The 53,759-nt window shown below is 70.4% G+C and carries 48 protein-coding genes; 44 read left to right on the forward strand and 4 right to left on the reverse strand.

Annotated elements, in window-relative coordinates; translation table 11 throughout:
• The coding region (locus tag H490_RS31435; protein ID WP_152424150.1) for an integrase core domain-containing protein at positions 1–154 on the forward strand (154 nt) is incomplete at its 5' end.
• Here H490_RS31435 and H490_RS17425 read toward each other — a convergent pair.
• Entirely contained in the window at positions 151–2,907 is a 2,757-nt protein-coding gene (locus H490_RS17425) for an ATP-dependent RNA helicase (protein WP_017882671.1), read from the reverse strand. The genes H490_RS31435 and H490_RS17425 overlap by 4 nt on opposite strands.
• A gap of 327 nt (positions 2,908–3,234) precedes the next feature.
• Between H490_RS17425 and H490_RS17430 the strand changes: the two genes are divergently transcribed.
• The 28 genes from H490_RS17430 (at position 3,235) to H490_RS17560 (ending at position 34,978) form a co-directional block, all read left to right on the forward strand.
• Complete coding sequence (locus tag H490_RS17430) at positions 3,235–3,480, forward strand: hypothetical protein (protein ID WP_017882672.1); 246 nt, start codon at positions 3,235–3,237, stop codon at positions 3,478–3,480.
• 214 nt (positions 3,481–3,694) lie between these two features.
• Positions 3,695–4,204 (forward strand): hypothetical protein, encoded by a 510-nt coding sequence (locus H490_RS17435; protein WP_017882673.1) that lies wholly within the window; start codon positions 3,695–3,697, stop codon positions 4,202–4,204.
• Entirely contained in the window at positions 4,204–4,524 is a 321-nt protein-coding gene (locus tag H490_RS17440; RefSeq protein WP_017882674.1) for a hypothetical protein, read from the forward strand. Before H490_RS17435 ends, H490_RS17440 begins: the two co-directional genes overlap by 1 nt.
• A gap of 269 nt (positions 4,525–4,793) precedes the next feature.
• Positions 4,794–6,386 carry a phosphoglycerate dehydrogenase gene (serA, locus tag H490_RS17445; RefSeq protein ID WP_017882675.1) on the forward strand — a complete coding sequence of 531 codons (1,593 nt, stop codon included), beginning with the start codon at positions 4,794–4,796 and terminating at the stop codon, positions 6,384–6,386.
• A 445-nt stretch (positions 6,387–6,831) separates the two neighbouring features.
• On the forward strand, positions 6,832–7,311 hold the full coding sequence (locus tag H490_RS17450) for an SRPBCC domain-containing protein (protein WP_017882676.1): 480 nt from the start codon (positions 6,832–6,834) through the stop codon (positions 7,309–7,311).
• Positions 7,312–7,734: 423 nt separating this feature from the next.
• Entirely contained in the window at positions 7,735–9,987 is a 2,253-nt protein-coding gene (locus H490_RS17455; protein WP_017882677.1) for a polyribonucleotide nucleotidyltransferase, read from the forward strand.
• A gap of 89 nt (positions 9,988–10,076) precedes the next feature.
• The gene (locus tag H490_RS17460) at positions 10,077–11,474 is read left to right on the forward strand and encodes a M16 family metallopeptidase (RefSeq protein ID WP_017882678.1); all 1,398 of its coding nucleotides are present in this window, start codon (positions 10,077–10,079) and stop codon (positions 11,472–11,474) included.
• A gap of 9 nt (positions 11,475–11,483) precedes the next feature.
• Entirely contained in the window at positions 11,484–12,230 is a 747-nt protein-coding gene (dapB, locus tag H490_RS17465; RefSeq protein ID WP_031289506.1) for a 4-hydroxy-tetrahydrodipicolinate reductase, read from the forward strand.
• Positions 12,227–12,703, forward strand: coding sequence for a hypothetical protein (locus tag H490_RS17470; RefSeq protein WP_017882680.1), 477 nt, complete (start codon positions 12,227–12,229; stop codon positions 12,701–12,703). Before dapB ends, H490_RS17470 begins: the two co-directional genes overlap by 4 nt.
• Positions 12,704–12,834: 131 nt before the next feature.
• A complete protein-coding gene (locus H490_RS17475) occupies positions 12,835–14,433 on the forward strand; it encodes an APC family permease (RefSeq protein WP_017882681.1) in 1,599 nt (532 codons plus the stop codon).
• 152 nt (positions 14,434–14,585) lie between these two features.
• The gene (locus H490_RS30895) at positions 14,586–15,533 is read left to right on the forward strand and encodes a GGDEF domain-containing protein (RefSeq protein WP_017882682.1); all 948 of its coding nucleotides are present in this window, start codon (positions 14,586–14,588) and stop codon (positions 15,531–15,533) included.
• Positions 15,530–16,339 (forward strand): thymidylate synthase, encoded by an 810-nt coding sequence (locus tag H490_RS17485; RefSeq protein WP_017882683.1) that lies wholly within the window; start codon positions 15,530–15,532, stop codon positions 16,337–16,339. Before H490_RS30895 ends, H490_RS17485 begins: the two co-directional genes overlap by 4 nt.
• A gap of 3 nt (positions 16,340–16,342) precedes the next feature.
• Positions 16,343–16,966: a dihydrofolate reductase gene (locus H490_RS17490; protein WP_017882684.1), complete on the forward strand. Its 624-nt coding sequence runs from the start codon at positions 16,343–16,345 to the stop codon at positions 16,964–16,966.
• A gap of 147 nt (positions 16,967–17,113) precedes the next feature.
• Positions 17,114–18,091, forward strand: coding sequence for a 4-hydroxy-tetrahydrodipicolinate synthase (dapA, locus tag H490_RS17495; RefSeq protein WP_031289510.1), 978 nt, complete (start codon positions 17,114–17,116; stop codon positions 18,089–18,091).
• Between the two features lie 81 nt (positions 18,092–18,172).
• Positions 18,173–19,849 carry a ribonuclease J gene (locus tag H490_RS17500; protein ID WP_017882686.1) on the forward strand — a complete coding sequence of 559 codons (1,677 nt, stop codon included), beginning with the start codon at positions 18,173–18,175 and terminating at the stop codon, positions 19,847–19,849.
• A 3-nt stretch (positions 19,850–19,852) separates the two neighbouring features.
• Positions 19,853–20,986, forward strand: coding sequence for a lipid II:glycine glycyltransferase FemX (locus H490_RS17505; RefSeq protein WP_017882687.1), 1,134 nt, complete (start codon positions 19,853–19,855; stop codon positions 20,984–20,986).
• Positions 20,986–22,608, forward strand: a complete 1,623-nt coding sequence (gene murJ, locus H490_RS17510) for a murein biosynthesis integral membrane protein MurJ (protein ID WP_017882688.1) — start codon at positions 20,986–20,988, stop codon at positions 22,606–22,608. The genes H490_RS17505 and murJ overlap by 1 nt, the downstream gene beginning before the upstream one ends.
• Complete coding sequence (locus H490_RS17515) at positions 22,605–23,666, forward strand: lipid II:glycine glycyltransferase FemX (protein WP_017882689.1); 1,062 nt, start codon at positions 22,605–22,607, stop codon at positions 23,664–23,666. Before murJ ends, H490_RS17515 begins: the two co-directional genes overlap by 4 nt.
• A 166-nt stretch (positions 23,667–23,832) precedes the next feature.
• Complete coding sequence (locus H490_RS17520) at positions 23,833–26,715, forward strand: FtsK/SpoIIIE family DNA translocase (protein ID WP_031289512.1); 2,883 nt, start codon at positions 23,833–23,835, stop codon at positions 26,713–26,715.
• Between the two features lie 37 nt (positions 26,716–26,752).
• On the forward strand, positions 26,753–27,349 hold the full coding sequence (gene pgsA, locus H490_RS17525; protein WP_017882691.1) for a CDP-diacylglycerol--glycerol-3-phosphate 3-phosphatidyltransferase: 597 nt from the start codon (positions 26,753–26,755) through the stop codon (positions 27,347–27,349).
• A complete protein-coding gene (locus H490_RS17530; protein WP_017882692.1) occupies positions 27,346–27,906 on the forward strand; it encodes a CinA family protein in 561 nt (186 codons plus the stop codon). The genes pgsA and H490_RS17530 overlap by 4 nt, the downstream gene beginning before the upstream one ends.
• Before the next feature lie 156 nt (positions 27,907–28,062).
• Entirely contained in the window at positions 28,063–28,383 is a 321-nt protein-coding gene (locus H490_RS17535; RefSeq protein ID WP_017882693.1) for a helix-turn-helix domain-containing protein, read from the forward strand.
• A gap of 6 nt (positions 28,384–28,389) precedes the next feature.
• Positions 28,390–28,611, forward strand: a complete 222-nt coding sequence (locus H490_RS17540; protein ID WP_017882694.1) for a DUF3046 domain-containing protein — start codon at positions 28,390–28,392, stop codon at positions 28,609–28,611.
• Between the two features lie 429 nt (positions 28,612–29,040).
• Positions 29,041–30,114 (forward strand): recombinase RecA, encoded by a 1,074-nt coding sequence (gene recA / locus H490_RS17545; RefSeq protein ID WP_017882695.1) that lies wholly within the window; start codon positions 29,041–29,043, stop codon positions 30,112–30,114.
• Between the two features lie 516 nt (positions 30,115–30,630).
• On the forward strand, positions 30,631–31,044 hold the full coding sequence (locus tag H490_RS0115320) for a regulatory protein RecX (RefSeq protein WP_017882696.1): 414 nt from the start codon (positions 30,631–30,633) through the stop codon (positions 31,042–31,044).
• A gap of 89 nt (positions 31,045–31,133) precedes the next feature.
• Complete coding sequence (gene miaB, locus H490_RS17550) at positions 31,134–32,675, forward strand: tRNA (N6-isopentenyl adenosine(37)-C2)-methylthiotransferase MiaB (protein WP_017882697.1); 1,542 nt, start codon at positions 31,134–31,136, stop codon at positions 32,673–32,675.
• Positions 32,668–33,585, forward strand: coding sequence for a tRNA (adenosine(37)-N6)-dimethylallyltransferase MiaA (gene miaA / locus H490_RS17555; RefSeq protein ID WP_017882698.1), 918 nt, complete (start codon positions 32,668–32,670; stop codon positions 33,583–33,585). The genes miaB and miaA overlap by 8 nt, the downstream gene beginning before the upstream one ends.
• A gap of 55 nt (positions 33,586–33,640) precedes the next feature.
• Positions 33,641–34,978, forward strand: a complete 1,338-nt coding sequence (locus H490_RS17560; protein ID WP_017882699.1) for a GNAT family N-acetyltransferase — start codon at positions 33,641–33,643, stop codon at positions 34,976–34,978.
• Between the two features lie 39 nt (positions 34,979–35,017).
• Here the strand turns inward: H490_RS17560 and H490_RS17565 are convergent, their stop codons facing one another.
• Together H490_RS17565 and H490_RS17570 are read right to left on the reverse strand one after the other, a co-directional pair.
• On the reverse strand, positions 35,018–36,094 hold the full coding sequence (locus H490_RS17565; RefSeq protein ID WP_017882700.1) for a permease prefix domain 1-containing protein: 1,077 nt from the start codon (positions 36,092–36,094) through the stop codon (positions 35,018–35,020).
• Positions 36,091–36,459, reverse strand: coding sequence for a PadR family transcriptional regulator (locus tag H490_RS17570; RefSeq protein ID WP_017882701.1), 369 nt, complete (start codon positions 36,457–36,459; stop codon positions 36,091–36,093). Before H490_RS17570 ends, H490_RS17565 begins: the two co-directional genes overlap by 4 nt.
• Positions 36,460–36,573: 114 nt before the next feature.
• Between H490_RS17570 and dapF the strand changes: the two genes are divergently transcribed.
• Positions 36,574–37,467 carry a diaminopimelate epimerase gene (dapF, locus tag H490_RS17575; protein ID WP_017882702.1) on the forward strand — a complete coding sequence of 298 codons (894 nt, stop codon included), beginning with the start codon at positions 36,574–36,576 and terminating at the stop codon, positions 37,465–37,467.
• A 79-nt stretch (positions 37,468–37,546) separates the two neighbouring features.
• On the opposite strand, the gene H490_RS30900 is transcribed toward dapF, so the two are convergent.
• Positions 37,547–38,512, reverse strand: coding sequence for a LysR family transcriptional regulator (locus H490_RS30900; RefSeq protein WP_017882703.1), 966 nt, complete (start codon positions 38,510–38,512; stop codon positions 37,547–37,549).
• Between the two features lie 172 nt (positions 38,513–38,684).
• On the opposite strand from H490_RS30900, the gene H490_RS17580 reads away from it, so the two are divergent.
• The 14 genes from H490_RS17580 to H490_RS17645 all read left to right on the forward strand — a co-directional run bounded on the left by H490_RS17580 (position 38,685) and on the right by H490_RS17645 (position 53,560).
• Positions 38,685–39,827, forward strand: a complete 1,143-nt coding sequence (locus H490_RS17580; RefSeq protein ID WP_017882704.1) for a mandelate racemase/muconate lactonizing enzyme family protein — start codon at positions 38,685–38,687, stop codon at positions 39,825–39,827.
• 755 nt (positions 39,828–40,582) lie between these two features.
• On the forward strand, positions 40,583–41,821 hold the full coding sequence (locus H490_RS17585) for a substrate-binding domain-containing protein (RefSeq protein ID WP_193743369.1): 1,239 nt from the start codon (positions 40,583–40,585) through the stop codon (positions 41,819–41,821).
• An 86-nt stretch (positions 41,822–41,907) separates the two neighbouring features.
• On the forward strand, positions 41,908–42,909 hold the full coding sequence (locus tag H490_RS17590; RefSeq protein ID WP_017882706.1) for an ABC transporter permease: 1,002 nt from the start codon (positions 41,908–41,910) through the stop codon (positions 42,907–42,909).
• 28 nt (positions 42,910–42,937) lie between these two features.
• Entirely contained in the window at positions 42,938–44,506 is a 1,569-nt protein-coding gene (locus H490_RS17595; RefSeq protein WP_017882707.1) for a sugar ABC transporter ATP-binding protein, read from the forward strand.
• The gene (locus tag H490_RS17600; RefSeq protein WP_017882708.1) at positions 44,503–45,510 is read left to right on the forward strand and encodes an ABC transporter permease; all 1,008 of its coding nucleotides are present in this window, start codon (positions 44,503–44,505) and stop codon (positions 45,508–45,510) included. Before H490_RS17595 ends, H490_RS17600 begins: the two co-directional genes overlap by 4 nt.
• On the forward strand, positions 45,510–46,352 hold the full coding sequence (locus H490_RS17605) for a carbon-nitrogen hydrolase family protein (RefSeq protein ID WP_017882709.1): 843 nt from the start codon (positions 45,510–45,512) through the stop codon (positions 46,350–46,352). Before H490_RS17600 ends, H490_RS17605 begins: the two co-directional genes overlap by 1 nt.
• Before the next feature lie 25 nt (positions 46,353–46,377).
• Positions 46,378–47,355, forward strand: a complete 978-nt coding sequence (locus H490_RS17610; RefSeq protein ID WP_031289520.1) for a cyclase family protein — start codon at positions 46,378–46,380, stop codon at positions 47,353–47,355.
• Positions 47,352–48,128, forward strand: a complete 777-nt coding sequence (locus tag H490_RS17615) for an SDR family NAD(P)-dependent oxidoreductase (RefSeq protein ID WP_017882711.1) — start codon at positions 47,352–47,354, stop codon at positions 48,126–48,128. Before H490_RS17610 ends, H490_RS17615 begins: the two co-directional genes overlap by 4 nt.
• 72 nt (positions 48,129–48,200) lie before the next feature.
• Complete coding sequence (locus H490_RS17620; protein ID WP_017882712.1) at positions 48,201–48,914, forward strand: SDR family NAD(P)-dependent oxidoreductase; 714 nt, start codon at positions 48,201–48,203, stop codon at positions 48,912–48,914.
• On the forward strand, positions 48,911–50,236 hold the full coding sequence (locus tag H490_RS17625; protein ID WP_017882713.1) for a hypothetical protein: 1,326 nt from the start codon (positions 48,911–48,913) through the stop codon (positions 50,234–50,236). Before H490_RS17620 ends, H490_RS17625 begins: the two co-directional genes overlap by 4 nt.
• A gap of 114 nt (positions 50,237–50,350) precedes the next feature.
• Entirely contained in the window at positions 50,351–51,265 is a 915-nt protein-coding gene (locus tag H490_RS17630) for a polysaccharide deacetylase family protein (RefSeq protein WP_017882714.1), read from the forward strand.
• A 62-nt stretch (positions 51,266–51,327) separates the two neighbouring features.
• A complete protein-coding gene (locus H490_RS17635) occupies positions 51,328–52,329 on the forward strand; it encodes an asparaginase domain-containing protein (RefSeq protein WP_017882715.1) in 1,002 nt (333 codons plus the stop codon).
• 80 nt (positions 52,330–52,409) lie between these two features.
• Complete coding sequence (locus H490_RS17640) at positions 52,410–52,847, forward strand: hypothetical protein (protein ID WP_017882716.1); 438 nt, start codon at positions 52,410–52,412, stop codon at positions 52,845–52,847.
• 50 nt (positions 52,848–52,897) lie between these two features.
• Positions 52,898–53,560 (forward strand): GntR family transcriptional regulator, encoded by a 663-nt coding sequence (locus H490_RS17645; protein ID WP_017882717.1) that lies wholly within the window; start codon positions 52,898–52,900, stop codon positions 53,558–53,560.
• Positions 53,561–53,759 lie beyond the last annotated feature (199 nt).

The following is a 53,759-nucleotide window of genomic DNA, read 5'->3' on the forward strand; positions in this document are numbered from 1 at the left end:
GTGGGCGTACGCCGGCATGTATGAGAGTGATGCAGCCAGGGCCGCAACATACGACGCTTGGCTGCATCACTACAATCATCACCGACCCCATACCGGGATCGGTGGTCTCACACCGTCAGATCGTGTTCACAACCTCACGAGGAACTACAGCTAGCGCTTCGCCGCGCGCGTGGTGCGGGCCGTGGCCTCGGCCGCCCAGGGGTCCTCGGGCCAGGGATGCTTCGGGTATCGGCCGCGCATCTCGCGGCGCACCTGCTGGTACGGCCCGTTCCAGAACGACGACAGGTCGTCGGTGACGGCGAGCGGCCTGCGGGCGGGGGAGAGCAGGTGGAAGAGGATCGGCACGCGCCCCCGGGCGATCCTCGGAGTCTCGGCGAGGCCGAACACCTCCTGCAGCTTCACCGCGACGACGGGCGCAGCCGTCGGATCCGCCGTCGCATCGGGGTAGTCGATGCGCGCGCTCGATCCCGACGGCACCGTCAGCCGCTCCGGCGCGAGCTCGTCGAACCGCGCCGCCTCCGGCCACGGCAGCAGGCGCCGCAGCGCTGCGGCCGTATCGATGCCGCGCAGCGACCCATCCGGCCGCAGCCGGGCGAGATCGGGCCCGAGCCACACATCGAGGCGCTCCGTCAGCGACTCGTCGTCCATCGCGGGCCACGGTTCGCCGAACTCCCGGTGCAGCAGCGCGAGGCGGGATCGCAGGGAGTTCGCCCTCTCCGACCAGTCGAGCGCCGAGAGCCCGCGCTCGCGCAGATGCGCGGCGAGGGCGGGGCCGACGTCCTCAGGCGTCGCCGCGACGGGCGCCGAGGAGAGCAGGATCGCGCCGATCCTGCGCTCCTCCCGCACCCGTACCCGGCCGGCCTCGACGCGCGCCGCCCGGTCGCTCGTGAGGAGCGGGCCCCCGAGCAGGAGCGCGTCGTCGACGTCGAGGTGGGCGGCGAGGCGGATCACCGCGCCGGTGCCGTCTGCTGAGCGGCCGGAGGCGCGCTGCACCTCGCGCACCGCGATCCACTCGCTGCCGATGAGGCCGCTGCCCTCGGGCAGGGCCGCGCGCGTGCCGCTCGCGAACAGGTAGCTGCGGGAGTGCTCGCCGGTGCGGCGGGCGATCCACTCGGGCCTCGAGAGGGCCACGACGGCACCCGGAGCGGAGGCGGCGGCGCGGTGGGTCGCCGCTCCGGTAGCCGCCCCGGCCATCTCAGCGCGGGCGATCCCCGCGAGCCTGCGAGCCTCGCGGCGCCAGCGGTCCGCGCCCGGGGCGCGCCCTGAATGCAGCTCGCGCAGCAGGCTCGCGAGGTCGGCGCCGGACTCCCGATGATCGTCGGAGATCGCGGCCACGATCCCGCCCACCAGCTCGACGTCGCCGAGCTGCTGCGCGCCTGCCAGCAGCGCCCGCGCCTCGCGAGCCCCGACGGGGAGCCGTGCGACCCGCTCGCCGAGCGACGTGATGCGCCCCGACCCGTCCACCAGCTCGAGCGAACGCAGCACCTCGACCGCGACCTCCATCGAGACCGCCGGCGGCGGCGTGGGCAGCGCGAGACCCGCCCCGCCGGGCGTGCCCCAGGCCGCGAGCAGCAGCGCCGCATCAGTGAGGTCGGCGGAGGCGATCTCGGGCGCCGCGGTCGCGGGCATGCGCGCGAAGTCGGTCGGCGAATAGACGCGCACGGCGCGGCCCGGACCCTGCCTGGCTGCGCGCCCCGCCCGTTGCTCCGCGCTCGCGCGCGAAGCGCTCACCGTCACGAGCCCCGTCATGTCGCGCCCGCGATCGCGGCGCACCTCCCGCGACAGCCCGGAATCGATGACCAGCCGCACCCCGGGCACCGTCAGCGAGCTCTCGGCGAGCGAGGTGCTCACCACGATGCGGGGCGGATCGCCGCTCCCTCGGCCGCGCACCGCGCGATCCTGCTCGCGGGCGGGGATCCTGCCGTGCAGCGGCAGCACGTCGATTCGCGGAGGCGACTGCCGATCCCGCGGCGCCCCCCGATCCGCACCGGGTCCCCGCGATCCCGGTCCGTCGCCCGCTCGACCGAACGAGCCGGCCACGCCTGCTCTGGTTCTTGCCCCGGATCCCGCGCCGTCGCGCAGCAGGCGCACCACCTCGTCGACCTCGCGTGCGCCCGGCACGAACACGAGCGCGTCGCAGCCCTCGTCGGCCCGGGCGGTCGCGGCGACATCCGCGAGGTGGGCGAGATACGCCCGCGTGACCCCGCGCTCGTCGAGCCGAGCCCCGTCGAAGGGCGCGTAGCCGACGCGCAGAGGATGGAGCGGAGAGGGCACCTCGACGATCGGCGCGGGATCTCGCGCGCCGTCGCCGAGCAGCGCCGCGATACCGGCCGCGTCGAGCGTCGCCGACATGGCGACCAGCACGAGGTCGTCTCTCAGCGCGCGCACCTCGGCGAGCAGGCCCAACAGCAGGTCGCCGTCGACGGAGCGCTCGTGCACCTCGTCGAGGATCACCGCGTCGACGCCGTCGAGCTCAGGGTCGGCGACGAGGCGCCGCAGCAGCACCCCGGGCGTCAGCACCTCGAGCCTCGTATCCGGGCCCACGCGGCGCTCACCGCGCACGGTGAAACCGACCGGTCCACCGACCCCGGCGCGGGTGCCGTTCGTGTCGCGCGTGTCGTTCACGCCGTTCGCATCGCGCGGTTCGCCGCCGTCGGCACCGTCGAGTTCGGCGATGCGCCTCGCCGCCGCGCGCACCGCGACGCGACGCGGCTGCGTGAGCAGCACCCTGCCCCCACCCCGCTGCGCTGCGAGATTCGCGACGAGCGGCGGCACGAAGGTGGTCTTGCCGGTGCCTGGCGGGGCTGTGATGACGCACGCCCCGCTGAGCGCGGCCCGCTCGATCTCGTCGCGCGCCGCGGCGACGGGCAGCCCTGCACCGATGCGGTCGAGGTCGAAGCGGTGCATGCGTCCAGCCTAGAGGCGGTGGACGCGCGGGCTCGGGTCGGGCCTGTCCGGGCGCGCGGGGAGGGGTGTTGGCCGGCGGCGGGGCCCAGAGCGCTCGCGAGTGGTCGAAAAGCGCGCCGTGTCGCGAGAACCCGCGCACCTTTCGACCACTCGCGCTGTTGCGGCGGGGTTCAGACGGGTTAAGGGAGAACGCGACCGGCGCCCGCCGGGGCGCCGTGCGACAGTCGGCGCCGGCGTGTCAAGGGCGCGCGAAACCCGGTCGCCCGATGGTAGCGTCAGCCCCAGTTCGATCGATCGCCAGTTAACGAGCAGCACGAGGAGGTCTCTATGAGCACCGACACCCCGCAGGGCGAGCAGACGGAGCGGGTCGAGTCCCAGGGCTCCGAGACCGTCGAGACCGTGGCCACCATCATGGTCGAGGTCAGGGACACCGCGGGCGCCGCGGCATCGCGCGAGCAAGTCGAGCAGATGATCCGGTCCCGCCTCGATCGGGCAGGCATCGAACTCCCCGATTCCGAGGTCGCCGACCTGGCCGTGCAACTCGTGGAGGGCGACGAGCCGGCCCAGGCCTGACGGGGCGCGGTGGCCCCAGTATCGGCCGGGAGCTGCTGCTGGGCGGGGATCCGGGACCGCAGCCGTGGTTCGCCCCGGCCTGGTGCGCGGGCGCCGCGGTGGTCGGCGCCGCCGTGATCGCCTCGCGCTTCCCGCGCCGCTGAGAAACCCCGGCCCCCGATTCGGCGAACGGCTTTCGGCATGCTCCGAGACTCGCGTCGCTAGGGTGGAACCCATGGCGAAAGCAGAGGGCGAGGAGCGCGCGAGCTCCATCGCGAGCGGGTGGACGGTGCACGCCGACCCCGTCGAGACGACGTCCGATCCCGACCCCGCCGACCGGCCCGCGGAGATCGCGGACGGACCGGCCGATCCGGTTGATCTGACCGACCCCGCCGGGGATTCGGCGGGCCAGCGCGGGCTCCCCGCCCCGACCGAGCAGCTGTCGAACGCCGCGCTCGTGCTGCTCGGCGTGTTCGGAGGCCTCTACCTGCTCTACGCGTGGATCTGGCTCAGCTGGGCGCAGTTCTACGCCGGGCAGAACGCGTTAGTGGCCGAATCGAGCGGCTCGCTCGGCGCCGTGCTGCAGCAGGTGGTCTTCTGGGCAGCGCCGCTCGCGCCGATCCTGTGGTTCTTCTCGGCCCTCGTGCTGTGCCGCCGAGCGGGGATGCGGCGGCTCGCTCTCTGGATCGTGATCGGCGCCGTCGTGCTGCTGCCCCTGCCCATCTTCAGCGGAGGAGGAGCCTGATGGCCCGGCGCATCATCGCGTGGACGGCCGGCGCGCTGCTCGTCGCTCTCTACGCCTACACGGTCATCGCGGCGATCGGCAACGTCGTGCTGCTGCCGCAGATGGCGTCGTCGATGGGCCTCGGCATCACGGGTGCGGGCTGGTTCTGGCTCGCCTTCGGCGTCGCCCTGCCGGTGCTCATACTCGCGCTCGCCCTGCTGATCGGACGTGGCCGCACGGCGGGGCCGCGGCTGCTCGTGGTCGCGGCGGGGCTGTGCCTCGTGGCGGCCGTGCAGCTCGAGGTGCTGCACCTCGTGCCGCAGTCGAGCTTCTTCGGGTAGAGCGGGCCGCGCCCCGGGGGCGGATGTGGGGCGCCGACTGCGGTGCTCGCGATGGCTTCGGCGCGGCGGTGAGCGGGATCCGCGCGCGGCAGGGCCCGGCGCCCTCGCCGAGTGGCCGCGCCGAGTGCCCTCGCCGAGTGCAGGATGACGCGAGATGACGCCGGAGGAAGAACGTCCGCGGGCGCTCCTTGCGCAGCAGGATAGGATGGAGACCCGGTTCCGCGTGTCGGGCCGGAAATCTCCTGCCGCTGACCCGAAGGATCCGCTTGATGTCTGCGCCGGTCGTGCTGATCGCCGAACAACTGTCTCCCGCCACCATCGCCGCGCTCGGCCCCGACTTCGAGGTGGTGCACGTCGACGGCACCGACCGCGACGCGCTGCGATCCGCCCTCGCCACCGCCGACGCGGTGCTCGTGCGCTCGGCCACGCAGATCGATGCGGAGGCCCTCGGCTGGGCCCCCAAGCTCAAGGTCATCGCCCGCGCGGGCGTCGGCCTCGACAACGTCGACATCAAGGCGGCCACGCAGGCCGGCGTCATGGTGGTCAACGCCCCCACCTCCAACATCATCAGCGCGGCGGAGCTCACGGTCGCCCACATCCTCGGCCTCGCACGCCACCTGCCTCGCGCGCACGGTTCGCTCTCGGCGGGCGAGTGGAAGCGGTCGTCGTTCACCGGCACCGAGCTCTACGAGAAGACCATCGGCATCGTCGGCCTCGGCCGCATCGGCGCCCTCGTCGCCGAGCGCCTGCGCGGCTTCGGCGTCGAGCTCGTCGCCTACGACCCCTACGTGACGGCGGCCCGCGCCCAGCAGCTCGGCGTGCAGCTCGTCACACTCGACGAGTTGGTCGAGCGAGTCGACTTCCTGACCATCCACATGCCCCGCACCCCCGAGACGCTCGGCATGATCGGCGCCGAGCAGTTGCGCGCCATGAAGAAGACCGCCTACGTGGTGAACGTCGCCCGCGGCGGCCTCATCGACGAGGCCGCCCTCGCCGAGGCGCTCGCGGGCGGCGAGATCGCCGGCGCGGCGCTCGACGTCTTCATGCAGGAGCCCCCGGCCGACACCTCGCTCACCGGCCTGCCGAACGTGAACGTCACGCCGCACCTCGGCGCCTCGACCGAGGAGGCCCAGGAGAAGGCCGGCGTCTCGGTCGCGAAGTCGGTGCGCCTCGCCCTCGCGGGCGACCTCGTGCCCGACGCGGTCAACGTCGCCGGCGGAGTCATCGACGAGTACGTGCGCCCCGGCCTGCCCCTCACCGAGAAGCTCGGCCAGGTCTTCGCCGGCCTCGCGGGCAGCGCGATCGCGTCGCTCGACATCGAGGTGCACGGCGAGCTCTCCGAGCACAAGGTCGACGCCCTGCGCCTCGCGGCCCTCAAGGGCATCTTCTCGAAGATCGTGAGCGAGCCCGTCTCGTACGTCAACGCGCCGCTGCTCGCCGAGCAGCGCGACGTCGAGGTGCGCTTCACGGTCGACTCCGACTCGGAGAGCTACCGCAACGTGATCACGATCCGCGGCTCCCTGACCGACGGCACGCAGATGTCGGTCTCGGGCACGCTCACCGGCCCGAAGCAGATCGAGAAGATCGTCGGCATCAACGGCTACGACCTCGAGCTGCCGCTCTCCGACCACCTCATCGTGTTCAGCTACGTCGACCGTCCCGGCATCGTGGCGACCTACGGCGGCATCCTCGGCGAGGCGGGAGTGAACATCGCCGGCCTGCAGATCGCGCGCGACGAGAAGAAGGGCACCGCGCTGTCGGTGCTCTCGGTCGACGCCCCCGTCGACGAATCGCTCATCGGCGCGCTGCGCGGCGCGATCGGCGCCGAGACGCTCAGCACGATCAGCGTCGACGCGCAGTAGCCGGCGATCCGAGGTCGGCGATTCGAAGTCGGCGCCGGCCCGGCAGCCGGTGCCTGCGAAGCGGAGGCCCCTGTCCCTGCTCCCACGGAGCAGAGACAGGGGCCTCCGCGTTGTGCGGCACGTCCGCATTGCAGATGGTGGATGTTCGTCGGCTCCAGCGTGCTCTGAGCTGGGCTGGGCTGGGCTGGGCGTGGGGTTGCCGATGCGCGTCTGTCCCGCCCGCACCCAACCGCACCGATCGAGGTTCAAGCACCTCGATTCGGCCTGTTTCGGTGTCTGGGCGTCGATCGGTGCGCTTGGAGGGCGGGGCGGGGTGGGGCAGGGCGGGGTGCGGGCGGGTCGGCCGAGGTGGGCCGGCGAGGCCCGGCGGAGCTGGGCTGGGCCGGCGAAGGACCGCGTCGAGAAACCGGGTGACGCGCCCCGGGGATCGGCGTAGAGTCGGGGCATGAGCACGGACGACGGCCTCGCCGAACTCGATTTCACGGTGTTCGGCTTCATCTCCCGACCGCCCGCCGAGGTGTACGAGGCGGTGGCGGATCCCGCGATCCTGAGCCGCTACTTCACCACCGGGGGTGCGGTCGGCCGCATCGAGCCCGGCGCGACGGTGCAGTGGGACTTCGCCGACTTCCCCGGCGCGTTCCCGGTCGAGATCCTCGACGCCGCACCGTCCGCGCGCATCCTGCTGCGGTGGGCCGGCGACGCGTCGGCCACGCTCGACCCGCGCGGCACCGAGGTGGAGTTCGTGTTCCGCGCGGTCGACGGGGGAGCGCGCACGGAGGTGCGGATCACGGAGCGGGCGTGGCACCCGACACCGGGCGGCGCGGTGGGGGCCTTCGGCAACTGCATGGGCTGGACGGGCATGCTCGCCGCGATGAAGGCCTGGCTCGAGCACGGGATCAACCTGCGCGACGGCTTCTACCGGTAGGCGGCGATCGGCATCCGTGTGCGCGTGACGCCTCGGAGCCGGCCATCGCAGCGACCGCGGCGGCTCCATCGGCGCTGAAGCCACTGGGCGAGCCGAAGCCGCCGACCGAGCCGAAGCCGCCGACCGAGCCGAAGCCACAGGCCGAGCCGAAGCCGCCGGTCTCCCCGAAACGCGCGCGTTCGGAGAGCGCACGGGCGATCCCGAGCCTTTTCGAAGCCCCGGTGATACTCTGGTGGGGTGGGCACACGCCCACCATCAATGAAGAACCGAGCACGTCGGTCGGCGGGCTGGTCTTCGGTGGTGGATCCCTCTCCGCGCGACGAGGGTGATCTTCTACTGAACATCAGCACCCGGGCCTGTGCAGCTGTCGCTCGCAGCGTCTCGAGCTGCCGCCGCGTGCTCTCGCAAGTGAATGGAGAACCCGTGGAGGGTCCTGAGATCAAGTTCGCCGAGGCCGTGCTCGACAACGGCAAGTTCGGCAAGCGCACCATCCGTTTCGAGGCCGGCCGCCTCGCGCAGCAGGCGCAGGGCGCCGTCGCCGCATACCTCGACGAGGAGACCATGCTCCTCTCGGCCACCAGCGCGTCGAAGCACCCGAAGGATCACTTCGACTTCTTCCCGCTGACCGTCGACGTCGAAGAGCGCTCGTACGCCGCGGGCAAGATCCCCGGCTCGTTCTTCCGCCGCGAGGGCCGCCCCTCGACCGAGGCGATCCTCGTCTGCCGCCTCATCGACCGCCCGCTGCGCCCGTCGTTCGTCGACGGCCTCCGCAACGAGGTGCAGATCGTCGTCACCGTGCTGTCGATCGCGCCGGGCGAGTTCTACGACGCGCTCGCGATCAACGCCGCCTCGGCGTCGACCCAGATCTCGGGCCTGCCCTTCTCGGGCCCGATCGCGGGTGTGCGCCTCGCGCTCATCGGCGACCAGTGGGTCGCGTTCCCCAACGAGGAGCAGCTGAAGGAGGCCGTGTTCGACCTCATGGTCGCCGGCCGCGTCGTCACGAAGGCCGATGGCAGCGAGGACGTCGCCATCATGATGGTCGAGGCCGAGGCCACCGAGGGATCCTGGAACCTGATCCAGGCCGGCGCCACGAAGCCCGACGAGGCCGTCGTTGCCCAGGGTCTCGAGGCCGCCAAGCCCTTCCTCACCCAGCTGGTGAAGGCGCAGGAGCAGCTCGCCGCCCAGTCGGCGAAGGAGGTGCAGGAGTACCCCGTGTTCCTGCCCTACACCGATGAGCTCTACGCCGCCGTCGAGGCGCTCGCCGAGAGCGAGCTGGCCGGCATCTACCAGGTCGCCGACAAGCAGGAGCGCCAGGACGCCGACGACGCGCTGAAGAGCCGCGTCAAGGAGGCCGTCGCGGCCAAGATCGAGGCCGGCGAGCTGCCCGCCGAGGTCGAGGGCCAGGTCTCGGCCGCCTACAAGGCGGTCACCAAGAAGATCGTGCGCGGCCGCATCCTCTCCGAGGGCGCCCGCATCGACGGCCGCGGCCTGCGCGACATCCGCGCGCTCGACGCCGAGGTGCAGGTGATCCCGCGCGTGCACGGCTCGGCGATCTTCCAGCGCGGCGAGACCCAGATCCTGGGCGTCTCCACGCTGAACATGCTGAAGATGGAGCAGCAGATCGACTCGCTGTCGCCCACCACCAGCAAGCGCTACATGCACCACTACAACTTCCCGCCCTACTCGACCGGCGAGACCGGTCGCGTGGGCAGCCCGAAGCGCCGCGAGATCGGCCACGGCTTCCTGGCCGAGCGCGCGCTCGTGCCGGTGCTGCCGAGCCGCGAGGAGTTCCCCTACGCGATCCGCCAGGTCAGCGAGGCGCTCGGCTCGAACGGCTCGACCTCGATGGGCTCCGTCTGCGCCTCGACGCTGTCGCTGCTCAACGCGGGCGTGCCGCTGCGCGCCCCCGTCGCGGGCATCGCGATGGGCCTCGTCTCCGACGAGGTTGACGGCGAGACCCGCTACGCGACCCTCACCGACATCCTGGGCGCCGAGGACGCGCTGGGCGACATGGACTTCAAGGTGGCCGGCACCTCGGAGTTCGTGACCGCGCTGCAGCTCGACACCAAGCTCGACGGCATCCCGAGCGACGTGCTCGCCGGTGCGCTGTCGCAGGCGAAGGAGGCGCGCACCACGATCCTCGACGTGATCTCGCAGGCGATCGACACCCCCGACGAGATGGCGCCCACCGCGCCTCGCGTCATCTCGGTGCAGATCCCCGTCGACAAGATCGGCGAGCTCATCGGCCCCAAGGGCAAGACGATCAACGGCATCCAGGATCAGACCGGCGCCGACATCTCGATCGACGACGACGGCACCGTGTACATCGGCGCGGTCGACGGCCCCTCGGCCGAGGCCGCCCGCGCGCAGGTCAACGCGATCGCCAACCCGCAGAACCCCGAGGTGGGCGAGCAGTACCTGGGCACCGTCGTGAAGAACGCCGCGTTCGGCGCGTTCGTGTCGCTGCTGCCCGGCAAGGACGGCCTGCTGCACATCAGCGAGGTGCGCAAGCTCGCCGGCGGCAAGCGTGTCGAGAGCGTGGACGACGTGCTCTCGATCGGTCAGAAGATCCTCGTGAAGATCACGAAGGTCGACGACCGCGGCAAGCTGTCGCTCGAGCCCGTGCTCGAGGAGCAGGCCGAGGAGGCCCCCGCGGCCGAGGCCGCAGCCGAGTAACTCCGGCCGATCCGCCTCGAGAAGCGCCCGTCGCACCCTCCCAGGGGGCGGCGGGCGCTTCCGCATCTGCGCGGCGATAGGGTTGTGGGATGCGCGAACCCATCCTGCTGCCGCTCGATCAGCCAGAGCTCGAGACAGATCTCGCCGGGGGCGTCGTGCGCCGCACCGTGCACCCGAGCGGTCTGCGCGTGCTCACCGAGCGCATGCCGAGCACCCGCAGCGCCTCGATCGGGTTCTGGGTGGGGGTCGGATCGCGCGACGAGCAGGCCGAGCGCGACGACGCACCGGGAAGTCTCGGATCCACGCACTTCCTCGAGCACCTGCTGTTCAAGGGCACGCCCACGCGCGACGCCTACTCGATCGCCACGAGCTTCGACCGCATCGGCGCCGAGCACAACGCGCTCACCGCCAAGGAGTACACCTGCTACTACGCGAAGGTGCGCGACGCCGACCTCGACGGGGCGGTGACGGTGCTCGCCGACATGGTGACCAACTCGGTGCTCGACGCCGACGAGTTCGAGATGGAGCGGGGAGTGATCCTCGAGGAGCTCGCCATGGCCGCCGATGACCTCGCGGACGTCGCCAATGAACGCTTCTTCGAGGCCGTGATGGGGGAGCACCCCCTGGGCCGGCCCATCGGCGGCCTCCCGGAGACGATCCGCGCGGCGCGGCGCGACGACGTCGACCTGCACTACCGGCACCGGTACGACCCGAGCACACTCGTGATCACCGCCGCGGGCGCCGTGGACCACGATCGGCTGGTCGAGCGCGTGCTCGAGGCGCTGAACCTTTCTCCCGAGGAGCGCTGGCACACCGACCGCTCGGCGGCGCCCGTGCGCCGGGCACCGGTGGAGCCGGCGACCCCGTCGCCTTCGGCGGGCCCGGGCGCGGGCGTCGCGGGCGGCGGGGAGCCCAGCGTGCACATCACGGCCCGCCCGAGCGAGCAGATCAATCTGCTGATCGGCACCGAGGGGCTGCGCGCGAACGACCCGCGCCGCTTCGCGTTCGGGGTGATGAACTCGGTGCTCGGCGGCGGCATGTCGAGCCGGCTCTTCCAGGAGATCCGCGAGAAGCGCGGCCTCGCGTACACGGCCTACTCGTTCGGCGCCAGCTACAGCGACGCGGGGCTCTTCGGCATGTACGCCGGGTGCGCGCCCGAGAAGGCGGCCGAGGTGGTCGAGCTCAGCCGGCTCGAGCTGCAGCGCATGGCCGAGAGCGGCATCACCGAGGAGGAGCGCGATCGGGCGCTCGGGCAGATCGCGGGGTCGTCGGCGCTCGCGCTCGAGGACAGCGACACCCGGATGGGACGTCTCGCCCGCGCGGAGCTCGGCAGCGGCGAGCTCTACGACCTCGACGCTTCGCTGGAGCGCTTCACCGCGGTCACGGGCGACGAGATCCGGGCCATCGCGGCGGAGCTCGCGGCGCGCCCGCTCACCATCGTGGCGGTGGGCGACACCGCCCGGTCGACGCTCGCCGCGAGCGAGTAGCCTAGAACCATGTCTGTGAGCGTTGCGGTGGCGGGGGCCACCGGTCGTCTGGGGTCCCTCGTATGCCAGGTGGTCGAGGAGCACCCCGATTTCGAGCTGGTCGCACGGCTCGACAGCGGCTCCGGCCCCGAGGAGGGCGCTGAGGCGCGGATCCTCGTCGACGTCAGCCACCCCGACGCCTCACCGGCCATCGTGGCTCGCGCGCTCGAGCGCGGCCAGCGCGTGATCGTGGGCACGAGCGGCTGGTCGGCGGATCGCCTCGCCGAGCTCGAGGATCGCCTCGCCGGCCTGCCCGGTTCGGGGGCGATCGTGGTGCCCAACTTCTCGCTCGGCTCGGTGCTCGGTACGACGCTCGCGCGCATCGCGGCCCCCTACTTCGACGCGATCGAGGTGGTCGAGGCGCACCACCCGAAGAAGGTCGATTCGCCCTCGGGCACGGCGGTGCGCACGGCGGAGCTGATGGCTGAGGCCCGGGACGGCCGCGAGGTCGAGGCGCCGTTCGCTGAGCAGCCCGCGCGCGGCCAGCTCGTCGCCGGCATCCCGGTGCACAGTCTGCGGCTCGCGGGTGTGGTGGCGAAGCAGGAGGTGCGCTTCGGCGGCCCCGGCGAGGTGCTCACCGTCACGCACGACACCCACTCGAACGAGGCCTACCGGGTCGGCATCCGCGCCGCGCTCGAGGCCGCGGACGCCGCTCGCGGGCTCACGGTGGGGCTCGACCGGGTGCTCGGGATCGCCGTGCCCGGAGACGGCGCGTGAGCGCGCGCGCGAGGTCGGTCCTCGGCGTCGCGATCATGAGCGCGCTGCTCGTGCTCTACTTCGTGTTCGCCGGCATCCGCGCGGTCGCGCTGCTCGCCTCGCGCGAGCCGATCCCGGTGATCATGGGGGCGGCGATGCTGATCCTGCCGCTGCTCGGCGTTTGGGCGCTGGTGCGCGAGCTGCAGTTCGGCCGCAGCGCGACCCGGCTCGCCGATCGGCTCGCGGCCGAGGGCCGCATGCCCGAGGAGCCCGTCGCCACGCACCCCTCCGGTCGGCCCGTGCGGGAGGACGCCGACGCCGCGTTCCCGCGCTACCGCGCCGAGGCCGAGGCCGATCCCGAGTCGTGGCAGGCCTGGATGCGGCTCGGCATCGTGTACGACGCCTGCGGTGACCGACGGCGCGCAAGAGGGGCGATCCGACAAGCGATCTCGCTCGAACGCGACGAAATTCGTGGGGCATCGGCCCAGAGTTAGGGAAATCCGAAGTTCGGGCCTACAATCGTCGGCGGACGGCAGCAGGACGGGGCCCGGATGACCCCGCGATCATCCTGCCGCCGAATGCGCGAACACGCTCCGGTGCGTGGGAAAGCAACGGTGAAGAAGATATGGCCAAGTACGACCTCACGGCCGCCGACCCGGCGACGCGAACCCTGGACTCGGTGACGGGGATCAGCAAGAAGGGGCTTCCTTCGGGGACCGTTGGGGTGCTCGGCGCCCTCGTCATCGGACTCTCGACCTGCGCCCCGGCCTACACGCTGACCTCGGCGGTCGGCCCGGCGGCGAGCGAGGTCGGCTACCAGACCCCCGCCATCTTCCTCATGGGCTTCATCCCGATGCTGCTCGTCGCGCTCGGCTACCGCGCCCTCAACTCGGCGATGCCCGACTCGGGAACGTCGTTCACCTGGGCGACCCGCGCCTTCGGCCCGTGGATCGGCTGGATGGCGGGCTGGGGCCTCATCGCCGCGACCGTGCTCGTGCTCTCGAACCTCGCGGGCATCGCGGTCGAGTTCCTCTTCCAATCGATCAGCATCCTCGTCGGCGACCCCTCGATCGCCGAGATCGCGGGCAACCGCTTCATCAACATCCTCGTCTGCCTCGGCTTCATGGCCATCGCGACCTTCATCTCCTACCGGGGCATGACCTCGACCAAGGTGTTCCAGTACATCACGGTCGCGTTCCAGATGATCGTGCTCGTCTGGTTCATCATCGCGATGTTCGTCGGCGCCGCCGATCCGGCCAACACCGAGGGCAGCCTGCCCGAGCTGTCGTGGTTCAACCCGCTCGAGGTCGACGGCTTCAGCGCCTTCGCCGCGGGCATCGCGGTCTCGATCTTCGTGTACTGGGGCTGGGACACGGTGCTCACCATGGGCGAGGAGACCAAGCCCTCGAAGGGTCGTCTCTCGACCGAGAGCAAGGCCGCGATGATCCTCGTCGTGATCCTCGTGGTGCTCTACGTCGGCACCGCCGCCGCGACCGTGGCCTACGCCGGTCTCGGCGACGGCCCCACCGGTCTCGGCAATCCCGACATCGCCGAGAACGTGTTCGCGGCGCTCGCCCACCCGGTGATGGGACCCGTCGCGATCCTGCTCTCGCTCGCGATCCTCGTCAGCGCCATGGCGTCGATCAACTCGACCGCCATCTCGCCCGCGCGCACGCTGCTCGCCATGTCGCACTACCGCGCCCTGCCCGCCTCGATCAAGCGCATCCACCCCAAGTACAAGTCGCCCTACGTGGCTCTGCTCTGGTCGTCGATCGTGGCCTCCGCGTTCTACGCGGTGATGCGCTTCATCAGCGAGGACGTGCTGTGGGACACCATCACGGCGCTCGGCATGATGGTCTGCTTCTACTACGGCATCACCGCGCTCGCGAGCCCCTGGTACTTCCGCAAGACCGCGGTCAAGGAGGGCGCGGGCTCCGTGATCTCGAAGATCGTGCTGCCGGGCATCGGCGGCGTGCTGCTGCTGATCGTGTTCGTGCAGACCACGATCGACAGCATGGACCCGGGCTTCGGATCGGGCAGCAACATCGGCGGCATCGGTCTCGTCGGCATCATCGGCGTGGTGGTGCTCGGCCTCGGCGTCGTGCTCATGCTGCTGCAGGCGCGCGTCTCGCCCGAGTTCTTCAAGGGTCGCGTGCTCGCGAAGGCCGATGCGAGCAACGACACGTCGGCGCTGCAGCTCTTCGACGACGGTCTCGACGGCTAGCGCCGCGGTCAGCACCGGGCCTCGGACGACGAGCGGGCGGATCGGCTGAGCGCCGGTCCGCCCGCTCGTCATCGGAGGGGTACCCGGCGGTTTCGCAGACTCCCACTCGTTAGGATGCTCACTGGAGCCGCAGGGGAGGGGGTGGGGCCGGGATGAGGAAACAGACGGACCGCTCGCTGGCCGCGGCAGCGTTCTACTTCGCCGGGGGCCTGTTCCCGCTGCTCAACGCCACAGTGTTCAAGCTCGTGGACGGGCCGCGCTACGATCTGCTGCTGATCGCGACGCTCTGCTTCGGCTGCTCGTTCGGCATCCTCCTCGCGGGCGAGCGCTTTTCGAAGGCGGCCGCGGGCGCGGTGATGTGCCTGCCGCTCATCACGGTGGTGCCGAACGTGCTGCTCTCTTCGCACGAGCTGCGCGTCTTCTCGTCGGGGTTCTTCTTCTTCCCGTACTTCATCTTCCTGGTGTGGTTCCTGCCGACCTGGTTCGCGCGCCTGCTCGGCTACAGCTGGCTCGCGCTGTTCTGCATGATCGTGGTGCTCAGGTACGGCACGGATCCGCTCTCGGGACTGCTGATGCTCGTCGTGAGCGGCGCCGTCCTCGGCGAGCTGGTGGGCCGCTTCAAGCAGCGGATCGAGCGCGAGGCAGTCACCGATCCGCTGTGCCGCGTCTGGAACCGCCGCGGCTTCGAGTCCCTGCTGTCGAAGGCCGTCGCGACGGCCGAGCGCAATGAGCGTCCGCTCGCACTCGTCTATCTGGATCTCGACGATTTCAAAGCGATCAACGACGGCCGCGGCCACATCGTCGGCGACCAGACGCTTCGGGATTTCGCGCGCGAGGTCGATCTGCAGATCCGCACCGAAGACGTGTTCGCGCGGTTCGGGGGTGACGAGTTCGCGCTGCTGCTCATCGACAGCGACGCGGAGCAGGCGCTCGAGACCGCTGAGCGACTGCGTCGCGAGATCCCGGATCCCGCCTGGTCGTTCGGCATCTCCGAGTGGCAGCCGGGCGAGAAGCCGAGGGATTTCATATCGCGAGCCGACCTGCGCATGTTCGATGACAAGCAGCGCCGCAAGAAGGCCGCGGTAGACTCTGTACCGTGAGTGCGAACGCGATCCCCACCCCCTACGAAGACCTGCTGCGCGAGGTGCATGAGCACGGCACTCCCAAGAGCGACCGCACCGGCACGGGCACCCGCAGCCTCTTCGGGCGGCAGATCCGCTTCGACCTCGCCGATTCGTTCCCGCTGATCACCACGAAGCGCGTGCACTTCAAGTCGGTGGCGGTCGAACTGCTGTGGTTCCTGCGCGGCGAGGGCAACATCGACTTCCTCAAGCAGCACGGGGTGACCATCTGGGACGAGTGGGCCGACGAGAACGGCGACCTCGGCCCCGTCTACGGCGTGCAGTGGCGCTCGTGGCCCGCTCCGGGCGGCGAGCACATCGACCAGATCTCGCGGGTGATCGAGCAGCTGCGCGACAACCCCGACTCGCGACGCCTCATCGTGTCGGCCTGGAACGTCGCCGACATCGACGAGATGGCGCTCGCCCCCTGCCACGCGTTCTTCCAGTTCTATGTGGCCGACGGCAGGCTCTCGTGCCAGCTCTACCAGCGCTCGGCCGACATGTTCCTCGGCGTGCCCTTCAACATCGCGAGTTACGCCCTGCTCACCCTCATGGTGGCGCAGCAGACGGGGCTCGAGCCGGGCGAGTTCGTGTGGACCGGCGGCGACTGCCACATCTACGACAACCACGTCGAGCAGGTCGAGCGCCAGCTGGCGCGCGATCCGTTCCCGTACCCGACCATCGAGATCCGCAAGGCCGACTCGATCCTCGACTACACTCTCGACGACTTCGAGGTGGTCGGCTACGAGCACCATCCCGGCATCAAGGCCCCGGTGGCGGTCTGAGCCGTGACGCGCGCGGATGAGCTGCGGCCCGAGCTGACCGCGGGCGTCGGGGAGGGGATCGGCATGATCTGGGCCGAGGCGCGGGGCGGCGCCATCGGCCGCGGCGGCACGATGCCCTGGCACCTGCCCGAGGATCTCGCGCACTTCAAGACCACCACGTGGGGGGCGCCCGTCATCATGGGTCGCCGCACCTGGGAGTCGCTGCCCGAGCGCTTCCGGCCGCTGCCCGGCCGCGAGAACGTGGTCGTCACGCGCTCGGCGGGCTTCGAAGCGCCCGGCGCGGCGGCGGTGCCGTCGATCGAGGAGGCGCTCGAGCGCACGCGCGGCAGCGTGCGCGACGAGTACGAGACGCACCTGCGTCGGCTGGCCGAGGATCCCGGCACGAGCTGCCAGGATCCGGGCGCCTGGCCGCCCAGGGCGGCATGGATCATGGGCGGCGGCCGGCTGTATCGCGCCGCGATGCCGTTCGCCGACGAGCTGGTGGTGACGAGGATCGAGCTCGACGTGCCCGACGCCGACACGTTCGCGCCTCAGATCGGGCCCGAGTGGCGGCTCGCCGAGCAGGGCGGCCCCCTCGTCTCGACGACGGGGCTCGGCTACCGGTTCGAGCGCTGGCTGCGCCGCTGAGAGCGGCGATCGCGGGCGGAAGCGGCGGCGGCGAACCCGACTGCGGCGGCGCCCCCGGAACCGGCGGTCTCGCTGAAACCGCCGGGTTCGGCGGGGCGGGGCGCAGACTGCGGGGCCCGGGTCAGCAGAGTCCGGTAGCCTAGTACGGTGGCAATCCAGCAAAACCCCTTCGGTCAGGTGCTCGTCGCGCTCGTCACGCCCTTCCAGGCTGACGGCGAGGTCGATTGGCCGGCCGTCGAGAAGCACATCGACGACTGCATTCAGAGCGGTGCCGACGGCATCGTGGTCACCGGCACCACCGGCGAGACCTCCACGCTGACCGACCCCGAGAAGATCAAGCTCGTCGAGGTCGCCAAGTCGGTGGCCGCCGGCCGCGCGAAGATCATCACGGGCGGCGGGTCCAACGAGACCGCGCACGCCATCGAGCTCTACCAGGCCAGCGAGAAGGCCGGCGCCGACGGCGTCATGATCGTCACCCCCTACTACAACAAGCCCACCCAGGCGGGCCTGCTCACGCACTTCCGCATGGTCGCCGACGCGACCGACCTGCCGGTGATCCTGTACGACATCCCCGGCCGCACCGGCGTGCCCATCAAGTACGAGACGATCCTGCGTCTCGCGAAGCACCCCAACATCCTCGCCGTGAAGGACGCCAAGGGCGACTTCAGCGAGGTGAGCCGAGTGCTCAACCAGACCGACCTCATGTACTTCTCGGGCGACGACGCCAACGTGCTGCCGCACCTCTCGATCGGCGCGACCGGCCTCATCGGCGTGACCGCCAACATCGCCTCGGCGCCCTACCGCGCCATCATCGACGCCGTCAACGCCGGCGACCTGCACACGGCCCGCGACGCCCACCAGCGCCTCGAGCCGCTCGTGCGCGCGGTGATGACGCACGTGCCCGGCACGGTCGCGGCGAAGTACATCCTGCACGGCCTCGGCCGCATCGGCAGCCCGCGCGTGCGCCTGCCCCTCGTGGGGCCGGAGGAGTGGGAGGCCGCCCTCATCGAGGACGAACTCGCCCTCGTGGCCGACGTGCCCGGCGTCGACCTCTCGAACTTCAGGCCGGACCGCAATGCGGCTGCCGGCGGTGCCCTGCCCCAGATCGCAGGCACCACCCGCTAACGAAGCGGCCCCCTGAGCCTGTCGCAGGGGGAACCCAATAGCTGCTCCCCTCGACAGGCTCGGGGAGCAGGCAAGGAACACATGACGAACCCCCCCTACGCCCCGCCCAAGCTCGAGAAGGGCACCCTTCGCATCACGCCGCTCGGCGGTCTCGGCGAGGTCGGTCGCAACATGACCGTCTACGAGATCGACGGCAAGCTGCTGATCGTCGACTGCGGCGTGCTCTTCCCCGAGGTGCAGCACCCGGGCGTCGACCTGATCCTGCCCGACATCAGCAAGATCGAGGACCGCCTGGGCGACATCGTCGCCGTCGTGCTCACGCACGGCCACGAGGATCACATCGGCGGCGTGCCCTACCTGCTCAAGCTGCGCGAGGACATCCCCCTCGTGGGCTCGCGCCTCACGCTCGCCTTCGTCGAGGCGAAGCTCAAGGAGCACCGCATCCGGCCGAAGACCCGCGTCGTCGCCGAGGGCGACCGCGTCGAGTACGGCCCCTTCGACCTCGAGTTCGTCGCGGTCAACCACTCGATCCCCGACGCCCTGGCCGTCGCGATCCGCACCGACGCCGGTCTTGTGATCGGCACGGGCGACTTCAAGATGGATCAGCTGCCGCTCGACGGCCGCATCACCGACCTCCGCGCCTTCGCGAAGCTGGGCGAGGAGGGCGTCGACCTCTTCATGACCGACTCGACGAACGCCGACGTGCCCGGCTTCACGCCGCTCGAGAAGAACATCGGCCCCGTCATCGAGCAGGTCATCGCGAAGACGCCGGGCAAGGTCGTCGTCGCGAGCTTCTCGAGCCACGTGCACCGCGTGCAGCAGGTGCTCGACGCCGCCCACGCGAACGGCCGCCGCGTCGTGCTGCTCGGCCGCTCGATGGTGCGCAACATGAAGATCGCGGCCGACCTCGGCTACCTCGACGTGCCCGAGGGCGTGCTCGTGGACCTCAAGAAGAGCGGCGACATCCCGGATCACCGCATCGTCTACATGTCGACCGGTTCGCAGGGCGAGCCGATGGCGGTGCTCAGCCGCATGGTCAACCGCGAGCACCAGGTCGAGGTGGGCCACGGCGACACCGTCATCATGGCGTCCAGCCTGATCCCGGGCAACGAGACCTCCGTCTACCGCGTGATCGACGGGCTCATCAAGCTCGGCGCCAACGTGGTGCACAAGGGCAACGCGAAGGTGCACGTGTCGGGTCACGCCGCCGCGGGCGAGCTGCTCTACTGCTACAACATCGTGCGCCCCAAGAACGTCATGCCGATCCACGGCGAGTACCGCATGCTGGTGGCCAACGCCGCGCTCGCGATCGAGACGGGCGTGCCGCAGAACCGCACCGTCATCGCCGAGAACGGCACTGTCGTCGACCTCGCCGACGGCGTCGCCCGCGCGGTGGGCCAGCTCGACACCGAGTTCATCTACGTCGACGGCAAGAGCGTCGGCCGGGTCACCGACGACGATCTGCGGGACCGCCGCACGCTCGCCGAGGAGGGCTTCATCTCGGTGATCACCGTGGTCGAGCCCACGACCGCGCACATCGTGTCGGGCCCCGACATCCACGCGAAGGGCGTCGCCGAGGAGGCACGGGTCTTCGAGAAGATCAAGCCGCAGATCGCCGACGCGCTGGAGGCGGCCATGCAGGACGGCGTGACCGACCACCACCAGCTGCAGCAGATCACGCGCCGCACCATCGGCCGCTGGGTCGGCACGAAGCTGCGCCGCAAGGCGATGATCGTGCCCGTCGTGGTGGTGGTGTAGCGAGTGTCGGGATCCCTCTCGGGAGCGGCCGGCTTACCGGGGGCGGCCGCCCCCGGGGGAGCGGTCGCGCGCTTCGCGGGCGACGCCGAGCGCGCCGACTGGGACGCGCTGATCGCTGCGAACCCGGGGGGCGGCGAGGTCTGGATGGGCGACGCCTATCTCGACGTGAAGCGCCGAGAGGGCCGCTACCGCGATCACCGCGTGATCGTGGAGCGCCCCGGGCAGGCCCCGATCGCCGTGGGCGTGCTCGCGAAGCGGGTGCCCCTGCTGGGGGAGTGGTGGCACCTGCCCGCCGGCCCCGCCGGTGAGAGCACCGAGGCCGTACTCGAGGCCGCCGCGGCCGTCGCGGCGCTCGCGCGATCCCGCGGCGCGTTCCTGCTGAAGATCGAGCCCCGGCTGGATCCCTCGGCCCGCGACGCGATCCACGCCGCCGGCTACCGCGACACCGTGCGCATCGTGCCGAACCCCTCGACCGTGATCGTCGACCTCGGCGACCCCGCCCGCTCCGAGGAGCAGCTCCTCGCCGGGCTCGGCAAGAAGGCCCGCAACTCGATCAACCGCGCGAAGCGCGACGGCATCGTCGCGACGCGGGTGTCCGCCACCGACGAGCACTGCGCGGCGCTCTACCGCCTGCTGCAGGAGACCGCCGAGGGCCGCTTCGTGCTGCGCTCCGAGCGCTACTACCGCGAGTTCTGGCAGTCGTTCGAGCGCGCCGGATCCGGCCAGATGTTCCTCGCCCACCGCGACGACGCCGACGGCCGCCCCCAGCTCATCGCCGGCGCCTACGCGATGGCGCTCGGCGCGAAGACCACCTACAAGGACGGCGCCTCGGTGCGCGCGAAGACGGCCTACGGGGCCTCGCACGCCCTACAGTGGGAGGTGATCCGCTGGGCTCACGAGCGCGGCGCGGTCGCCCACGACCTCTGCGGTGCGCCGCCCGCGGCTCGCGCCGACGACCGAGAGCACCCCCTCCACGGCGTGGGACAGTTCAAACGCTCCTTCTCGCCGGACATCACCGACTACGCGGGGGCGTTCGACCTGCCGCTGAAGCCCGCGGCGTACCGCTTGTGGGCGACGCTCGGCGACCGTCTCGCCCGCCGCGCCTCGCTCGCGATCCGGAAGGACCCGTACTACTGATGGCCGCTGCGGGACTCATGCGCGCGAGCGCGGTGATGGCATCCGGCACCATGGTGTCGCGCATCCTCGGGCTCGCGAAGGCGATGCTGCTCGCCTACGCGATCGGATCGGTCGGCTCGGTCTCGGCCGACGCGTTCCAGAACGGCAACCTGCTGCCCAACACGCTCTACATGATCCTGCTCGGCGGCATGCTCAACGCCGTGCTCGTGCCGCAGATCGTGAAGGCCGCGAAGAACCCCGACGGCGGCGCCGGCTACATCAACAAGATCCTCACGCTCATCTCGGTGGGCATGTTCGGCATCACGGTGCTCGCGATGCTCGCCGCGCCCTGGATCGTGTGGCTCACCGCGATGGCCTGGCCCCCCGAGCAGCTCGCCCTCGCGACCGCCTTCGCCTACTGGTGCCTGCCGCAGATCGTGTTCTACGGCCTCTACACCGTGCTGGGCGAGGTGCTGAACGCCCGCAGCGTGTTCGGGCCGTTCACCTGGGCGCCCGTGCTGAACAACGTCATCGCGATCGCCGGCATCATCGTGTTCATGCTGATGTTCGGGGCCGACCCGACCGGCGGGCTGCGCTCGGTCGTCGACTGGGACGCGCTCTCGATCGGCGTGCTCGCGGGCAGCGCCACGCTCGGCGTCGCGGCGCAGGCGCTGATCCTGTTCGTCTCGTGGCGCAAGGCCGGCATCCGCTACCGCCCCGACTTCAAGTGGAAGGGCATGGGCCTCGGCCACACCGCCCGCATCGCGGGCTGGAGCCTCGCGACCATCACCGTGATGCAGCTCGGCGGCTTCGTCACCAACAACATCGTCGCGACGGGCACCGGGGCCGGCCCCTCGACGAGCGCGATGGCGAACGTCTGGCTCATCTTCATGATGCCGCACTCGGTGATCGCGGTCTCGCTCGCCACGGCCTACTTCACGCGGCTCTCGGAGTGGGGACAGACCGGTCGCATGGCCGAGTTCGTCGCGGACTTCTCGGCCTCGGCCCGGCAGATCGCGCTCGTCATGGTGCTCGCCGCTTCGGCCGTGTTCGCGGCGGCGCCGTTCGTGGCGCGCATCATCAACTTCGGCGCGACGCCGCTGCAGGTCGATCAGTTCTCGGAGGCGCTGCAGGCGTACGTGGTGAGCCTCGCCGCCTACAGCTTCCTGTTCATCGTGCAGCGCGCCTTCTACGCGCTCTCCGATACGCGCACCCCGTTCCTCTTCACCTCGGTGCAGATGGGACTCGTCATCGCGCTGTCGCTGCTGCTGCTGCTCGCCCCGCCCGCGAAGGTCGGCATGCTGTTCGCCGTGGTGTGGTCGTTCGCCACGATCGTGCAGGCGCTGCTGGCCACGTGGCTGCTGCGACGCAAGATCGGCTCGATCGACGGCCGCCGGATCGCGCAGAGTCTCGTGAAGTTCGTGCTCGCCGCGGTTCCGGCCGTGGCGCTCGGCCTGCTCGCGACGTGGCTGCTGCGGCTCGCCGTGCCCGCGTACGACGCGGTGCTCGCGATCCCGTTCGCCGCCGCGGTGGCGGGGATCGTCGCCGCCGTCTACGTGGTCGCGCTCCGTCTGCTGCGCTCGCCCGAACTCGCCGAACTCACCGGCTTCGTCTCACGCAAACTCGGAAGGAACCGTTCGTGACCTCCCTCACCGTGACCCCCTGCACCGACCGGGAGCTCTGGGACTCGACCGTCAAGCGCCTCGGCGGGCATCCGCTGCAGCTGTGGGGCTGGGGCGAACTCAAATCGGCGCACCGCTGGAGCGCCGAGCGCGTGCTCGTGCGCTCGGGATCCGGCGCCTCCGCCGACGTGGTGGGCGCCTGCCAGCTGCTGACCCGCACCCTGCCCGGGCCGCTCGGCGGCTTCGTCTACGCCCCCCGCGGCCCCGTCCTCGCGCACGCCTGGGGCGAGTCGGCGGCGGGGGATCCCGATCTCCCGGCCGCGCAGCCCGCGCCCGCCGAGGTGGCCGACGCCGTCGCCGCACACGTGCACGGCTCCCGGCGGGCCGTCGCGGTGTCGATCGAGCCCGACGAGGACGCGGAAGTCTTCCCGCTCTCGGGCGGCTGGCGCGAGGCGAAGACCCCGGTGCTGCCCGCGAGAACCCTGATCCTCGACCTGCGGCGCTCCGAGGACGAACTGCTCGCCGACATGTCGAAGAAGCACCGCCAGTACGTGCGCAAGGCGGGCCGCGAGGAGTCGCTGTCGATCCGGCCCGTCGAGACGATCGCGCAGCTCGACGAGTGCCTCGAGGTCTACCGCCAGACGAGCGAGCGCGCCGACTTCGGCCTGCACGAGGATTCCTACTACCACGACGCGTTCACGATGCTCGGCGACGATTCGCCCGTGTGGGCCGCGTACGTCGAGGAGCGGCCGGTCGCGTTCCTGTTCATGGCGAAGTCGGCGCGCACCGCCTTCGAGCTCTACGGCGGCATGGACGAGACCGGGCAGCGGCTGCGCGCGAACTACGCGCTCAAGTGGCACGTGATCCGCGAGATGAAGCGGCTCGGGATCGAGCGCTACGACTTCGGCGGCCTCATCAACGACGGCGTGACCACGTTCAAGAAGGGCTGGGCCTCGCACGAGAACCTGCTCGCCGGGTCGTGGGACCGGCCGGGGCCGGGTTACCGGGTCTGGACCGAGGGCCTGCCGCTCGTGAAGAAGGCGGTGCGGGCGTTGCGACGACGCGGAGCGTCGGCGTAGACCGCAGTGCCGCCCACGGCGGCAGCCTACGGAGCGGAGCGAGGGGTAGCGGGCGTTGCGACGACGCGGAGCGTCGGCGTAGCCCGCAGTGCCGCCCACGGCGGCGAAACGGGGCACCTCGGAGCGTCACGTCGCGAATGTCGGCGGTCGAACGTACCCTTTTAGCATGGCCAGCAAAACTTCGTCGCGCGAAAAATCGGGCAAGACCACGGCACGGGGATCCCGCGCCGGGTCGTCCCGTGCCACCGCGAAGACGCGGGTGCTCGCCGAGCCCGAGCCCCGCGAGAACGGGATCGTGCGCGCCTGGAACGGCCTCGCCCACGCGATCGGCGGCGCGGCGCGCGCCTTCCGTCTCGAGCCTCTCGCCCCCGAGGATCGACGCGACGGCATCCCGCTGCTGCTGATGCTGCTCGCCGTCGCGGGCGCCGTGGTCGAGTGGTTCATGATCGGCCAGCCGGTGGCCGTGCAGCTCGACGCATGGTCGTTCGGCGGCCTCTTCGGCCGGGTGGCGTTCGGGCTTCCGATCATCATGGTCGGCTTCGCGCTGTGGCTGTTCAACCACCCCTCGAGCGTCAACGACAACCGCCGCATCGCGATCGGCCTCTTCATCGCGATCATGAGCGTCGCCGGTCTGTCCCACATCTACGGCGGGCGGCCGATCCCGAGCCAGGGCATGCCGGCGCTCGCCGAGGCGGGCGGGCTGCTCGGCTGGATGGTGGGCGCGCCTCTGCTCGCGCTGACGGTGTGGGTGGCGACCCCGGTGCTGTCGCTGATGCTGCTCTTCTCGGTGCTCATCGTCACGAAGACGCCTCCGGGGCGCATCGTGCGGCGGCTGCACGAGGCGTACGAGTTCCTGTTCGGTGTGACCGAGGGCGCCGACGCCCAGACCGACGAGCGCCCGGCGAAGTCGCGCCGCCGAGACAAGGAGTCGCAGCAGGCGCTCTTCGATCTCGAGAGCGAGACCGAGACGGGCGACGGCTCGCTGCCGTGGTGGCGGCGCAACGCCTCCGGTCGAGAAGAAGACCCCGAGTACGCCGACGACAAGTCTGCGCTCGACTCCGCGCTCGAGCCGAGCGCCCCCGACGCGCAGAGCGAGGGCGCCTTCGAGTCCGCGCTCGCCCCCGACGCCGCCGACCCGTTCCCGGCGGGCCTCTTCGACGAACTCGAGCAGGCCGAGGCGGCCGTGGAGGCCGCGGGCGCGACGCGGGCGTCGGGGCTGGGCGACGATTCGTGGGACGACTTCTCGGCGGCCGCCGAGCCCGCACCGACCTCACAGCTGCCCGAGGTCGCAGACGCGGCGCCGTTCGCGGTCGCGCCTCCTCACGATCCGGCGCAGCGCGAGTACCTGCTGCCCGACCAGGGCACGCTGGCGACGGGCGACGCCCCCAAGACCCACACCGAGGCGAACGACCAGATCATGGCCGCGATCGCGCGCGTGTTCGAGGAGTTCAAGGTCGACGCGCGTGTGAGCGGGTTCTCCCGGGGCCCGACCGTCACCCAGTACGAGGTCGAGCTCGGGCCGGGTGTCAAGGTCGAGAAGGTCACGGCGCTGTCGAAGAACCTGTCGTACGCGGTGGCGTCGAACGAGGTGCGCATCCTCTCTCCGATCCCGGGCAAGAGCGCGATCGGCATCGAGATCCCCAACAAGGATCGTGAGAACGTCGCCCTCGGCGACGTGCTGCGCTCGAGCCGTGCTCAGCGCAGCGCGCACCCCATGACCATCGGCGTCGGCAAAGACGTGAAGGGCGGCTTCGTCGTCGCGAACCTCGCTAAGATGCCCCACCTGCTCGTGGCCGGCGCCACCGGCTCGGGCAAGTCGAGCTTCATCAACTCGATGATCACGAGCATCCTCATGCGGGCGACCCCCGCCGAGGTGCGCATGGTGCTCGTCGATCCGAAGCGCGTCGAGCTCACCGTCTACCAGGGCGTGCCCCACCTCATCACCCCCATCATCACGAACCCCAAGAAGGCGGCCGAGGCGCTGCAGTGGGTCGTGAAAGAGATGGACATGCGCTACGACGATCTGGCGAGCTTCGGCTTCCGCCACATCGACGACTTCAACGAGGCCGTGCGCTCCGGGTCTATCGTGCTGCCCGAGGGCAGCCAGCGCGTGCTCAAGCCGTACCCGTACCTGCTGGTGGTGGTCGACGAGCTCGCAGACCTCATGCTGGTGGCGCCCCGCGACGTCGAGGATTCGATCCAGCGCATCACCCAGCTCGCCCGTGCCGCGGGCATCCACCTGGTGCTCGCGACGCAGCGCCCGTCGGTGAACGTGGTGACGGGCGTGATCAAGTCGAATGTTCCGAGCCGCTACGCGTTCGCGGTGGCGTCGGGCACCGACTCCCGCGTCATCCTCGACGAGGTGGGCGCCGAGCGCCTCATCGGCCAGGGCGACGGCCTGCTGCTGCTCAACGGCGAGTCGACGCCGATGCGCGTGCAGGGCGCCTGGGTGGGGGAGCCCGAGATCGCGAAGGTGGTCGCCCACGTCAAGGCCCAGGCTCAGCCCGAGTACCGGCCCGACGTGGCGCAGGTCGCCGAGAAGAAGGAGATCGACGAAGACATCGGAGACGACCTCGAGGTGCTGCTCGCGGCTATCGAGCTCGTGGTCACTTCGCAGTTCGGCTCGACCTCGATGCTGCAGCGCAAGCTGCGCGTCGGCTTCGCGAAGGCCGGCCGGCTCATGGACCTCATGGAGTCGCGCGACATCGTGGGTCCCTCCGAGGGTTCGAAGGCGCGAGACGTGCTCGTCTCGCCCGAGCAGCTGCCCGAGGTGATCGCCCGCATCAAGGGAGGCCCCGCAGCTCCGGCCCCCTTCCAGCAGCCCGCAGCCGCACCGGAGCGCCCCCAGGCGGCCCCCGCCGCCGCGGCCAGCCCCGAGGCGAATGCCGGGGAGCACGACGCCGCGACCGATGTGATCGAACCGCTCACGGAGTCCGACGGTTTCGGCGACGATCGCTACGACGACCCGGTGGCGAAGTACCAGGCCACGCTCGAAGAGGTCGACGGCGACGACGACGAGGACGCCTGGCAGCTGACGGGCCGAGAATGAGCCGGGACCGCCGGTCGCGAGCGAACACGAGGAAGAGATGACCGCACAGGATTCACCGGCGAAGCCGAGCAATTGGAACGCCCCGAACATCATCACGGTGGCGCGCAGCATCGCGACGCCGTTCTTCCTCTGGATGCTGCTGGCCGACGGCGGTCAGGGCGGCCCGCTGCGCTGGGCGTCGGCGGTGTTCTTCGTGCTCGCGATCGCGACCGACGCGTGGGACGGGCACCTCGCGAGATCCCGCGGTCTCATCACCGACCTCGGCAAGCTGCTCGACCCGATCGCCGACAAGGCGCTCACGGGTGCCGCGCTCGTGGGGCTCTCGATCCTCGGCGAGCTGCCGTGGTGGGTGACCATCGTGGTGCTGGTGCGCGAGATCGGCATCACCGTGCACCGCCTCATGATCGCGCACGACGTGGTGGTCGCTGCCGCCTGGATGGGCAAGCTCAAGACGGTCGTGCAGGCCGTCGCGATCACACTCGCCCTGCTGCCCCTCGCCGGGGTGCTGGGGCCGGCCGCCCCCGTGGCCTACTGGGCGAACGTGATCACCATGATGGCGGCGGTCGCGCTCACGATCATCAGCGGCGTCGACTACGTGGTCGCCTTCATGCGCGCGAAGCGGGTCCGCTCGTGAAGCCCATCGGCCAGGGCTCGCCCGGCGCCGGCGGCGAGCTCGCCCGGGCGGTGGTCGAGATCGCGGCGGCGCGGGGGCTGCGCATCGCCGTCGCCGAGTCGCTCACGGGCGGGCTGCTCGCCGACGCGCTCGTGTCAGTGCCCGGCTCTTCGCGGGTCTTCTCGGGCGGGGTCGTGGCCTACGACACCGCACTGAAGCACTCCGTGCTCGGAGTCGACGACGAACTGCTGCGAGAGAAGGGCCCCGTCGACGGCGAGGTGGCGCGTCAGATGGCCAGGGGCGTGCGTGAGCTCTGCGCAGTGCCCCGCGCGGACGGGGCGGAACCGGAGTCCGCCGATATCGGCCTGGCGACCACCGGCGTCGCGGGTCCCGAACCCGACCCGCAGACGGGCCAGCCGGTCGGCACCGTGTGGGTGGGGCTGTGCCTCGGCGACCGGGCCCGCTCGGTGGAGTACTCGCTCTCGGGGGACCGCGGCGAGATCCGCAATGGCTCTGTCGCGGCGGCTCTCGAACTGCTCGTCGGCGAGCTCGGCGCATCGGAACTTGAGTCGGACTGACTCAAGTTCAGCAAAGTTTCAGGAATAGGCGCGGTAGTGTCGGGGTTATTCCCAGTGACTCCCTCCACACTGGAGGGGCGTCCCCGCTGTGGCGGCTTGTCGATGAGCGGGTATTGTGGAGCATGACCCCGTGTCATGCAGTGAAGGAGGGTTCACATGGTGCTGATGCGTCAAGAGATCGGCGACGTGCTGCGTGACTTCCGGCTGCAGAAGGGGCGCACGCTGCGACAGGTCGCCGGTGATGCGAGCGTGGCGCTCGGCTACCTGAGCGAGGTGGAGCGCGGCCAGAAGGAGGCCTCGAGCGAGATTCTCGCCGCGGTCGCCGATGCGCTGGATACGCCGCTGTCCGTGATCATGGGCGAGGTGAGCGAGCGGCTCGCCGTGGTCGAGGGGCTGTCGATGCCTCTCGCCGGCCGGGTTCCGGATACGGTGCCGGCCGAGTTGATGTCGGGCTACGCGCCCGAGCTGGTGTCGTAACCCTTCGTGAAGCTGAGCGAGTTCCGACGCGCTTGCGCCGACGAGTTCGGCGACGATTACTCCGGAGTGCTGATCCGGGATCACTGGCTCGCCGCGCTCGGCGGCACACCGGCCGAGGCGCTCGAGCGCGGGGTTCCGGCGCGCGAGGTCTGGGCGGCGCTGTGCGTCGACCTCGATGTTCCGCTCGAGCGGCGCCACGGCCGCGGTCTGCTCGAGCCCCGCGACTGAGGGGCGTTCGCCGGGGTCGGAAGCGCGATCCCGATCCCGGCGTCGTGCTGCGCAGGGGCGCCGTGCGGCGGCGAATCGCAACTGGTCGCGACACGCGCGTCCGTTGTGCAAACGCGGCAGCGTTCGCGCAGGGCGCGAAAGCGCCGCACACGGCGGCGAATCACAACTGGGCGCGACACGCGCCTCCTTGCGCTTCGAATATGTGTTCGAATCGTGGTAACTTCGTGCACAGGTAGCCGATTCGCCGACTTATCCTCAGACTCGCCGCTCGATCCAAGAATGTCAGTGGTCCGTCCTAAGGTGTGAAGCAACCGGATATCGATGCCTTGTCTGCCCCATCATCGGGGTCGAGACAGTCGGTAGGCAGCAGTCGAGCGGCGCCGCCGCGCACATCGAAGGAGCAAGATCATGGCAGCACCCAAGTCCCCCGTGGGGGCACCCAAGGATCGTGAGAAGGCGCTCGAAGCGGCCCTCGCGCAGATCGACAAGAACTTCGGCAAGGGCGCGATCATGCGCATGGGAAGCGTCGAGCGCGCGCCCGTCGAGGTGATCCCCACCGGTTCGGTCGCCCTCGACGTCGCGCTCGGCATCGGCGGGCTGCCGAGGGGTCGCATCATCGAGATCTACGGCCCCGAGTCGTCGGGCAAGACCACACTCACCCTGCACGCGATCGCCAATGCGCAGCGCGCGGGTGGCATCGCCGCGTTCATCGACGCCGAGCACGCGCTCGATCCCGAATACGCGAAGAAGCTGGGCGTCGACATCGATGCGCTGCTCGTGGCCCAGCCCGACACCGGCGAGCAGGCGCTCGAGATCGCCGACATGCTCATCCGCTCGGGCTCGGTCGACCTCGTCGTCATCGACTCCGTCGCGGCGCTCGTGCCGAAGGCCGAGATCGACGGCGAGATGGGCGACAGCCACGTCGGTCTGCAGGCTCGACTCATGTCGCAGGCGCTGCGCAAGATCACCGGCAGCCTGAACGCCACCAAGACCACCGCCATCTTCATCAACCAGCTGCGCGAGAAGGTGGGCGTGTTCTTCGGCAGCCCCGAGACCACCTCCGGCGGTAAGGCGCTCAAGTTCTACGCCTCGGTGCGTCTCGACATCCGTCGCATTCAGACGCTCAAAGACGGCACCGACGCGGTGGGCAACCGCACTCGCGTCAAGGTCGTGAAGAACAAGATGGCGCCTCCCTTCAAGCAGGCCGAGTTCGACATCCTCTACGGTGTGGGCATCTCGCGCGAGGGCTCGCTCATCGACTACGGCGTCGAGCAGGGCTTCATCAAGAAGAGCGGCGCCTGGTTCACCTACGACGGCGATCAGCTCGGTCAGGGCATGGAGAATGCTCGCCGCTTCCTCATTCAGAACCCCGACGTCGCGGCTGAGATCGAAGAGAAGATCCTCACGAAGCTCGGCGTCAACGGGCGCAGCGAAGAACCTGCTGAGCCCGAGGCCCCGGCGGTGACGCCGCTCGCCGAGCCCGAGCAGCGCGCCAGCGCCTGAACCCGTGGCTGTTCGTTTCCTGCCTCCGCCCGAGCAGCGGCCCGCGGGCGGGTCTCCGAGCCGAGCCGACCTGGCTGAGGTCATCGAACTGCGTTCGCGGCTCGGGGGCCCCGGCTGGGGTGAGACGCCGTCCGAACCGCAGTCGGAGTCGCCGCGCGAACGCGGGCATGAGTACCGCGAGCCCGAGCGTCCGGAATCCGGTCCCGAGCAGTCTGATGCGCCCGGCGTCTCCGGCCCCTCGCGGGTGTCGAGCGACGGCGATCCTCGAACGACCGAGGCCGAGCCGTCGGCGGTCGCCGAGATCCGTGCGCGTCTGCAGTCGATCGTGAGCATGGACGCGTTCCGCGATGGCGGCACCGCTTCTGCCCCCGGGGCCGACGCAGCGTGCGTGGCAGACGCCGAGCCGGGCGCCGAGGCGACCGCCGCTGCCGACGATGAAGACGACCGCAGTTCGGCCTACGACGACGGGGTGCGACTGCTCGCGCGCCGAGCCCGATCGAGCTTTTCGAAGGTCTTTTGGGCTCCGTCGANNNNGATCGAGCGGCCAAAACACGTTCGAAAAAGCAGAGCCACTATCTCGACGACGAGGGCCTCGCCCGCGCGGTCACCGAGAAACTGCGCGAGACGAAGCGGGCCAGCCGGGCGCAGATCCGCATCAAGCTGCGAGAGCGGCGGCTCCCCGACTCAGCCATCGAGGAGGCCCTCGGGCAGCTGGACACCGACGAGGAGTTCGCCCTGCTGCGGGAGACCGCTCAGGACCGGGCGCGCAAGCTCGGAGGCCTCGACCGGCAGACCGCCGAGCGCCGGCTGCTCGGCTTCCTCGCCCGCCGCGGCTGGTCCGGAGAGCCCGCGATGCGCGCAGCCCGGGAAGCGCTCGACGGCGGAGCAGGCGGCGGCACCGGCGGTGGCTCCGGCGTGCGGTTCCGCTGAGGGCGCGGCCGATGCCGCCCGCCCGCCACCGAGCGTGCGGCATCGGCCGCGCTGACGGCGCAGCGGATCGGCGGCGGTAGAATTCCCCCATGACTCTCGCCACCGCCGAACCGACCGAGATCGCCCCGTCGCCCGCCGCCCTCCGCCCCGACGGCAGCCCCCGCAGCTACACGGTGCGCACCCTCGGGTGCCAGATGAACGTGCACGACTCCGAGCGACTCTCCGGATCGCTCGAGGCGGCCGGGTACATCGCGGCCGAAGACGCCGAAGACGCCGACGTGGTCGTCATCAACACCTGCGCCGTGCGGGAGAACGCGGCCAACCGCCTCTACGGCAACCTCGGCCACCTCGCCGGCGTGAAGCGCGAGCGCGAAGGCATGCAGATCGCCGTCGGCGGCTGCCTCGCCCAGAAAGACCAGGGCGCCATCGTCGAGAAGGCTCCCTGGGTCGACGTCGTGTTCGGCACCCACAACATGGGCTCGCTGCCGACGCTGCTCGAGCGGGCCAGGCACAATCACGAGGCGCAGGTCGAGATCCTCGAATCGCTCGAGATCTTCCCCTCCACGCTGCCGACGAAGCGCGACTCGGCGTCGAGCGGCTGGGTGTCGATCTCGGTCGGCTGCAACAACACCTGCACCTTCTGCATCGTGCCCGCCCTGCGCGGCAAAGAGAAAGACCGCCGCCCCGGCGACATCCTCTCAGAGGTGCAGGCGCTCGTCGACGACGGCGCGATCGAGGTCACCCTGCTGGGCCAGAACGTGAACACCTACGGCGTCGAGTTCGGCGACCGGCAGGCCTTCGGCAAGCTGCTGCGCGCCATGGGCGACATCGAGGGGCTCGAGCGGGTGCGCTTCACGAGCCCGCACCCCGCCGCGTTCACCGACGACGTGATCGCCGCGATGGCCGAGACCCCCAACGTCATGCCCTCGCTCCACATGCCGCTGCAGTCGGGCTCCGACACGGTACTCAAGGCGATGCGCCGCTCGTACCGCTCCAAGAAGTTCCTCGGCATCCTCGACGCGGTGCGCGAGCGCATCCCGAACGCGGCGATCACCACCGACATCATCGTCGGATTCCCCGGCGAGACCGACGACGACTTCGAGGACACGCTGCGCGTCGTCGAGCAATCGCGGTTCTCGAGCGCCTTCACCTTCCAGTACTCGATCCGCCCAGGCACTCCCGCGGCGACCATGGACGGGCAGGTGCCGAAAGAGGTCGTGCAGCAGCGCTACGAGCGACTGCTCGCCCTGCAGGAGCGCATCTCGCTCGAGGAGAACCAGGCCCAGATCGGACGCACCGTCGAGGTGCTCGCCTCGGTCGGCGAGGGCAAGAAGGACGCGGCGACGCGCCGCCTCTCAGGCCGCGCCGAAGACAACCGCCTCGTCCACTTCGCCGTGCCGGAGGGGGCCGAGGAACCCCGGCCCGGAGACACCGTCACCGTGCAGGTCACCGCCGCGGCGCCCCACTTCCTCATCGCGGACCTCACCGGCACCTACGCCGTGCGTCGCACCCGGGCCGGCGACGCCTGGGACCGGCGCCAGGCCGACAGCTGCGGCGTGCCCGCACCCGTCGAGGGGGCAGCCCCCCGGGCGGTCAGCCTCGGCCTCCCCACGATCCGCACCCGTGGCTGAGACCGGGGCTCGGCCCCGCCTCTGGGCGATCGTCGGCGCGACCGGCACCGGCAAGTCGGCGCTCTCGCTCGACCTCGCCCAGCACCTCGCCGCGACCGGTCGCCCCGCCGAGATCGTCAACGCCGACGCGATGCAGCTCTACCGCGGCATGGACATCGGCACGGCCAAGCTCCCCGTCGCCGAGCGGCGGGCGATCCCGCACCACCTCTTCGACGCGCTCCGGCCGAGCGAGGAGGCCGCCGTCGCGTGGTACCAGCCCGTGGCCCGCGCCCTCATCGAGCAGATCCACGCTCGCGGCGCCGACGCGATCCTCGTGGGAGGATCGGGGCTGTACGTGTCGAGCGCGGTTTTCGACTTCGCGTTCCCGCCGCGGGACGATGAGCTGCGCGCTCGGCTCGAGGCCGAACTCGCCGAGGGCGGAACCGACCCGCTGCTCTCACGTCTCCGGGCACTCGCCCCCGACGTGGCTGCCGCGGTCGACGCCCGCAACCCGCGCCGCGTGGTGCGCGCGCTCGAGGTCGCCATGCTCGGCGGCGACGCGCGCGTCACGCTGCCCGAGAAGCCCGCCCTGTGGCGGGCCGAGACCAGCATCGTCGGGGTGCACTGCGAACGCTCCGCCCTCGTGGAGCGCCTTGACCGGCGTGTCGAGCAGATGTGGGCCGAGGGGCTGCTCGACGAGGTGCGCGGGTTGATCCCGAACGGCCTCGAACGCGGGAGGACCGCGAGCCGCGCCATCGGGTATGCGCAAGCGCTCGCCGAGCTGCGCGGCGAGGTGACCCGCGCCGAGGCGATCGCCGAGACGCAGGCGCTCACGCGGCGGTACGCGCGCCGCCAGGTGAGCTGGTTCAAGCGCTACCCGGGCATCACCTGGATCGACGGGCCGGATCTGCGCGGGCTGCGCCTCGCCTGACCGTCGTCGGCGTCGAACTCATCGAACCCGGAACCGCAGCCCCTAGGGTGGAAGCATGATTCAGCCAGACGTGCGAACCGTGGAACTGGACCGGAACTCTCGCGAGCGGCTGCGGGCCGGAGGCCTCGACTACCGCCGGGTCGACCCGTCCGACGAGGCGGCGCTCGACGGCTTCATCCGCTCGATCGCGCGGGGCTTCATCGAGGGCGAGCCCACCGAGCAGATGGTCGCCGGGTCGAGACCCGGGCAGGTGGGGCGCCGTCTGATCGGCGTCTACGACGAGGCGAGCCCGCAGGCCGAGCGGCCGGTGGCGACGGTCGGATCCTGGGTCGCGCCCGTGACGGTGCCGGGCGGCGAACTGCCGATGTGGGCCGTCAGCGAGGTCACGGTCGCGCCGACCCACCGCCGCCGGGGGATCGCGCGCGCCATGCTCGAGGGGGAGCTGCGGGCCGCCGCCTCGGCCGGCGTGCCGATCGCGGGGCTCACCGCGTCCGAGGCGACCATCTACGGGCGCTACGGCTTCGGCCCCGCCACCTGGCAGTCGCGCTGGACCGTCGACACCCGCAGAGCGGGGTGGGCGGGCGCCGAGCCCGAGGGGGCGCTGCACCATCTCGGTCAGGAGGCGGTGGCCGAGGCGCTCGGCCGGCTCCACGAGCGCACCCGTCGCACCCGCATCGGCGACATCGAGGGCTGGCCGGTGCGCTGGCGGCAGCTGTCGGGCGCGAAACCGGGGGAGCCCCACGGCGAGAGCGTGCGCGGCGTGCGCTACCTCGATGCCGCGGGCGAGCTGCGCGGGGCGATGGTTTACCGCATCGCCGAGTCCGACGACGACTGGGCGCGATCGCGGCTCGAGATCCGGCACCTCATTGGCGAGACCCCCGAGGCGCGCGCAGCGCTGTGGCGGTTCGCGCTGCAGCACGACCTGGTCGGCACCGTCACGGCCGGGTTCCGTCCGGTCGACGAGCCGCTGCCGTGGCTGCTCGACGACGCCCGGGCCGCGACCCGCACGATCGAGGACCACGGGTGGCTGCGCATCCTCGATCTGCCCGCCGTGTTCGCGGCTCGCCGGTTCGCAGCGCCGCTCGACGTCGTGCTGCGCGTCGCGGATCCGCTCGGCTTCGCCGACGGGGTCTGGCGTGTGGAGGCCCGGGCCGACGGCTCGGGCCGGGCGACCCCGCTCGGCGGGGCGGGTGCGCCGTACGCCTCCGAGGCCGACGGCTCGGGGGTCGACATCGAGATCGGGGTGGCCGAGCTGTCGTCGCTCTATCTCGGCGGCGTCTCCGCTCGCTCGCTCGCGGAGGCCGGGCGGCTGCGGGGCGACGCGTCGGCGACCCGGCGACTCGACGCGGCGCTGCGGATCGAGGGCGAGCCCTTCCTCAGCATCATGTACTGAGTCCGGGAGACGGAGCGACGCGGCCCGCTTCTCGCCGACTCAGCGGCGCGAGCGGCGGTAGCTCTCGAGCGCGGCCCCGCCGGCCGCGATGGCGCCGAAGAGCACCGCGCCGATCGGCCACACGACCCACGAGGTGCCCCACGCGTTGCCGATGAAGCTCCAGGCCAGATAGATCGCGGTGAGCAGGGGCCAGTAGAAGGCGGCGATCACGCCGATCACGCTGTGCTCCCCGTCGTCGTCGGCGGCAGCCGCGGCGCCTCCCGTGAGACGCTCGGCGACGGTGTGAGCCCAGGCCGCCGGCAGCAGGATCGCGAGGCCGGCCGCCACGAAGGCCAGCACGAGCACCACGCCGCCGACGCTCCAGAGGCCGCTGTTCGGCGACTCCTGCATGAGCAGCACGAAGGCGAGCAGCGGGGCGGGGGAGAGGATCCAGAGGGCGACGGCCACCTGCAGCGCGCGGATGCGGGTCCGCTCGTGCTGCTGGGCGAGCGCGTCGGCCCAGTGCGACACCCCCGCATCGGGGGTGAACCTACCGTCGCTCACCCGCTTGTAGGGTGCGAGATCGCGGGCGGTGCTGACGATGAGCAGCACGCCGGCGGTGACGAGCAGGAGCAGGGCCAGCAGGCCGATGGCGGTCGCCGCCCCGGGATCGATCGGCAGCGCCCCCGAATCGGCGGCGGTCGGCAGCGAGATCAGCGCGGCGGGGGAGAGCACGAACAGCACGACCGCCGTGCTCACCCGGAAACGGATGCGGTGCTGGGCTTCGGCGAAACCGCGGGCCTCCTCCATCGTGACCGGCGGGTGCTGCGGCTGCGCGGCGGGTGCGGAGGAGGCGGCGACCGCGACCGGGGCCGCCGATCCCGCGCCCGTGTGCGGAGCGGTCGAGGCGGCCGGAGCGATCTCGGCCGCGATGCCGAGCACCGGGGCGACCTCCTCGAGATTGCCGAAGTCGCGGATCACCTGGCCGACCGCCTCGTTCTCGGTGCGGCCCTCGGCGATGAGGCTCGCGTAGGCGTCCTCCATCATGGTCTGCAGCTCCGTCTTCGCCTCGAGCATGCGGGGCGTCTGCGGATAGGCGCTGAACATGGTGTCCAGGTAGGCGATGATGACGTTCATGATGCGGCTCCTTCGAGGGGGATGCTGGGGAGGGGGGCGTCGAGGCCCGCGACGAAGCGGTCGACGACCGACTTGGTGCTGTGCCACTCGGCGACCTTGAGGCTCAGGTGCCCGGCGCCCGCCTCGGTGATCCGGTAGTAGGTGCGGGGCTTGCCCGACTGCGACGTGCCCGGGTACGACGTCACGAGCCGCGCGTTCTCGAGCCGCTTGACGGCGGAGTAGAGGGTGGTCTGCTTGATCGTGTAGTCGGCGTCCGTGACGGCGCTGATCTGCCGGGCGAGCTCGTAGGCGTACGAGGGGGCTCGACGCAGCAGCGACAGGATCATCAGGTCGATGTAGCCGCGGATGGCGTCTCCGCTGATCATCTCGTCTCCTCTGCTCGGTGTGCTCTGCTCAACATAGTACGTGTGTCGTAGTACGTCAAACGTCGGTGCGGATCCGGGATCCCGCCACGAGCCGCCGCCCCGTAAACTGGGCGGATGACCACCCTCGCGTTCACCAAGGGCCACGGCACGGGCAACGACTTCGTGCTGTTCACCGACCCCGAGGGCGAGCGCCCGCTCACTCCCGAGCAGATCCGCTTCCTCTGCGATCGGCGCTTCGGCATCGGCGCCGACGGCGTGATCCGCGCCGTGCGCTCGCGAGCCCTGCCCGAGGGCGCGGCCTCCCTCGCCGAGGAACCCGAGGCCGAGTGGTTCATGGACTACTGGAACGCCGACGGCACGCCGGCCGAGATGTGCGGCAACGGCATCCGCGTCTACGCGCACTACCTCATCAGCGAGGGTCTCGTCGCCCCCGAGCGCCGCGACACCCTGCCCATCGGCACCCGGGCCGGTGTGAAGGACGTGCTCGCCGGTGTCGCCGGCTACACCGTCGACCTCGGCCGCTGGCGCCTCGCCGAGGAGCGCCTCGTCTCGGCCTACGGCCTCGACGTCGCCCGCCCCGGCCTCGGCCTCGACCTCGGCAACCCCCACGTGGTGACGGCGCTCGCCCACGCGGGCGAACTCGAGGGCCTCGACCTGCATCGCGCCCCCTCGCTCGATCCCGCACCCGCGGAGGGCGCCAACGTCGAGTTCGTCGTGCCCGAGGATCCGCTCGTCGTCGACGGCGTCGCCCGGATCCGGATGCGCGTGCACGAGCGCGGCGTCGGCGAGACGCTCTCCTGCGGCACCGGCACCGCCGCGGCCGCGCTGGCGTTCCGCCACTGGGGCGGCGAGGGCATGCCCAACCACTGGCGCGTCGACGTTCCCGGCGGTCGCCTCGCAGTGCGCATGTTCCCGACCGAGGAGGGGGAGCACGTCTCGCTCAATGGACCCGCCGAACTCGTCTACTCGGGGGAGATCGAGTTGCCGGAGGCGGCGGGGCTGCGTTGATGCGCCGCCGTGTGCGGCGTTTTCACCCGGCTGCGAGCCGCTGGCGCGTCTCGCGACGCCGGCTGCCCGCCGAACTCGTCTACTCGGGGGAGATCGGACCGTCGAAGACCGCGCGGCCGGACAGCGCCGGCGGCGTCGGATGCGTCAGCATGAGATCGACGATCGACTTGGCCGGGCCGCTCAGCGAGCGTGACAGCGGCCAGTTGGCGTAGACGTCTCGCACGGCCGCTGGATGGGCGATCGGTCGGAACACGACCCCCGCCCCCGCGAAGAGCGCGACCGGCAGCTCGGTCGTGAGCCCCGGATCGGAACCGAGCTCGACGAGTGCGAGCAGCGACTGCGGGTGCCTCACGCGGTGCGGCACCTCCGGGTATCGTCCGAGGTCGCGCCAGAACGGGTGCCCGAGCAGACTCTCGGCCTGGAACTGCCCGGTCATGATGAGGCGCTCGTGCACGAGCTCTTCGGGGTCGATCGGCCGGTCGACGTCTGCGGCCCACGGGTGCCCCGGGGGGATCGCGATCAGGAACCGCTCTCGCCACAGCAGTTCGCCGCCGTAGCGCCGGCTCGACAGGGGCGGCTCGGCCTGGCGCAGGAAGACGTCGAGACGACCGGCCTCGGCGGCGGCCTCCATCTCACCCCCCGACATCTCTTCGAGGCGGATCTCGACCCCGGGATGGAGGCCGCGCGCCAAGCGCATCAGATGCGGGAGGTACCCGGCAGAGGCACTGGGATAGGTGCCGATGACCACTGTTCCGCGGTGGGGGCCTCCGTTCCGGTTCCGCATCCGGCGTACGCCGGCTGCGACCTCGCCGAGCACGAGTCGCGCGTGCCTGATGAAGACCTTTCCGGCGGGTGTCAGAGCGACCGGACGGGTGCGCCGATCGATGAGCGGCCTGCCGACGGATCGCTCGAGGGCTTTGAGGTGCCCGCTCACGGTGGGCTGCGAGAGGCGCAGCTCGAGGGCGGCCTGCTGGAAGCCCCCGTGATCCGCCACTGCGACGAAGGATCGGAGCCATCGCAGATCGAGGTCGACGTCTGCTCTCATCGTGACCTTTCGCCGTACTGCACCGCTTCCCTTCGCTATCAATAACACTGATAGTGAGGATTAAGAATATCGCGTTGTGCAATATTCCGGGGCTCTTTAGTGTCGATCTAGACGCGTGGCAGGGCTCTCGGCCCGCCCGCGCACCCAGAGAAGCACGACCGAAGGAGTTCTCGTGAAGATCGTTTCCGTTTCAGCGCGCGACGTGGGGGTGCCCCTCAAGACGCCGACGCGAATCTCGACGCGGGAGATCCTGGCCCGTCACTACCTGTTGATCAACGTCGAGACCGACGAGGGAGTCGAGGGGATCGGGTACGCCTACTCGGGAACCGTCGGGGGAGAGGCCTTCGTCAAGGTCGTCGAGGATCTCATCGCGCCGCTGATCATCGGGGCCGACGCTCACGACGTGACCGGCATCTGGGCCCGCGTGTATCAGGAGGGGCTGCTCGCCGGCCGGCGCGGTCTGCTGATCCGCGCACTCTCGGCGGTCGACATCGCGCTGTGGGACGCCAAGGCGAAGAGCGCGGGCCTGCCGCTCGCCGCCTATCTCGGCGGCGATGTCACGGCGCCGGTCCCCGCCTACGCATCGGGCGGGTACTACCTGGCGGGTGAGGCCGAACCGGCTCGAGCCGTGCGCGAGGAGATGGAGCTCAATCGCGAGCGGGGCTTCACCGACCACAAGATCAAGGTCGGCGCCCTGCCGGTCGCGGGCGACGCCGAGCGCATCGCCGCGGCGCTCGAGGTGATCGGCGGCAGCGGCCGTCTGGCGATCGACGCCAACAACGCCTACGCCGATGTGCCGGAGGCGCTCGCCGCGATCCGGGAGTTCGAGCGCGTAGCGGGCGACCATCAGATCTGGTGGTACGAGGAACCGCTGTCACCGGACAAGATCGCCGGCCACGCAGACCTGGTGCGGCGCGTGAAGACTCCGATCGCCACCGGCGAGATCCACCAGACGCGCTGGGACTTCCGGCAGCTCATCGAGAACCGGGCCGCAGACATCCTGCAACTGGACGTCGGCGTGCTCGGCGGCATCACCGAGTATCTGCGCGTCGCCGCGGCCGCGGACGCATTCGATCTGCCCACGGCGCCCCACTGGCACGCGAACGTTCACGCGCAGCTCGCCGCGGCGCTGCCGAACACCGTCACCGTCGAGCATTTCATCCTGGAGAAGGATATCTACAACTTCGAGCGGATCGTGACGGAGGAGACGCGTCTGCGGTACGCGGACGGCGCCGTGCTCCTCAGCGGCCGGCCCGGCATCGGAGTCGCCTTCGACGAGGACATGATCGCGTTCTTCTCTCGAGCGCAGGGCTGAGGGCGGGGGTGCGGGGAATCGCGAGCGTGTGCTCCGCTCGTCGGTCGTCGCTCTCGTCCGATGCGGGGGCGCGGCGCTGCGGCGGGAGGGTGGACACGAGAGGTCGCACCGCCGGAATCCGCGTCTGTCCGGGCGACTGGTTTCGATCGGGTTACGAACAGATTGCAGATAGCATGTGGCATGCAATGTCTGCTAGCGTGTCCGTCGAGGGTTCGAGCGCGGGCGCTCCGAGGGGCATGATCGTCCAGGATGAGTTGTCTGGCGGTCGTGACCCGTGGCGGTTCTCGCGCACGGCCCTCGGGGGTGTTCCTGTGAATGCGACAAGGGTGTCGAGGGTCTTCGGAAGTGTCGAAGCGCCGCGAGATGCACCGGAGTCGAGGGGTCGGAGTGAAGGCGACGATCCCAGCAGGCAGGAATACGGTATTACGGTACGACTGTATTCGTGTTACGGTGCTCTTGGGGGGCACCCCGGTTTTGAGAACGAGGGCGTTCGCGTTGTGTGGAGCGACCAATCAATGAGGATTAGGAGTCTGTGATGGGTGATCGGCTTCGAGGCAGGAGCGTGGCGGNGAATACGGTATTACGGTACGACTGTATTCGTGTTACGGTGCTCTTGGGGGGCACCCCGGTTTTGAGAACGAGGGCGTTCGCGTTGTGTGGAGCGACCAATCAATGAGGATTAGGAGTCTGTGATGGGTGATCGGCTTCGAGGCAGGAGCGTGGCGGGAAGGGTCGCTGCGGTTCTGGTCTCTGGGATGCTGCTGTTCACGGCGGCGTGTTCGTCGGGCGGTGGGGAGATCGCGGGAGCTCCGGGGGGTGATGGGGCCGGGGCGTATACGCAGATGCGTCCGGGTGATGCTGAGCCGACGGAGCAGGATACGGAGGTGCTGGAGGCGCTTCCGGCGTCGGTGCAGGAGTATTACGAGGGGTTCTGGAACAGTACTCGGTTGGGGCCGAATCCGTATGCGGATTATGAGGCTCCGGAGGGTCCGTGGAAGATCTGCTACGCGGATTCGTTCCAGGGGAACACGTGGCGTATCGAGGGTCTGGAGGTGGCGCAGGGTCTCGTGGAGGATCTCGCGTCGCAGGGTCTTGCCGAGGGTGAGATGACGGTCACGAATGCTGATAATGATGCGACGCTGATGGCGAATCAGGTCAATAGTCTGGTGCAGCAGGGGTGCGATCTGATTCTTGCGATGCAGCCGCCGTCGATCGGGGTGTGCCAGGCGTTCGATCAGGCGTTGGCGGCCGGGGTGCTGACGGTGGTGATGCAGTCGGGTACGGAGTGCACGAGTGTGATCCATTCTGATTTCGGTGCGTTCGCGGCTGCGAAGGTGACTGCGGATTGGCTGGTGGATCAGATCGAGTCGTCGGGCGGTTCCGGGAACGTGGTGATGTGCAACGGTATTCCGGGTGTGGCGACGGCGGAGGCGCGGCAGTTGGCGGCTCGGTTGGCGTTCGAGGATGCCGGTCTGAATGTGGATGAGATCACGGGTGAGTGGGATTCCGCGGTGATCAAGTCGCAGATGGTGAATTATCTGAGCACGCATCCGGGTGAGATCGCGGGTGTGTGGGATGGCGGGGTGTGCAACGTTCCGGTGAACGAGGCGCTCTCGCAGGCTGGTCGTGACGCGGTTCCGGTGACCGGGTTCGAGGGTCCGTGCAATGCGATGGCTCAGTGGGAGTCGACGGGTGCGGAGTCGATCTCGTTGTCGGCTGGTGCGGGGCAGGGTGTCGTGGAGGCGATGAAGGTCGCGCTGCGGATGCTGTCGGGTCAGAAGCCGGTGGTGAACACGCTGCTGTATCCGCCGCAGGTGATCACGGCTGACAATTTCGATGAGTACTACGATCCGGCGATGACGTTGAACAGTGTGTGCTCGACGCAGCCGGTGGGTGGCGAGTCGGTGCCGGACAGTTACTACGACGATCTGTTCGAGGGTGGTGATCCCGCTCCGAAGCTCGCTCCGGTGCTGACCACCCTCCCCATCGAATAACACGGCGGATCGTCGTACCCATTCGATCGAGGTCGGGGTCCTTTGCGCTCAAAGGGCCCCGACCTGCATCGCAGGATTGGACAGAAATGGCACTCGAAGCCCCCACGACGACTGAGATCAGCGTCGACACGAAGAAGTCCCTCAGAGGGAAGATCGCGCCGAACCTCGTCTTCATCGCGCCCGTCGTGATGATGGCGGTGATCGGCATCCAGATGCCCTCCGTGCTGACGGTGACGGGCATCACATCGCTGCTCGTACTCGCGGCGATCCTCGGCATCGCCTCGGTCGGGCAGACCTGGGCGATCATCACCGGCGGCATCGATCTCTCGATCCCCGCCGTCATCGGCCTCGCATGCGTCGCCGTCGCGAAACTCACGGCGAGCGGCGTCCCGTTCGGCACGATCCTGCTGCTGCTGCTCGGCCTGTCGATCGTCATCGGCCTGGTGCACGGCGTGCTCTCGAGCGTGCTGCCGATCCACCCCCTCATCATCACGCTCGGCACCGGCTCCATCATCACGGGCGGCGTGCTCTGGGCGACCGGGGGCCGCACCGGCGGGGTGATCCCGCAGTTCATCACCGACGCGGTCTCGCCCGTCGCCTCGACGGGCCCGATCCCGGTGCCCGCGGCGATCCTGCTGTGGGCCGTCATCGCCGTGGTCGCGATCCTGCTGCAGAGCCGCACCGCGTTCGGCCTGCAGATGTACGCGCTCGGCGCCAACTCGACCGCCGCGTCCTACGCGCTGGTCAGGCCCTGGCTGGTGCGCTCCGTGGTCTACACCCTCAGCGCCGTCTTCGCGGCGATGACGGGGATCCTGCTCGCCGGGTTCAGCGGCACCGCGTCCGCCGACATCGGCGTGCCCTACATGTTCCAGACGCTGACGGCGGTCGTCGTCGGCGGCACCTCGCTGCTCGGCGGGCGGGGCGGCTACGGGCGCACGATCGCGGGCGTGCTGCTCACCACCCAGTTCACGATGCTCCTGATCGGCTTCGGCGTGAGCTCCAACCTGCAGCAGGTCTTCCTGGGGCTCGTGATCCTGGTGCTCATCGCCATCTACGGACGCGACCGGCACATCGCGAACCGACTGTGAACGGGAGATCCAGATGAAAGACGAGACTATGAGTGCGACGAAGCGCGACGACTACCTGGTGTCGCTGCAAGTGGACGAGCACCGCTACGGCAACACGCTCGCGATCCAGGACTGCAGCATCGAGATACTGCCCGGCGAGGTGCACGGCCTCGTCGGCGAGAACGGCTCCGGCAAGAGCACCATCGTGAAGCTGCTCAGCGGCATCATCAAACCCACCTCGGGTTCGCTGATGGTGTCGGGCGAGGAGGTCGTGTTCAACAACCCCTCCGACGCCCAGCGGCACGGCGTGAACACCGTGTTCCAGGAGACGCTGATCTCCGACGGCAACTCCGCCATCGAGAACGTGTTCCTCGGCGTCGACGGCCTCTTCAAGCGGGACCGCAAGAACAGCGTCGAGCGCGAACAGGCGCTGGAGTTCGCGGAGCGCCTTGGATACGACGCCTCGCTGCTGCGCCGCCCCGTGCACGCGATGTCGGTGGCGGACCGCCAGGTGCTGACGCTCATCCGCTCACTCGCGAGGCCCTGGAAGCTCCTCATCCTCGACGAGGCGACCTCGGCGCTCGACATCCAGACCCGCGACCGGCTGTTCGACATCATCAAGGAGAGCCGTGCGGAGGGCCGCAGCGTGCTCTTCGTGTCGCACCGCATGGACGAGCTCGAGATCCTCATCAACCGTGCGACGGTGCAGCGATCCGGCCGGCTCGTCGGAGTGGTCGACAAGGCCGAGGCCACGCCCGAGCGGCTCATCAGCATGATGAGCGGACAGCAGGACGCCTCCGACTACGTGCACGAGCGCGCCGTGCGCGCCGACGGCGAGGAAGCGGCGACGAGGCTCGCGCTGCAGGGCGTCGCCCTCGCCCCGGGCGCGGCGCCCTTCGACCTCGACGTGCGAGCGGGCGAGATCCTCGGGATCGCGGGCCTCGAGGGTCAGGGCGGGTCGAAGCTGGCGGAGACCGTCGCCGGACTGCACCCGCCCGCCTCCGGCAGCGTGGCGCTGAGCGCTGAGCCGGGGGAGCCGCAGCGCAGTGTGCGGAGCTACCGTCAGGCCTTCAAGCGCGGCGTCGCCTACGTGCCGGCGAAGCGCCAGGAGGAGGGGCTGTTCGCGCCCCTGAGCGTCGCGCAGAACTTCATCATCGCGACCACGAAGGCGATCTCGACGCTCGGCTTCTTCCGCAAGAAGAAGCTCGAGGAGGCGACCTGGGTGTACATGGACAAGCTCAGCGTGCGACCGCGCGACACGAGCGTGCCCGTCTCCCAGCTGTCGGGCGGCAACGCCCAGAAGGTGCTCATCGGGCGGTGGCTCAACGCGAACCCTTCGGTGATCATCCTGAACGATCCGCTGCGCGGCGTCGACGTCGGCACCAAGCGCCAGTTCTACAAGCTGCTCTCGGGCCTCGCGGCCGACGGGGTGGCCATCGTGATGCTGTCGACCGAGATCGAGGAGCTGCTGCTCATCAGCGACCGCATCGCGGTGTGCCGCCAGTCCTCCGTCGCCCGAGTGCTCGAGGGCGACGATCGGACGCAGGAGGAGATCCTCTCCGCGATGTTCGGCGTCCGCGACGGCGCGACCTTCCAGACCGAGGAGAACCCCGCATGAACACGAGAACCGTTGAACCGACGGGCAAGAAGCTCGCGGCCCCCAAGGGCGGCCTCGTCCAGACCATCCCGTATTGGGCGCCCGTATCGGTCGCACTCGTCGTCCTCATCGTGATGACGGTCATCCAGAGCCCGGCGTTCTTCGGGTCGGGCAGCTGGCAGCTCGTGCTGCTCTACGCGTCGCCGCTCATCATGCTCGCCATGGCCCAGGCTCCGGTGCTGATGAGCGGCGGGGGCGGCCTCGATCTCTCGGTCGGCCCCGCCGCCGGCCTCATCGCCGTGATCATCGGCGGCATCGTGATGCCGCAGGGGGTCACCTCGCTGCCGCTGCTGATCCTCATCGCGGTGGGGTGCGGGCTCGTGAACGGCGCGCTGAACGGCCTGCTGGTGGCGTTCCTGCGGGTTCCGCCGATCATCGCGACGCTCGCCACGTACCTCATCTACGGAGGGCTCGCGCTGCAGCTGCTGCGTTCGCCCGTGGGCGTGGACACGCAGACGTTCGGCTGGTTCTACCGCACGACCGTGGGCATTCCCAACATGCTGCTCATCATCGTCGTCTTCGCGCTGCTCTGGGGGCTGCTCATGCGCACCGCGTACGGGCGCAACCTGCGGGCGGTGGGCTCGAACGACCGCGCCTCCTACACCGCAGGCATCAACGTGACGGGGGTGCGCTTCGCGGCCTACGTCATCGCGGGCCTGGGCACCGGCATCGCCGGGATCCTGCTCGTCATCGTGCTCGGGGGAGCCGACGCCACGGTCGGCGAGTCCTACACGCTGCAGGCCATCTCGGCCGCGGTGCTGGGCGGCGTCAGCCTGCTCGGCGGGCGCGGAGGAGTGGTGGGCGCTGCGATCGGCGGGCTGCTGATCTTCCTCATCCAGAACTACCTCACGGCCACCGGCGCCCCCAGTTACGTGCTGCAGGTCGCCTTCGGCGTCGTGCTCATCGCGGCCATCGTGGTGAACGGCGGGTGGGAGTTCCTCCGCACCAAGGGAGGGCGGCGGTGATGGCGCGCATCGTTCGGGTGTCGGTCGCCCAGATCCCGGTCGCCATCGGCGACGTGCAGCAGAACCTCGCGACGCACGAGACGGCGATCCGCGAGCTCGCGGCCGACGGCGTGGAGCTCGCGGTCTTCCCGGAGTGCGGCCTCAGCGGTTACCTCTTCGACACCAGGGCCGAGACCGAGGCGGCCTCGATCGGGGCCGACGGGCCCGAGATCGCGCGGCTCGCAGCGGTCTCCGCCGAGCTCGGGATCGTGGTCGTCGTCGGCTTCGTCGAGCTCGACGAAGCCTCGGACAGGCTCTACAACACCGCGGCGACCATCGACGGCGACCGGGTGGTGTGCTACCGCAAGACCCACCTGCCGTTCCTCGGCGCCGACCGTTTCGTCGATGTGGGCGAGAATCAGCCCGCCGTCGTCGAGACGCGGGCCGGCGTCATCGGCATGAGCATCTGCTACGACCTGCGCTACCCCGAGTGGGCGCGCAGTCTCAGCCTGCTCGGCGCCGAGATCATGGTGCACCCCACCAACTGGGCGGTTCCCGCCGAGCCCGTCGCCCGCATCCTCCCGCCGGCCAGGGCCATGGAGAACGCGATGTACGTGCTCGTGTCGGATCGGGGCGACGCCGAGCGCGGCGTCGACTTCGTCGGCCTGAGCGGCATCTACGAGCCGAACGGCTCGATCCGGGAGCTGTGCGAGCGGGGCGACCACCTCATCACCGCCGACATCGATCTCGACCTGGCGCGTCGATCGAAGATCGTCTTCGACCCGGGCGTCTTCGAGCTCGACCTCTTCGGCTCGCGGAGGCCCGAACTCTACCGGGTCATCACCGAACCATCAGCCTCGTAATCCAGAGAAGAGAGAAGGAACCACCATGTGCGCACCCCTGACCATGGACGCCGCGCAGCAGCGCGTGATCGCGGCGAACCTCGCGGAGTTCCGGAAGAACACCCAGAGCCCCTTCGGCAAGGACGACGAGATCGGCATGCTGAACCTTATCACCCCGGACACCATGCGCTCGGCCATGTCGGTCGCCGACATGGGCCACGTGATCGACATGAGCGTCGACTACTTCCTCGGCATGCCGAGCTTCACCGCGGCCGGGCAGCCCGACTACCAGATCTGGATGACGAACACCCCCCGCGGCACCGTCATCGACGACCCGATGGGGCTGCAGGATCCCGCGCAGAACGAACTCGTGTCGTACTCGGGCGACGCGATCTCGATGTACACGCACACCGGAACGCACATCGACACGCTCAACCACTTCGGCTATCACGGCGCCATGTGGAACAATTTCAAGGCCGACGAGCACCTCGGCAACCGCGTCTGGAACATCGGCGGCCCAGAGAAGCAGCCGCCGATCATCGCGCGCGGGGTGATGCTCGACATCGCGGCTCTGCTGGGGGTCGACGTGCTGCCGCAGAGCTACGGGATCGGCGCGAAGGATCTGCAGGACGCGTGCAAGCGGCAGAACGTTGAGCTGCGGGTGGGCGACGTCGTCATGATCCGCACCGGTCAGATGACCCTGTGGCCGACGCCGCAGTACATCGAGAACGAGGGCGGGCTCACCCGCGAGGGGGCCGAGTTCCTGGCGAAGGCCGGCGCGGTGCTCATCGGCGCCGACAACCTCTCGCTCGAGCAGATCCCCTCGACCGAGGAGGGCAACTGGCTGCCGGTGCACACCTACCTCATGGCCGAGGCGGGCGTCACCATCATGGAGGTGGTGGACCTCGAGGGTCTCGCGCGCGAGAACATCTCGGAGTTCTGCTTCGTCGGCGCGGCGATCAAGTTCGCGGGTGCGACGGCGGCCCCCATGCGGCCCCTGGCGCTCCCGATGCTGAGCCGATGAGCGCGGCCGCGAGGCCCGCCCGAGGGCTCGTGCTGACCGGGGGCGCGAGCGGCATCGGCGCGGCGACGGCGGTGCGATTCGCCCGAGCGGGCCACGACGTCGTCTTCGGATACCACGCTGCGGATCCGCACGATCCGGCGATCGTCGTGCGCGACGTCGAGCGCCTCGGCCGCAGAGCGCACGCCGTCGAGCTCGACGTGCGCTCGACGGCGTCGGTCGACCGGCTCCTCGAGGAGGCCGGCGAGCGGCTCGCGTCGATCGACGCCGTGGTCGCGAACGCCGGCATCCTGCGGAGGAGCTCCATCGAGCGCATGCGGGACGAGGACTGGTACGACGTGATCGACGTCGACCTCACCGGGGTGATGCGCGTGTTCCGCGCCGCCGCGCCGCGACTCGATCCGGGCGCCGCGCTCGTCGCGGTGGCGTCGATCACCGGCGCGATCTACGGCTGGGCGGATCACGCCCACTACGCCGCCGCGAAGTCGGGGATCCGGGGCCTCGTGCGCAGCCTCGCGATGGAGTTCGGCCCCCGGGGCATCCGGGTGAACACGGTGATCCCGGGCCTCGTGCGCACGCCGCAGTCGCTCGACGAGGTGGAGTCGCTCGGCGAGCGGGCTCTGCGGGAGCTGGCGCCCACGGTGCCGCTCTGCCGGATCGGCGACCCCGAGGATGTGGCGGGGGCGATCCGGTTCCTCTGCGGCGACGACGCGCGCTACATCACGGGCGCGGAGATCGTGGTCGACGGAGGGCTCACGGTGAAGCAGTCGGAGTAGGGCTCCGACACGGACCGGCCGGCGCGCGCGGAATCCGCGCGGGTGAAACCGGGGGAACTGAGGGAGGAACTGATGGGCGATGTGTTCAGAGTGCAGGGGCGTCGGACCCTGGTAGTCGGCGGGGCGGGCACGCTCGGGCGCGAGATCGGCGCGCAGCTCGGGGATGCGGGGGCCCGCGTGGCGACCGCGGATCTCGCGGGTGCCGACATCGACGTCGATGTGGCCAGCACCGCATCGGTTGGTGCGGCGGTCTCGCGGGCCGCGGAGCTGCTCGGGGGCTCGGTCGAGATCCTCGTGAACGCGTCGGGCATCCAGGGGGATCAGCACGAGATCACGGAGATGGATGACGACGACTGGGCGAGGGTCGTCGACATCAACCTGACGGGGGTGATGCGCGTCGCGCGGGCGGTGGCTGGGGAGATGAAGCGGAACCGCTGGGGGCGCATCATCCACGTCGCGTCGCAGCTCGGCATCAAGGGCGCACGCGAGATGGCGCACTACACCGCGTCGAAGGGCGGGGTGATCAATCTCACGAGATCCCTCGCGCTCGAACTCGCCCCGCACAACGTGCTGGTGAACGCGGTCGCGCCCGGCCCCTTCGATACCCCGATGCTCGCGTCGCTGTCGGACGAGTGGCGGGCCGCGAAGCTGCGGGAGCTGCCCCTCGGGCGCTTCGGCAGGGCCGAGGAGGTGGCGCCGGCGGTGCTGCTGCTCGCGGGAGAGCCGTCGGGCAACATCTTCGTCGGGCAGACCATCGGGCCCAATTGCGGGGACGTGATGCCGTGAATCCGATCGCCGACCGCCGCGCGGGAGTGCTGCGCGAGGCGCTCTCCGCGGGGCTCCTCCATCCCGACCGAGCTCCGATCGCGAGCTTCATCGACGGCGCTACTCTGCGCGAGAACGTCGAGAGCCTGCGCCGGGCCTTCGCCGGGGGGCCCGATGTGCTGCACGCCTTCGCCGCGAAGGCGGGCAGTCTGCCCGTGCTGCTGCGGATGCTGCGCGAGCTGGGCATGGGGGCCGAGGTCGCGAGCGAGGGCGAGTTCGAGATGGCGCTGCGCGCCGGCTTCGCGGGTGGGGAGATCGTGTTCGACTCCCCGGCGAAGACGAACCGCGAGATCGAGCGCGCCCTCGCGTGCGGCGCGCAGATCAACATCGACAACCTGCAGGAGTTCGAACGGATCGCGCGGCGCCTGGGGGAGGGGGTCGGCGGCGACGCGATCGAACGCTCGATCGGTTTCCGGGTGAATCCGCAGATCGGCACGGGGAGCATCGAGGCGATGAGCACGGCCGGCGCCCAGTCGAAGTTCGGGGTCGGCATTCGGGATGCCGAGAGCCGGAGCCGGGTGCTCGAGGCCTATCTGCGCGCGCCCTGGATGAACAGCGTGCACGTGCACGTGGGCTCCCAGGGCGTCGCGTCGGAGATGATGGTCGAGGGGATCCGGGAGGTGACGGCGCTCGCCGACGAGATCAACGGGCGGGTCGGGGCGCAGCGGATCCTCACCATCGATATCGGCGGCGGTCTGCCGGTCGACTTCCAGAGCGATGACGGCGATCCCGGGTTCGAGCGCTACGCCGCCGCGCTCAGGTCGGAGGTGCCCCGGCTCTTCTCGGGCGACTACCGCATCGTCACCGAGTTCGGGCGCAGCATTCTCGCGAAGGCGGGTTTCATGGCGGCGTTCGTGGAGTACACGAAGAGCTCGGGCGGTCGGCCGATCGCGGTTACCCACGCGGGCGCGCACGTCGCCACCCGCACCGTGTTCATGCCCGATTCGTGGCCGCTGCGGATCCTGCCCTTCACGGGGAGCGGGGAGCCGAAGACCGGGGGCGAGGTCGTGCAGGACGTCGCCGGCCCCTGCTGCTTCGCGGGCGATCTCATCGCGCGGGGCCGGAGTCTCGCTCGCCTGGACGCGGGCGACATCGTCGTGGTGCCCGACACCGGCGCGTACTACGCCTCGACTCCGTTCACGTACAACTCGATCCTGGCGCCGGGCATCTACGCCGCGGAGTGGGAGGGTGCGGGTGATGGCGCCGTCGGGTTCAGGCCGGTGCGCGAACCGCAGACCATGGCGAGTCTGCTCGCGGCCAGCGGGGCGGAGCTGCTGGGCTGAGCGGGCGGGCGCTCCCCGCCCGGCGCGAGCGAGCAGATCACCCTGGACTTTATGAGAATACGGTAATACGATGATACGTGAATCGGATTCGTTCAATGGAGAAGGGAAACGCAGGTGGCAAAAGAGATCAAGGTGACCTTCGGCGCCGACATCGACGCGGTGGCCGGCTGGCTCGGATCGTACGGCGGGGAGGACTCGCCCCACGACATCCAACGCGGCATGTGGGCGGGAGAGGTGGGCGTGCCCCGCTTGCTGAACCTCTTCAAGAAGTACGACATCCAGATGACCTGGTTCATCCCCGGGCACTCCGCCGAGACGTTCCCGCACATGGTCGAGCGGATCGTCGAGGCCGGGCACGAGATCGGGGGTCACGGGTACTCGCACGAGAACGGCATCGAGATGACCGAGCAGCAGGAGCGCGACGTCATCTTCCACTCGACCGAGATCCTCGAGAAGCTGACGGGCACGCGCCCGCGCGGGTACATCGCCCCGTGGTGGGAGATGTCGAACCACACCGCCAGCCTGCTGCTCGAGGCGGGGTACGAGTACGACAAGTCGCAGGGCTTCCACGACTTCCAGCCGTTCTACGCCCGAGTGGGCGACTCCTGGACGAAGATCGACTACTCCAAGGACGCGAGCGACTGGATGAAGCCGCTCGTGCGCGGCACCGAGGTCGACCTCGTCGAACTCGGCGGCAACTGGTACGTCGACGACCTGCCGCCCATGATGTTCAACAAGAACAGCCCGAACAGCTACGGCTTCGCGAACCCCCGCGACATCGAGGACATCTGGCGCGAGCAGTTCGACTGGGTGTACCGCGAGTACGACTACGCCGTCTTCCCCTTCACCATCCACCCCGACGTCTCGGGCCGCCCCCACGTGCTCATGATGATGGAGCGCATGATCGAGCACATGGCGAAGCTGCCGGGGGTGACGTTCGAGACATCGCTCGACATCGCCCGCGATTTCCGTCGGCGCTTCCCGTTCGAGTCGAACGCGAAGTACCCGTTCGACCGGGATCTGGGGTAGCCGGTGCCACCCGTCGGGGAGGGCGACGCGCCCGCCCCGACGGCGCGCAGGGGAGGGCGCTCATGAAACGAATCGACGTGCTCGCCGTCGGTGGCACGATCTCGTCCGTGCCGAAGGCCGGCGACTCGGGCGTCGAGCCCACGCTCGGCGCCGAGGCGATCCTCGGGGACCGGGTGGGCAGACCCGACCTGAACCTCGTCTTCCACGACCTGCCGCCGCTGCCGTCGAACTGGCTGTCACTCGAGGACGCGGCGCGGATCGCGGCGCGGATCGACGAGGTCGGCGCCGATGGCAGCGAGGGGGTGCTCGTCATCCAGGGCACCGACACCCTCGACGAGGTGCCGTTCGCGGTGGATCTGCTCGTGCGCGCCCGGATCCCGGTCGCCTGCACGGGAGCGATGCGAACCCCGGATCGGCCCGGCGCCGACGGGCCGGCCAACATCCAGGACTGCCTCGACTACCTCGCGGGGGCGGTGGCCGCCGAGACGGTGGTGATCCTCGGTGGCACGGTGCACCCGGCCGCCTACGTGCGCAAGACCCACACGCTCCTGCCCGACGCGTTCGCGTCCGCCCCGGTCGGCCCGTGCGGGGTGATGGTCGAGGGCTCGTTCTTCCGCCATCGTGCGCCGGTCGAGCGGCCGGCGCTCGACCTCGCGAGCGGCGGCGAGAGCGGGGTGCTGCTGCTCACCGCCGCCCTCGGAGACGCGTTCGCTTGGCTTCCCGACCTGTTCCCCGGTCACTACCGCGGGCTGGTCGTGGCCGGCATGGGCAACGGGCACACGAACCGGCGCGCGGCGCACGGCATCGCCGAGGTGGCGGAGCGGCACCCCGTCGTGCTCGTCTCGCGCACCGGCGGCTTCCCGCTCGCGAGGCAGACCTACAACTACGACGGTTCCGAGATCTTCTTCGCCCGTCGGGGGGTGGCGCTCAGCGACCTCGGAGACGGGCTCAAGGCCCGCATCCTGCTGTCGCTCGCGATCGGCGGCACCGCGTCGCGGGAGGACGCGCTGGCGCTCTATCGGGCCGCCGAGGCGCGGATCATCGACGGTCTGGCGGGGGAGTAGCGGTGTGCGGCGCGTGCGGCACGGGCAGGTCGGCGGCCCCGTGGGAGAGCGCCCTGCTCCGATCGGCGGTGGAGTACCGGATGTTCGCCGACGCCCTGAGCGGGGAGCTGCGCCCGGACGGGATCCGCATTCGGGCGCTGCCCGGCAGGATGCTCCAGCTGCGGAGCGCCGGCGGCTCGGTCAGGATCGTCGGCACGGTAAACGAGCTCATCGCTCTGAGAGGATCCGGGGCGCGAACTGTCGGGGCCTCGCCGTCGCGCTGCATCGACCTCTCCGACTCGCTCGGAACACCGGAGGCCCGAGTGGCGCTCGTCGTGGACATCGTCGCCCTCGCCCCGACGCTCGACGCGCCGGTCGTGATCGCCGTGGACGGCGCGGCCGCCTGCTACACGGTGGGCTCGGGCGGAGTCGAGGCCGGTGCGCCGACGACTAGCATGGAGGTCGAAGCCGCGCGGAGCCTCCGGGAGGCCCTCGCGCCCGTGCAGACGCGACGGCCCGAACCGGCGCGAGCCGGATGAAACCCGCGACCGGTCGGGGAGGCCCCCGACCGCTGAACATAGGAGACGAGATGGTGTTGGCGAGAACCGCGGCCCCGCTGCGCGAGCAGGCGGTCATCGTGCTGCGGGCCGATATCGTCCGGGGCGACTTCCAGCCCGGTGCGCGGCTCACCGAGAAGCATCTGTGCGATCGCCTGGGCGTCAGTAGGACGGTCGTCCGCGAGGCGCTGAGGCAGCTCGAGGCCGAGCGGCTCGTCGACATCCTGCCGAACGTGGGGCCGATCGTGCGGGTGCTCAGCGTCGACGAGGCGCGGGCGCTCTACGAGGTGCGCGAGGCGCTCGAGTCGACCGCTGCCAGGCTGGCGGCGCTGCGCGCGACGCCCGAGCAGCTGCGGCTGCTCGAGGCGGATCTGCAGAGGATCCGGGAGGCTTCGGAGGCCTCGTTCGTCGAGCTGCTCGAGATCAAGGATCACTTCTACACGACCCTCGTCGTCGCCTCGCACAACCCGGCGATCGGAGACATGCTGTCGAACGTGAAGGCGCGCATCAGCCAGTTGCGCAAGCTGACGCTGTCCACGCCCGGTCGCATGGGGGCGATGACGGCCGAGCTGGAGCGCATCGTCGCGGCGATCCGGGCGGGCGATGCGGATGGCGCGCAGCGCGCCGCCGCCGAGCACGTGCGCCGGGCGGCCGCGCTCGCCGAAGAGCGGTTGGCGGAGGCCGCGGCGGTCTGAGCGTCGATCCGAGGGCCCTCCGGGGTCACGATCGCGCATATTTGAGAATACGGTATTACGGTACGACTGTATTCGTGTTACGGTGCTCTTGGGGGGCACCCCGGTTTTGAGAACGAGGGCGTTCGCGTTGTGTGGAGCGACCAATCAATGAGGATTAGGAGTCTGTGATGGGTGATCGGCTTCGAGGCAGGAGCGTGGC

The sequence above is a fragment of the Leucobacter sp. UCD-THU genome (assembly GCF_000349545.1).
GTDB lineage: Bacteria > Actinomycetota > Actinomycetes > Actinomycetales > Microbacteriaceae > Leucobacter > Leucobacter muris.

Excerpts from the sequence above, each read along its gene's own strand:
- H490_RS17425 (WP_017882671.1), bottom strand. The coding sequence starts at position 2,907 with ATGCACCGCTTCGACCTCGACCGCATCGGTGCAGGGCTGCCCGTCGCC.
- H490_RS17430 (WP_017882672.1), top strand. The coding sequence starts at position 3,235 with ATGAGCACCGACACCCCGCAGGGCGAGCAGACGGAGCGGGTCGAGTCC.
- H490_RS17435 (WP_017882673.1), top strand. The coding sequence starts at position 3,695 with ATGGCGAAAGCAGAGGGCGAGGAGCGCGCGAGCTCCATCGCGAGCGGG.
- H490_RS17440 (WP_017882674.1), top strand. The coding sequence starts at position 4,204 with ATGGCCCGGCGCATCATCGCGTGGACGGCCGGCGCGCTGCTCGTCGCT.
- serA (WP_017882675.1), top strand. The coding sequence starts at position 4,794 with ATGTCTGCGCCGGTCGTGCTGATCGCCGAACAACTGTCTCCCGCCACC.
- H490_RS17450 (WP_017882676.1), top strand. The coding sequence starts at position 6,832 with ATGAGCACGGACGACGGCCTCGCCGAACTCGATTTCACGGTGTTCGGC.
- H490_RS17460 (WP_017882678.1), top strand. The coding sequence starts at position 10,077 with ATGCGCGAACCCATCCTGCTGCCGCTCGATCAGCCAGAGCTCGAGACA.
- dapB (WP_031289506.1), top strand. The coding sequence starts at position 11,484 with ATGTCTGTGAGCGTTGCGGTGGCGGGGGCCACCGGTCGTCTGGGGTCC.
- H490_RS17475 (WP_017882681.1), top strand. The coding sequence starts at position 12,835 with ATGGCCAAGTACGACCTCACGGCCGCCGACCCGGCGACGCGAACCCTG.
- H490_RS30895 (WP_017882682.1), top strand. The coding sequence starts at position 14,586 with ATGAGGAAACAGACGGACCGCTCGCTGGCCGCGGCAGCGTTCTACTTC.
- H490_RS17500 (WP_017882686.1), top strand. The coding sequence starts at position 18,173 with ATGACGAACCCCCCCTACGCCCCGCCCAAGCTCGAGAAGGGCACCCTT.
- murJ (WP_017882688.1), top strand. The coding sequence starts at position 20,986 with ATGGCCGCTGCGGGACTCATGCGCGCGAGCGCGGTGATGGCATCCGGC.
- H490_RS17520 (WP_031289512.1), top strand. The coding sequence starts at position 23,833 with ATGGCCAGCAAAACTTCGTCGCGCGAAAAATCGGGCAAGACCACGGCA.
- pgsA (WP_017882691.1), top strand. The coding sequence starts at position 26,753 with ATGACCGCACAGGATTCACCGGCGAAGCCGAGCAATTGGAACGCCCCG.
- H490_RS17535 (WP_017882693.1), top strand. The coding sequence starts at position 28,063 with ATGGTGCTGATGCGTCAAGAGATCGGCGACGTGCTGCGTGACTTCCGG.
- miaB (WP_017882697.1), top strand. The coding sequence starts at position 31,134 with ATGACTCTCGCCACCGCCGAACCGACCGAGATCGCCCCGTCGCCCGCC.
- H490_RS17560 (WP_017882699.1), top strand. The coding sequence starts at position 33,641 with ATGATTCAGCCAGACGTGCGAACCGTGGAACTGGACCGGAACTCTCGC.
- H490_RS17565 (WP_017882700.1), bottom strand. The coding sequence starts at position 36,094 with ATGAACGTCATCATCGCCTACCTGGACACCATGTTCAGCGCCTATCCG.
- H490_RS17570 (WP_017882701.1), bottom strand. The coding sequence starts at position 36,459 with ATGATCAGCGGAGACGCCATCCGCGGCTACATCGACCTGATGATCCTG.
- dapF (WP_017882702.1), top strand. The coding sequence starts at position 36,574 with ATGACCACCCTCGCGTTCACCAAGGGCCACGGCACGGGCAACGACTTC.
- H490_RS30900 (WP_017882703.1), bottom strand. The coding sequence starts at position 38,512 with ATGAGAGCAGACGTCGACCTCGATCTGCGATGGCTCCGATCCTTCGTC.
- H490_RS17585 (WP_193743369.1), top strand. The coding sequence starts at position 40,583 with ATGCTGCTGTTCACGGCGGCGTGTTCGTCGGGCGGTGGGGAGATCGCG.
- H490_RS17590 (WP_017882706.1), top strand. The coding sequence starts at position 41,908 with ATGGCACTCGAAGCCCCCACGACGACTGAGATCAGCGTCGACACGAAG.
- H490_RS17595 (WP_017882707.1), top strand. The coding sequence starts at position 42,938 with ATGAGTGCGACGAAGCGCGACGACTACCTGGTGTCGCTGCAAGTGGAC.
- H490_RS17600 (WP_017882708.1), top strand. The coding sequence starts at position 44,503 with ATGAACACGAGAACCGTTGAACCGACGGGCAAGAAGCTCGCGGCCCCC.
- H490_RS17605 (WP_017882709.1), top strand. The coding sequence starts at position 45,510 with ATGGCGCGCATCGTTCGGGTGTCGGTCGCCCAGATCCCGGTCGCCATC.
- H490_RS17610 (WP_031289520.1), top strand. The coding sequence starts at position 46,378 with ATGTGCGCACCCCTGACCATGGACGCCGCGCAGCAGCGCGTGATCGCG.
- H490_RS17615 (WP_017882711.1), top strand. The coding sequence starts at position 47,352 with ATGAGCGCGGCCGCGAGGCCCGCCCGAGGGCTCGTGCTGACCGGGGGC.
- H490_RS17620 (WP_017882712.1), top strand. The coding sequence starts at position 48,201 with ATGGGCGATGTGTTCAGAGTGCAGGGGCGTCGGACCCTGGTAGTCGGC.
- H490_RS17635 (WP_017882715.1), top strand. The coding sequence starts at position 51,328 with ATGAAACGAATCGACGTGCTCGCCGTCGGTGGCACGATCTCGTCCGTG.
- H490_RS17640 (WP_017882716.1), top strand. The coding sequence starts at position 52,410 with ATGTTCGCCGACGCCCTGAGCGGGGAGCTGCGCCCGGACGGGATCCGC.
- H490_RS17645 (WP_017882717.1), top strand. The coding sequence starts at position 52,898 with ATGGTGTTGGCGAGAACCGCGGCCCCGCTGCGCGAGCAGGCGGTCATC.